This is a genomic window from Caballeronia sp. NCF2 (genome assembly GCF_023631205.1).
Lineage (GTDB): Bacteria > Pseudomonadota > Gammaproteobacteria > Burkholderiales > Burkholderiaceae > Caballeronia > Caballeronia zhejiangensis.
Map to the genome: position 1 here is coordinate 1 of NZ_JALQDN010000002.1, position 57671 is coordinate 57671.

Annotated in this window: 52 protein-coding genes (1 of these 52 running past the window's edge); 24 read left to right on the forward strand and 28 right to left on the reverse strand. The window is 61.1% G+C overall.

Annotation, left to right across the window (positions count from 1 at the left end; translation table 11 throughout):
• The first annotated feature begins 275 nt into the window (after nt 1–275).
• The 3 genes from NCS02_RS02225 (at nt 276) to istB (ending at nt 6032) form a co-directional block, all read left to right on the forward strand.
• Nucleotides 276–3209: a Tn3 family transposase gene (locus NCS02_RS02225; RefSeq protein ID WP_250520335.1), complete on the forward strand. Its 2934-nt coding sequence runs from the start codon at nt 276–278 to the stop codon at nt 3207–3209.
• Between the two features lie 505 nt (nt 3210–3714).
• Nucleotides 3715–5238 carry an IS21 family transposase gene (gene istA / locus NCS02_RS02230; protein ID WP_250522872.1) on the forward strand — a complete coding sequence of 508 codons (1524 nt, stop codon included), beginning with the start codon at nt 3715–3717 and terminating at the stop codon, nt 5236–5238.
• Nucleotides 5239–5243: 5 nt separating this feature from the next.
• Nucleotides 5244–6032: an IS21-like element helper ATPase IstB gene (gene istB, locus NCS02_RS02235; protein WP_008352246.1), complete on the forward strand. Its 789-nt coding sequence runs from the start codon at nt 5244–5246 to the stop codon at nt 6030–6032.
• Between the two features lie 66 nt (nt 6033–6098).
• Here the strand turns inward: istB and NCS02_RS02240 are convergent, their stop codons facing one another.
• Nucleotides 6099–6248 (reverse strand): hypothetical protein, encoded by a 150-nt coding sequence (locus tag NCS02_RS02240; RefSeq protein WP_250522873.1) that lies wholly within the window; start codon nt 6246–6248, stop codon nt 6099–6101.
• Between the two features lie 151 nt (nt 6249–6399).
• Nucleotides 6400–6792, reverse strand: a complete 393-nt coding sequence (locus NCS02_RS02245) for a hypothetical protein (protein ID WP_250520337.1) — start codon at nt 6790–6792, stop codon at nt 6400–6402.
• 330 nt (nt 6793–7122) lie between these two features.
• Between NCS02_RS02245 and relB the strand changes: the two genes are divergently transcribed.
• The 4 genes from relB to NCS02_RS02265 all read left to right on the forward strand — a co-directional run bounded on the left by relB (nt 7123) and on the right by NCS02_RS02265 (nt 9195).
• The gene (gene relB / locus NCS02_RS02250; RefSeq protein WP_250520338.1) at nt 7123–7311 is read left to right on the forward strand and encodes a type II toxin-antitoxin system RelB family antitoxin; all 189 of its coding nucleotides are present in this window, start codon (nt 7123–7125) and stop codon (nt 7309–7311) included.
• Entirely contained in the window at nt 7262–7606 is a 345-nt protein-coding gene (locus NCS02_RS02255; RefSeq protein ID WP_250520339.1) for a type II toxin-antitoxin system RelE/ParE family toxin, read from the forward strand. The genes relB and NCS02_RS02255 overlap by 50 nt, the downstream gene beginning before the upstream one ends.
• 147 nt (nt 7607–7753) lie before the next feature.
• Complete coding sequence (locus NCS02_RS02260) at nt 7754–8056, forward strand: hypothetical protein (RefSeq protein ID WP_250520340.1); 303 nt, start codon at nt 7754–7756, stop codon at nt 8054–8056.
• A 566-nt stretch (nt 8057–8622) separates the two neighbouring features.
• Nucleotides 8623–9195, forward strand: coding sequence for a GNAT family N-acetyltransferase (locus NCS02_RS02265; protein ID WP_250520341.1), 573 nt, complete (start codon nt 8623–8625; stop codon nt 9193–9195).
• Between the two features lie 919 nt (nt 9196–10114).
• On the opposite strand, the gene NCS02_RS02270 is transcribed toward NCS02_RS02265, so the two are convergent.
• Nucleotides 10115–10867: an EAL domain-containing protein gene (locus NCS02_RS02270; protein WP_250522874.1), complete on the reverse strand. Its 753-nt coding sequence runs from the start codon at nt 10865–10867 to the stop codon at nt 10115–10117.
• 5 nt (nt 10868–10872) lie between these two features.
• Nucleotides 10873–11691, reverse strand: a complete 819-nt coding sequence (locus NCS02_RS02275; RefSeq protein WP_250520342.1) for a diguanylate cyclase domain-containing protein — start codon at nt 11689–11691, stop codon at nt 10873–10875.
• A 523-nt stretch (nt 11692–12214) separates the two neighbouring features.
• On the opposite strand from NCS02_RS02275, the gene NCS02_RS02280 reads away from it, so the two are divergent.
• Complete coding sequence (locus NCS02_RS02280) at nt 12215–13366, forward strand: pyridoxal phosphate-dependent aminotransferase (RefSeq protein WP_250520343.1); 1152 nt, start codon at nt 12215–12217, stop codon at nt 13364–13366.
• Between the two features lie 395 nt (nt 13367–13761).
• Here the strand turns inward: NCS02_RS02280 and NCS02_RS02285 are convergent, their stop codons facing one another.
• From NCS02_RS02285 to NCS02_RS02295, 3 genes are read right to left on the reverse strand one after another with little or no spacing between them, the layout of a single operon-like run.
• Nucleotides 13762–15207, reverse strand: a complete 1446-nt coding sequence (locus NCS02_RS02285) for an NAD(P)(+) transhydrogenase (Re/Si-specific) subunit beta (RefSeq protein WP_250522875.1) — start codon at nt 15205–15207, stop codon at nt 13762–13764.
• Nucleotides 15208–15528 carry an NAD(P) transhydrogenase subunit alpha part 2 gene (locus tag NCS02_RS02290; RefSeq protein WP_008351539.1) on the reverse strand — a complete coding sequence of 107 codons (321 nt, stop codon included), beginning with the start codon at nt 15526–15528 and terminating at the stop codon, nt 15208–15210. It lies immediately after the preceding gene.
• Between the two features lie 12 nt (nt 15529–15540).
• A complete protein-coding gene (locus NCS02_RS02295; RefSeq protein ID WP_034470619.1) occupies nt 15541–16686 on the reverse strand; it encodes a Re/Si-specific NAD(P)(+) transhydrogenase subunit alpha in 1146 nt (381 codons plus the stop codon).
• A 223-nt stretch (nt 16687–16909) separates the two neighbouring features.
• Between NCS02_RS02295 and NCS02_RS02300 the strand changes: the two genes are divergently transcribed.
• The 3 genes from NCS02_RS02300 to NCS02_RS02310 all read left to right on the forward strand — a co-directional run bounded on the left by NCS02_RS02300 (nt 16910) and on the right by NCS02_RS02310 (nt 19246).
• On the forward strand, nt 16910–17392 hold the full coding sequence (locus NCS02_RS02300) for an NUDIX hydrolase (protein WP_175979798.1): 483 nt from the start codon (nt 16910–16912) through the stop codon (nt 17390–17392).
• A gap of 7 nt (nt 17393–17399) precedes the next feature.
• Nucleotides 17400–18530, forward strand: coding sequence for a tRNA 2-thiouridine(34) synthase MnmA (gene mnmA / locus NCS02_RS02305; protein ID WP_008351536.1), 1131 nt, complete (start codon nt 17400–17402; stop codon nt 18528–18530).
• Nucleotides 18531–18688: 158 nt separating this feature from the next.
• Nucleotides 18689–19246, forward strand: a complete 558-nt coding sequence (locus NCS02_RS02310; RefSeq protein WP_034470623.1) for a TetR/AcrR family transcriptional regulator — start codon at nt 18689–18691, stop codon at nt 19244–19246.
• Nucleotides 19247–19539: 293 nt separating this feature from the next.
• On the opposite strand, the gene NCS02_RS02315 is transcribed toward NCS02_RS02310, so the two are convergent.
• The 5 genes from NCS02_RS02315 to NCS02_RS02335 all read right to left on the reverse strand — a co-directional run bounded on the left by NCS02_RS02315 (nt 19540) and on the right by NCS02_RS02335 (nt 24005).
• Nucleotides 19540–20151, reverse strand: a complete 612-nt coding sequence (locus NCS02_RS02315; RefSeq protein WP_174447708.1) for a glutathione S-transferase C-terminal domain-containing protein — start codon at nt 20149–20151, stop codon at nt 19540–19542.
• A 144-nt stretch (nt 20152–20295) separates the two neighbouring features.
• Complete coding sequence (locus NCS02_RS02320) at nt 20296–21000, reverse strand: PqiC family protein (protein WP_008351532.1); 705 nt, start codon at nt 20998–21000, stop codon at nt 20296–20298.
• Complete coding sequence (locus tag NCS02_RS02325; RefSeq protein ID WP_250478663.1) at nt 20997–22676, reverse strand: PqiB family protein; 1680 nt, start codon at nt 22674–22676, stop codon at nt 20997–20999. Before NCS02_RS02325 ends, NCS02_RS02320 begins: the two co-directional genes overlap by 4 nt.
• Nucleotides 22669–23349 (reverse strand): paraquat-inducible protein A, encoded by a 681-nt coding sequence (locus NCS02_RS02330; protein WP_250456599.1) that lies wholly within the window; start codon nt 23347–23349, stop codon nt 22669–22671. The genes NCS02_RS02325 and NCS02_RS02330 overlap by 8 nt, the downstream gene beginning before the upstream one ends.
• Nucleotides 23346–24005 carry a paraquat-inducible protein A gene (locus NCS02_RS02335; RefSeq protein ID WP_250481469.1) on the reverse strand — a complete coding sequence of 220 codons (660 nt, stop codon included), beginning with the start codon at nt 24003–24005 and terminating at the stop codon, nt 23346–23348. Before NCS02_RS02335 ends, NCS02_RS02330 begins: the two co-directional genes overlap by 4 nt.
• Nucleotides 24006–24460: 455 nt before the next feature.
• On the opposite strand from NCS02_RS02335, the gene NCS02_RS02340 reads away from it, so the two are divergent.
• The 4 genes from NCS02_RS02340 (at nt 24461) to NCS02_RS02355 (ending at nt 27447) form a co-directional block, all read left to right on the forward strand.
• A complete protein-coding gene (locus tag NCS02_RS02340) occupies nt 24461–25030 on the forward strand; it encodes a cytochrome b (protein WP_008351524.1) in 570 nt (189 codons plus the stop codon).
• Between the two features lie 116 nt (nt 25031–25146).
• Nucleotides 25147–25701 (forward strand): YceI family protein, encoded by a 555-nt coding sequence (locus NCS02_RS02345; RefSeq protein WP_175979802.1) that lies wholly within the window; start codon nt 25147–25149, stop codon nt 25699–25701.
• A gap of 59 nt (nt 25702–25760) precedes the next feature.
• Nucleotides 25761–26351, forward strand: a complete 591-nt coding sequence (locus NCS02_RS02350) for a YceI family protein (protein WP_008351520.1) — start codon at nt 25761–25763, stop codon at nt 26349–26351.
• 55 nt (nt 26352–26406) lie between these two features.
• Nucleotides 26407–27447, forward strand: coding sequence for a DUF5672 family protein (locus NCS02_RS02355; protein ID WP_250481470.1), 1041 nt, complete (start codon nt 26407–26409; stop codon nt 27445–27447).
• Nucleotides 27448–27506: 59 nt separating this feature from the next.
• Here NCS02_RS02355 and NCS02_RS02360 read toward each other — a convergent pair whose 3' ends face one another.
• The 6 genes from NCS02_RS02360 to queA all read right to left on the reverse strand — a co-directional run bounded on the left by NCS02_RS02360 (nt 27507) and on the right by queA (nt 34304).
• Nucleotides 27507–28076 carry a hypothetical protein gene (locus tag NCS02_RS02360; RefSeq protein WP_250519305.1) on the reverse strand — a complete coding sequence of 190 codons (570 nt, stop codon included), beginning with the start codon at nt 28074–28076 and terminating at the stop codon, nt 27507–27509.
• Between the two features lie 305 nt (nt 28077–28381).
• Nucleotides 28382–29332, reverse strand: a complete 951-nt coding sequence (gene secF / locus NCS02_RS02365) for a protein translocase subunit SecF (RefSeq protein WP_008351514.1) — start codon at nt 29330–29332, stop codon at nt 28382–28384.
• A gap of 26 nt (nt 29333–29358) precedes the next feature.
• Complete coding sequence (gene secD / locus NCS02_RS02370; protein ID WP_008351512.1) at nt 29359–31425, reverse strand: protein translocase subunit SecD; 2067 nt, start codon at nt 31423–31425, stop codon at nt 29359–29361.
• A 126-nt stretch (nt 31426–31551) separates the two neighbouring features.
• Nucleotides 31552–31878, reverse strand: a complete 327-nt coding sequence (gene yajC, locus NCS02_RS02375) for a preprotein translocase subunit YajC (RefSeq protein WP_008351510.1) — start codon at nt 31876–31878, stop codon at nt 31552–31554.
• Nucleotides 31879–32061: 183 nt separating this feature from the next.
• Nucleotides 32062–33222, reverse strand: a complete 1161-nt coding sequence (tgt, locus tag NCS02_RS02380; protein WP_034470631.1) for a tRNA guanosine(34) transglycosylase Tgt — start codon at nt 33220–33222, stop codon at nt 32062–32064.
• A 47-nt stretch (nt 33223–33269) separates the two neighbouring features.
• Nucleotides 33270–34304 (reverse strand): tRNA preQ1(34) S-adenosylmethionine ribosyltransferase-isomerase QueA, encoded by a 1035-nt coding sequence (queA, locus tag NCS02_RS02385; RefSeq protein ID WP_034470633.1) that lies wholly within the window; start codon nt 34302–34304, stop codon nt 33270–33272.
• Between the two features lie 81 nt (nt 34305–34385).
• Here queA and recG point away from each other — a divergent pair, with 81 nt between their 5' ends.
• From recG to NCS02_RS02420, 7 genes are all read left to right on the forward strand, one after another.
• Nucleotides 34386–36572: an ATP-dependent DNA helicase RecG gene (gene recG, locus NCS02_RS02390; protein ID WP_008351505.1), complete on the forward strand. Its 2187-nt coding sequence runs from the start codon at nt 34386–34388 to the stop codon at nt 36570–36572.
• A 130-nt stretch (nt 36573–36702) separates the two neighbouring features.
• Entirely contained in the window at nt 36703–37662 is a 960-nt protein-coding gene (locus NCS02_RS02395; protein ID WP_008351503.1) for a hydrogen peroxide-inducible genes activator, read from the forward strand.
• Between the two features lie 325 nt (nt 37663–37987).
• Nucleotides 37988–39460, forward strand: coding sequence for a catalase (locus NCS02_RS02400; protein WP_008351501.1), 1473 nt, complete (start codon nt 37988–37990; stop codon nt 39458–39460).
• A gap of 34 nt (nt 39461–39494) precedes the next feature.
• Nucleotides 39495–39647 carry a hypothetical protein gene (locus NCS02_RS02405; RefSeq protein ID WP_250519306.1) on the forward strand — a complete coding sequence of 51 codons (153 nt, stop codon included), beginning with the start codon at nt 39495–39497 and terminating at the stop codon, nt 39645–39647.
• 126 nt (nt 39648–39773) lie between these two features.
• Nucleotides 39774–40262, forward strand: a complete 489-nt coding sequence (locus NCS02_RS02410; protein WP_008351500.1) for a Dps family protein — start codon at nt 39774–39776, stop codon at nt 40260–40262.
• A 102-nt stretch (nt 40263–40364) separates the two neighbouring features.
• Entirely contained in the window at nt 40365–41225 is an 861-nt protein-coding gene (ubiA, locus tag NCS02_RS02415; RefSeq protein WP_250481472.1) for a 4-hydroxybenzoate octaprenyltransferase, read from the forward strand.
• A gap of 320 nt (nt 41226–41545) precedes the next feature.
• Entirely contained in the window at nt 41546–42790 is a 1245-nt protein-coding gene (locus NCS02_RS02420) for a methyltransferase domain-containing protein (RefSeq protein WP_250481473.1), read from the forward strand.
• Between the two features lie 13 nt (nt 42791–42803).
• Here NCS02_RS02420 and proC read toward each other — a convergent pair whose 3' ends face one another.
• The 6 genes from proC to NCS02_RS02450 form a co-directional block, all read right to left on the reverse strand.
• The gene (gene proC, locus NCS02_RS02425) at nt 42804–43616 is read right to left on the reverse strand and encodes a pyrroline-5-carboxylate reductase (protein ID WP_250456592.1); all 813 of its coding nucleotides are present in this window, start codon (nt 43614–43616) and stop codon (nt 42804–42806) included.
• 14 nt (nt 43617–43630) lie between these two features.
• Nucleotides 43631–44326, reverse strand: coding sequence for a YggS family pyridoxal phosphate-dependent enzyme (locus NCS02_RS02430; RefSeq protein WP_034470643.1), 696 nt, complete (start codon nt 44324–44326; stop codon nt 43631–43633).
• Nucleotides 44327–44371: 45 nt separating this feature from the next.
• Nucleotides 44372–45598 carry a glycolate oxidase subunit GlcF gene (gene glcF, locus NCS02_RS02435; RefSeq protein WP_008351491.1) on the reverse strand — a complete coding sequence of 409 codons (1227 nt, stop codon included), beginning with the start codon at nt 45596–45598 and terminating at the stop codon, nt 44372–44374.
• 8 nt (nt 45599–45606) lie between these two features.
• Nucleotides 45607–46695 carry a glycolate oxidase subunit GlcE gene (gene glcE / locus NCS02_RS02440; protein ID WP_008351489.1) on the reverse strand — a complete coding sequence of 363 codons (1089 nt, stop codon included), beginning with the start codon at nt 46693–46695 and terminating at the stop codon, nt 45607–45609.
• 110 nt (nt 46696–46805) lie between these two features.
• Nucleotides 46806–48317, reverse strand: coding sequence for an FAD-linked oxidase C-terminal domain-containing protein (locus NCS02_RS02445; protein ID WP_033536577.1), 1512 nt, complete (start codon nt 48315–48317; stop codon nt 46806–46808).
• 101 nt (nt 48318–48418) lie between these two features.
• Nucleotides 48419–49837, reverse strand: a complete 1419-nt coding sequence (locus NCS02_RS02450; RefSeq protein ID WP_034470645.1) for an FAD-binding oxidoreductase — start codon at nt 49835–49837, stop codon at nt 48419–48421.
• A 157-nt stretch (nt 49838–49994) separates the two neighbouring features.
• Here NCS02_RS02450 and NCS02_RS02455 point away from each other — a divergent pair, with 157 nt between their 5' ends.
• Together NCS02_RS02455 and NCS02_RS02460 are read left to right on the forward strand one after the other, a co-directional pair.
• The gene (locus tag NCS02_RS02455; RefSeq protein ID WP_244808095.1) at nt 49995–50555 is read left to right on the forward strand and encodes a cob(I)yrinic acid a,c-diamide adenosyltransferase; all 561 of its coding nucleotides are present in this window, start codon (nt 49995–49997) and stop codon (nt 50553–50555) included.
• Between the two features lie 233 nt (nt 50556–50788).
• Nucleotides 50789–52657, forward strand: coding sequence for a DUF4209 domain-containing protein (locus tag NCS02_RS02460; RefSeq protein WP_250522876.1), 1869 nt, complete (start codon nt 50789–50791; stop codon nt 52655–52657).
• A 99-nt stretch (nt 52658–52756) separates the two neighbouring features.
• Here NCS02_RS02460 and aroG read toward each other — a convergent pair whose 3' ends face one another.
• From aroG to NCS02_RS02480, 4 genes are all read right to left on the reverse strand, one after another.
• Nucleotides 52757–53830, reverse strand: a complete 1074-nt coding sequence (aroG, locus tag NCS02_RS02465; RefSeq protein WP_244807690.1) for a 3-deoxy-7-phosphoheptulonate synthase AroG — start codon at nt 53828–53830, stop codon at nt 52757–52759.
• Between the two features lie 352 nt (nt 53831–54182).
• Nucleotides 54183–55649 (reverse strand): metalloprotease TldD, encoded by a 1467-nt coding sequence (gene tldD / locus NCS02_RS02470; protein WP_008351481.1) that lies wholly within the window; start codon nt 55647–55649, stop codon nt 54183–54185.
• 127 nt (nt 55650–55776) lie between these two features.
• Nucleotides 55777–56607, reverse strand: a complete 831-nt coding sequence (locus tag NCS02_RS02475) for a carbon-nitrogen hydrolase family protein (RefSeq protein ID WP_175979809.1) — start codon at nt 56605–56607, stop codon at nt 55777–55779.
• Between the two features lie 55 nt (nt 56608–56662).
• Nucleotides 56663–57671, reverse strand: the end of a protein-coding gene (locus tag NCS02_RS02480) for a YhdP family phospholipid transporter (protein ID WP_250519307.1). 3317 nt of this gene lie beyond the right edge of the window; 1009 of the gene's 4326 nt are visible here — the last part of the coding sequence; the start codon falls outside the window, past its right edge — the gene reads right to left on this strand; its stop codon occupies nt 56663–56665.

Consider the following 57671-nt stretch of genomic DNA (forward strand, 5'->3'; position numbering starts at 1 on the left):
CGTGAGAGCAAAATCCTTGGATAGATACGACATCTGTATTTAGCCGGTGGTACGACATTTCAATTTTGCTTTGACATAATTTCGAGAGGCCTTATGTCAAGGACCGTCTGCTGACTAGCCTCGTTACGCGTCACATTATGTCAATTCAAACGAATCGCCGCAGGTGCTGTCGGCTGGACAGCCGATGCCAGGTCGGCATCCCGATTTGTACCGTAGCGCCGCCGATTTTGCGCCGCTAGGCTGGATCGTTTCGTGATCGCCGCGGAGCACAGACGATGGAAAGCTGGCGAACAGGCTATCTTGGGATCCGTCAAGTACCCCGCGATCTGAGCGAGTTTGAACTCAACACTTTCTTCACGTTCTCGAAGCAAGAGATCGCGCTCATCGAGACGCGGCGATCTGATCTATATCGTCTCGCCGTTGCGTTGCACGTCGGGTTCATACGAATGTCCGGCCGATCGCTGGATTCCTATCGCCAGATACCTGCGATGCTGTGGCGGCACCTCGGTCGACAATTGCATGTCCAGCCGCCCGATCTCGGAACGCTGCGCTCGATCTACGACGGACGCTTCGATACGCTGTCCGACCATCAACGATTTGCTCAAATCATCGCGAACTTCCGCACGATCTCAGAGCACCAACGTCGATACGTGATCCGTTGGCTGAAAGAACAATTGACGGGTCGCCCAGAGCGCGGCCAATTGGGCAACGACCTGAAGCAATGGTTCTACGAACATCGGATCGTCATACCCAACGAACGGACAATCCGACAGTTCATCGTCCAAGCAGTTCGCGATATCGAGAGTTCGCTCCACGAGGAATTTCAGCGAACCTTCGGCCCGGAGAAATTGGACAGTTGGGCACGCCTTTTACCCCAGCCACACAAGGAGTACGTGAGCCTGCAGGGCTGGCTTTGGGCTGTGCCGCTCCGTGGTTCGACTCAGCAGATGGGTGAAGTGCTGGATAAGATTAATCTCCTTACCATGCACGGCGTCGCATCCCCATGGCCAAGCGCATGCAACGATGCAATTGTTCGCTACTACGCTCGTCGCTGTGCCAACCGCTCTCCATCCATCAGCAAACGGATCGCGCCGCAAAGCCGGAGGCTCGAGGCCGCCTGTTTCATGCGTTATTCGCTGTGCACGGCGACCGATCACGTACTCACGATGCTCCGGCGCTGGGTGCAGAAAGTCGTGAATGATGCATCTCGCGCGCTCGACGCGGCGAAGAACAAGCTTGACGATCAGCTTCGCGAGTTCGCCCTGGCTGTGAAGGCGTTGGCGATTGACGAGTCCCTGTCGCGCGAACAGCTTGGTAGCGCGCTCTGTGAACTGGCCGACACAGTTCTCTGCCCACCGCAAAGCCGCCGCAGCCTCATGCGGCAGCATCTAATCGGCAAGCGACACTCGGCACGGAACCTATTGATGCGGATAGTGCAACTGCCCTTCGAGGCTGATTCCACTCATCCCGTACTCGACGCGATCGTTCTGCTTCGGGATCTTTATCGCCGTCACGCTTACTTACTGCCCGATGGGTTGAATATTCGTCTGGGTCGCGCGTGGCGCGAAGCGATCGACGGATTCGACCGAATCAAAGCCATGAAGGCGTTCGAATGGGCCACGTTGTTCGCCCTGCGCGTCGCGCTTCGCAACGGATCCGTCTATGTGGAGCATAGTTTCGCGTTCCGTAGTCGAACGCGCATGTTGATTCCGATGGGCGAGTGGATCGCCAAACGCAACAATCTTTACGGGCAACTGGGTCTTCCGCAAGATCCCAAGGAATTTCTCGATCCGATCCTTGCACTTCTCGATCAAAGGCTTGATCTTTTGCTCGAAGCGGTGAAGCAAGGGGATGTGCAAGTTGATACGGCCGTGCATTTGAGTCCGCTCAATGCCCAGCCGGCGGACAACGAAGCGGATCGCCTGCGACAGGCGATCTACCAGGCGCATCCGCAGGGGCAACTACCGGAGATCATCCTCGAGATCGATAGCGCAACACGATTCAGTTGGCTTTTGCTCGGGCGTGAACCTCGCTCACGAGTGGAACTGCTGATGGTCTATTCCGCCGTGCTCGCGCATGGAACATCTCTCTCGGCCGCGGAACTCTCTAGGATGGTGCCCGAGGTGTCAGGCGACGCGATCCGGCAAATGATGAAACGCTTGGCGGACGAGAGAAAGCTGGGGCTTGCCGCCGATGCAGTTCTTGAGTTCATGCACGAGCACCCTATCGCTGCTCACTGGGGCCGTTCTGATCTCGCGTCTTCCGACATGATGTCACTCGAAACCACACGAAAGGTATGGCAGGCTCGGGCAGATCCGCGGCGCCGCTCGGCATCCATCGGAATGTACACACACGTGCTCGATCGTTGGGGCATCTTTTACGATCAGCCGATCGTTTTGAATGAGCGGCAAGCAGGTGCGGCCATCGAAGGTGTCGTGCGCCAGAGTGCCACGAAAGACATCGCTCAGCTCGCTGTCGACACGCATGGGTACACCGATTTCGCGATGGGCCTGGCCCGCGCGCTTGGATTTGATCTCTGCCCTCGCCTGTCGCATCTTCGTGATCGTCGGCTTCACGTTCCTCGCAGCCAGGACGTGCCGCAAGAGCTTTGTGCCGTGACAGACCGCGACATCAGACTTGACCTCATCGCTGAAGTCTGGGACGAGTTTGTCAGGATTGCTGCATCGATTCGCTCAGGAAAATGTACTGCAGTGGAAGCCCTAACCCGCTTCGGCTCAGCAGCGCGTGGGCAGCCGGTCTATGACGGAGGCGTCCACATCGGTCGGCTGTTCCGTAGCATCTTCCTGATCGATTACTTCACGAACACGACATTCCGGACGGAGCTGCAGCACGTGTTGAATCGGGGCGAGGCCGTGCATGTGGTTCAACGCGCGATTCATGTTGGACGCATCCCCGTCGAATTGGCACGGCGCGAAGATTCGCTCTCAGCCGTGTCTTCCGCATTGACGCTGCTTGCGAACATTCTGATGGCATGGAATACGACCCACATGCAGCATGCGCTCGAGGCGCTGCAAGCCTCCGGAGGCGAATCGCCTGGAGCCGAACAGCTCAGAAGGATTGCGCCGACGCATCTGGAGGGCATCAACTTGCGCGGAACCTTCATTTTTCCGGTTGGGCGCTACGCAAGCAGACTCCTTCCAAGCTTGGTTCAAAGTACGGCGACGCGTGAAGCCACTCAGCGCGCATAGCGATGCGCCGGATCACGCTCGGGGGTAGACAGTAAGTCCCTGATCTAAAAAGGTCTTATTTTGGCGCCAGAACGCAAAGCCTTGTCGGAGCTAGATCGCCCTAACCCGGAATTTGCACGGAAATCAAGGTCACCCCTGATAGCAGCGACCGCGTGGACAATCGGGAACGCTACATCCTCGTGCGCGTCTTTGCCGCCCTCGACGAAGAAGTAGCCTGCGCAGAGCAGGTCGCCCTTGACCTCCGCTGCGACGCGCGAGGCAAGATCGTCCTCAATTGCTCGCCTGTTGTCACGGGGCGGCACTATGGAGCCATTCTGAGGGCGGCGTAAAGGCGCCACCTGATGGGCGGCGTAATGGCGCCACCCTAAGTGCGGCGTATTGGAGCCACTCGAGGGGCGGCGCATAGGAGCCAGCAGCATCGGGGCGAGAACGCGATTCGAACTTTCCAAGTCGGTACTCTCCGTTCTATTTGAGCGGGGCGTCCATGGCCAATCGGAGGTTCGAATTGTTCGAGTACCGCCAAGTCCTTGTCCGCATGCGGCAGGGCGATTCCGACCGCGACATCGCGCGCGGCGGCTTGATGGGACGCAGGAAGTTGACGACCGTGCGCCGGGAAGCCGAGGGGCTCGGATGGCTGGATCCGACACAGCCGTTGCCGGATGACGCCACGATCGCTGGCGTTTTCGGTCGCTCGCCGCACTTGCCGCACACCTGCGTGTCGACGGCAGAGCCGTTCCGTGAACAGATCCGCGACTGGTCGGCTGCGGGCGTCCAGGGCACCACCATCCACGCCGCCCTTCAACGCAATCACGGCTACACGGGCAGCTATGACGCCGTGAAGCGCATGCTGCGTCGTCTGGGTGCCGAGCGCAAGCCGGGGACCACGACGACGATCCTAGAGTTTCCTCCGTCGGACGCGGCGCAAGTCGACTTCGGCGCCGGCCCAGTGCTCACACATGAATCCGGCCTTCCGCTCAAGACGTGGATCTTTGTGATGACGCTTTGCTGGTCGCGTCACCAGTACGCCGAGATCGTGCTCGACCAGACGGTAGAGACGTGGCTGGCCTGCCATCGGCGCGCCTTCGAATGGTTCGGCGGCTGTCCCGGCCGGATCATCATCGATAACGCGAAGTGCGCGATCGTCAAGGCGTGCCGATATGAGCCTGCAGTCCAGCGATCCTATGCCGCGCTTGCTGAGGGATATGGATTCCGGATCGACGCATGTCCGCCGCACGACCCTGCTAAAAAAGGAATTGTTGAATCTGGAGTCAAATACGTAAAAAAATCCTTCGTACCGCTACGCGAGTTCAGGGATCTGGCCGATGCGAACCGGCAATTGCGCGACTGGGTCACGCAGCAGGCCGGCACCCGCGTGCACGGCACGACCCGCGACCTCCCGCTTGCGCGCTTTGCCATCGAACGCCCGCTGCTTGCACGCCTGCCTGACGTGCCGCCGGTGCTGGCCGTGTGGAGCGAGGTCAAGGTGCATACGGACGGCCACATCGTCTACAAGAACGCGCTGTACTCGGTGCCGTTCACGCTTGTTGGCAAGCAGCTGTGGTTGAAGGTCACCGATACCGTGGTACAGGTGTTCCACCGGCATGAACTCGTTGCGACGCATCCGCGACTACGCAAGCCTGGTGATCGGCATACGGTGCGGGATCACCAGCCGCCCGAGGCGCAGGCGTGGCTTGAGCGCGATCCGCAGTGGTGTCTGGCCCAAGCTAGAGAGATTGGGCCAGCCTGCCTTGCAGTGATCCTCGCGATGTTCAACGACAAGGTGCTCGTGAACCTGCGCGGCGCGCAGGGTCTCGTCCGTCTACGCGAGAAGTACGGCGACGCGCGCCTGAACGCCGCCTGCGAGCGCGCACTCACGTTCTCCAGCCCGAAGTATCGCACCGTTAAGGTCATTCTCGACAAGGGACTGGACGGCCAGCCAGCAGCGACGGCACAGGCGACGGAACCGGCCGACACCTACGTGAACGGTGGCCGCTTCGGCCGCGATCTCCAGTCCTTTCTACTGCATTGAACGCCATGAATCCAAGTCCCGAACTGAATATCATCCTCAGGCAGTTGCGACTGTCTGGCATCCTGGACTCCCTCGAACAGCGCAATCGGGAGGCCATCGATGGGCAAATCGCCTACACCGAGTTTCTTGCCATGCTGCTGCATGACGAAGTCGCACGACGTGCGCAGAAGAAGCTCGGCGCGCGTCTTGCCCGCGCCGGCTTTGCGATGGGCAAGACGCTCGAGACCTTCGACTTCGACCGACTGCCTAAACTAAACCGTTCGCACCTTCACGACCTTGCGACGGGCCGATACATCGACGAGAAGGTCTGCGTTCTGATGGTCGGCCAGACAGGCGTCGGCAAGTCGCATTTAGCGCAGGCGCTCGGGCACTGTGCCGCGCGCCAAGGTCGCGATGTGCTGTTTATCAACCAGACCGATCTGCTCAAGAAGCTGCATGCGGCGCGCGCCACGGATCTATACGAACGTAAGTTTCAGCAGTTCGTGCGTGTGCCACTGCTGATCGTTGACGACTTTGCGCTCAAGCCGCTTCGTGCACCCCACGATGAGGACTTTCACGACCTGATCGCTGCAAGGTACGAGCGCGCAGCCTCGATCTTGACTTCCAATTTGGACTTCAGCGAATGGGGCGACGCCTTCCCCGACAACCGCGTTCTTGGAGCTGCAACGCTCGATCGCCTGCGCCACGGCGCCTATCGTGTCGTCATCGAGGGCGAGAGCTTCCGCAAGCCCAAACCGATGCCCGACAACGGCGAAAATGCGGTTGCCAAAAACGGCAAAAAACCGCAATCTTGAAACCGTTCGAATCCGCGTTTTACCCCGCTTCTGCTGGCGCCATTACGCCGCCCATCCCCGGCGCCATTACGCCGCCCCGTGACACCTGTCGTTGCGCGCGGATTCAAACATCTGCAGCGCCTCTTCCTTCGTTGCTTCCCGCGAGTAAATTTCAACGCGGCCAGTTCCGGCGCGTTCTAGTTCGACGTAAATAATTGCCCCATCGAGTTTGGACATATGTTCCTCTGTATAAGAACTAGTAGATCGTCGCCCCCCGGACGTCAGCCGGGACGTACGCCATGGGGCAGACTTCGAAATCATTACTTGGCGCCCGGCGGACGCGCTTGCGGTTGATCGCCTTTCGCGACGTCAGTACGGAAGTGCCCCTTCAAGCTGCTTGAAGAGGCTTTAGTAGGTGTTTGATTCCTGCGCGAGTAAGACTGGGGTTTGCTGCCTTCGCCGATACGATCTCCGTCAGTTCGTCGTCCGAGTAGGCAGCGAGAACCGCGAGTTCGCTCGCACTGAAGAGCGCCTCCATCTCGGCGCGGTGCCGGGAATCGACGAAGCGCTCATACGCCCGCAGGTATTGGGCTGTGGTCGCCTCAGAGAACCCGTAGCACGTCTTGGCGAAGGCAAAAAACAGCCTCGCCCCCTTCTTGTCAGCCGCGGCCAAGCTCGGGCCTTCAGACTTGGCTTTCTCAACGCACAGTTCGACCACTTTCTTCTTGGCGGCCAATAAGGCTTCGCCAGCAATAAAAACATCTACTTTTCGCTTCAACACGGCGTTCGTTTTCCTCCCTTGTTGCCGTTACGGGATGGGGTGGGCTTTCGTATAAAGGGTAGCCCTCACCAACTCTATCGATGTTTAACGGCACGCAAGGCGGTTTCTTTCGTAATACGGCGCTAGTAGCGTAATTTTTTTGGCCGCCGTGTGCTTTCCTTCCCGAGGGCTGCTGGGGATGCCCGCGCAAGCAATGCGGCTGATGGCGTCTTTCACGCACGATGCAAAACAGTCAGCTTTCGCTATCACAATGCTCGAGAAAAACCGAGGCATCGGCAGTCGTCCCCGGATGCAGAGTATTATCGAGGAACGAACCACTTGGTGATTGATATGGCAACCCAACTCGACCCTTATGTCCACGAGCACGATACGGCCGAAGAAGCGGAGACCTTCGACCGCGCGCTACGTGAGCGCGTCGGACGTGCCCGCAGCAGCACCAAGCCTAGAGTGCCGCACGACAAGGTGATGGATGAGGCGCGCGCGATCATTGAAGCGGAGCTGGAGAAGCAGCGCCGTTGACTCCACTACAGTCTGGGCCGACGAGGCACGCGAAATCTTCCTCGGCTACATACGTTACATTGCCGAGCGCAGCCCGGCAGCGGCGCTCAGGCTGTTTGACGCCGTCGAGAATTCCCTCCGTCCCGTTGCCTATTTTCCGTTTTCCGGGACACCCGGGCGCGTTCCCGGCACGTACGAGATCGTCTCTCACCCCAATTACATCGCGGTCTATCAGGTCACCGACGGCTGTATCGAAGTCGTGGACTTCACTCACGCCCGTAAGCTGTACCCCCGACCTCCGAATAGGCGTGTGTAAATCGGTAAGGCGGGCCGGCGCTGCGCGCGACCGAATCGTAAGCTGAACGCGGGCAAACAATAAAGGGGCGCTTCGCGGTGCGTCGCTTGGCGAAGGGCGCCACTTAAATGAGCTTTAGCAAGAGTAGTCGCCTGCCGATATGGAGACATGGACACCCCTAACACCGACATCCTTGGCGCTTTCCAACTCCGAATGATCGACGCCGACATCTCCCATATACGGCTCGCCATCGAAGCGGTCTCATTGGAGCCCAATGCTGCGCTCCCGCTTCTTTATTGGCGCAGGCGGCTTGAGCAACTTTTGCGTTGCCGTCATCTAATGCATCACCAGTTCTCCGCGGTAACCGACTTGCTCAGCAGACTCGCGAAGATCGACGACGACTCAACCAACCTTGCGCTTCCGCCCGAACCTCTCAACGCGCGAACTCCCGAATATTCGAGCGTTCGTTAGGTTGCTCGATGGCGTGGCGGACTTACTAGCTGTTTCCCCGGGGAAACTGGCTATCGCAGACGCCTCTTGAAATCGAACGATCGTTCGCTAATTAGGTTTATGTTAAGTAACATTATGGTCCGCTGCCGCTTGTTTCGCAGCATCACGTGCTCTGCGTCTTTTTGACAAGCTACGCTAAGACGTTGATCGCTCAGAGATCTCACGTCAAGAAGCCCGACAAAAAGCCATCAAAAGCAACGGACGATCTATATAGGCCCGCCGGGCGGACCTTTGTCGATTTAATCGTCGCTTTCATGACCCTTATTATCGGCGCGATCGGATTGGCGTTCCGCTGGCTTCCCATCTGACGCCTGTCTGCTTGCCCTTTGATTTCCGCCACCAGCGACGATTCGGGTTTTCGCCCATCGTCTAGCTTTTTTGTGCGTCAACTCGCCGATTGAGCGCGCCATCGCTACTAAAGTCGTACCCTTTTCCCAAAGATAGAGGGCATCTGCAACGTTGGGTTTGGAGCCGACGCCGCCAGAGTCAGGTAGGATCGCCGCTATGGACGACTTCCTAACAGCCACATGTCAATCGAGTCAGAACGGCTACTCTTGCGACCATGGAAAGATGCGGACAGGCAGCCTTTCGCGGACATGTCGGCCGACAAAGGCGTCATGGAGCACCTCCTGCCGCTTACCGCACATGACGCGTATCACACTTGGATCGACCGCCAAATCGAAAACCAGCAAAAGCACGGGATGTGCTTCTGGGCTGTCGAGGCCAAGGAAGATGGAGCATTCGTCGGCGCGGTCGGCCTCCTTCCCGTCACTTATGAAGCTCATTTCACCCCGGCAGTGGAAGTCGGCTGGCGTATTGCGCGACCCTTCTGGGGCTTAGGCTACGCACCCGAAGCCGCTGCATCCGCGATCCGCTTCGGGTTCGAGTCGCTTCAGTTGTCCGAGATTGTGGCCAACGCGGGCGTAGCCAATGAGAACTCCATGCGGGTCATGGCGAAGCTCGGCATGCTACGCGACTTAAACGGCGACTTTGACCATCCTCGGGTTTCCGAAGGAGATCCGCTGCGCCGTCAAGTTCTATACCGACTCACACGAAGCCGGTGGCTCGAACAGTCCGCGGCGTCCAATGTGTCAGATTGAGTGGAATTTGGATGTGGGCCAAAAGAAAGCCCGCATTGAGCGGGCCGAAATACCGTCCAACGATGTCGCGCCACCTGTTAGCGCTTTACCTGTGTAGCAAGTACTGCGCCCGTTCACGTGCTGACTTCCGTTTCCGCGGGCGTGCCTCGAAGGGAGCTTGGGTTCGAACGGCTTCAAAACTCCCGGAAAATCGCGGCAAAGAAGTCGAAGTCTGAATCGAATGCGACGCCGGCGCGCTAAGCGTCATGGACTCACTCCTGAGACATTGGCGACGAGACCGTCGCGCGAGAGATTGAAGTTCTGCTTGTACTCGCCGAGCGTGAGCGTGAGATCCCTCTGCGATCAACGTCTTAGCGTAGCTTGCCAAAAAGACACAGGCACGATTGCGATCGTGATCGGGAGCACGGCTGTTCATCTTCCTCCGTAAACAACTATTCAAGTTCAACCCAAGTTTTTGACCCACCTGGCAGCGCTCTTCGGACGCAATCCGGAGTTGTTTGGCTTCGGCGGAAAGACGCGGTCCAATTGTGGAGGCGCAGCTACGCGGCACCTCGCCCGACAAGTGCTGACCGGAATCGGCCAGCCCCGGTGAGCACGCCGCGCCTGACGGTCTTCAGCTTCCCACGTCCCACCAGGCGTGCGCTAGCAATAGTGCGATCGGAATCACCACACGCATGCGCACCACGACCAATCGATACTCAACTACTCAAACACTTCGAACCTCCTTCGACTCATCGGCCCTCCGGGCAAAAAGCCTAGAGGGGCGGCTGCTTGCGGAAGTTCGAAATGCGTTTCGGCCTCGATTACGTCGATCCGCTGCTGCTCGTCGCCCTTTGCTTCCTGCACGGACCGAATCAAAGGCAGGATCAATGAGGGGCGGGGAAATGGCGAACGGCTATACCATGCTCGACCGCGTCACCTAGCTGATCAAAGGAACACGTCCGGCGCGCGGTCCTTCGGTGCAAACCGAAGGTGCGCTGTCAAGATAAGCGTCTATTTGAGAGGCCGGCATAGGTCTCGCAAAAGCATACCCTTGGAGCAATGCGTCTCCCAGGCTCCTGACTGTTGCCATTTCGGCGTCTGTCTCTACGCCTTCGACAATGCAATCGAGCCCCATGTCCTTACTCAGTGCAAAGAGCGACTTGACGATTTTGTAGCTGGACGGATTGTTGTGAATGCCGGTGACAAAGCTCCGGTCGATTTTGATCTTGGTTAGCGGCAGCGCATGAAGATAGGAGAGGCTCGAATAGCCGGTCCCGAAGTCATCCAATGACACGCCGCAACCCATCCTCCGCAGAGTCAGAACTGCTTCACGTACGCGATCAAAGGCAAACTCCTGGATGAAAGCGGTTTCGGTGATCTCGAAATCAATACGTTCGGGATCGACGGCGCTTCGCGCGACGATGTCGACTATCGAAGCGATACCCTCGTCGGAAGTCAAATCGTCTGCAGACAAGTTAAACGATAAGCGCAGTCCGACTGGCCATTTGCCGGCTTCCTCCAAGGCCTTTTTCAGAAGGGTCTGTGTGATCCTACCGATGATGCCGGCACGCTCCGCCACCGGGATGAATTTGGCGGGCGCAACGCAGCCAAGCGTTGGGCTCATCCACCTCGCCAAGGCTTCGAACCCGACAGGATACCGGCTGTCAGCGCCCAAAATCGGTTGATACACTACGGTCAACTCAGCAGTTTGTCACCGATTGGATGCCCGTGAAGGTCGTTGACCGGTTTAAAGCCGTCTAGGTCAAGGACACCGACCGCAAGCATGCGGGTCTGCGCGTTTGCGGTCTGAAGCGCTCGATCAAGCCCGGCGAAAAACGCGCGCCGGTTCGGCAGCCCAGTCAAGCTGTCGCAGTTGGCGAGCTGCAGGTTTTCGGTCTGCGCTTCGACCATCTTAGTGAAGTCCCGGTACTGGATCAGAACCACAATGAGCATGGCAACACATACAAGTGCGGTGTTGCACGCCATAGCGATGAAAACTATGTTGCTCGACAGCGAAAAGAAGATGACAAACGCGCCGTTCACAATGATGGCGACCGTAACGGCAGCGGACCTCAGGTGCAGCAGGCAGAAAATGACGCCGATAACGGTAATGGCCATGTAGAAAGCTACATGTGCCTTCGCGAAGGCGTCGCCATACCCGAACAGAACAAGCGCCCATACGGTGAACAGTGTCGCGACGCCGCTAGCGAGGCGATTTGTGCGTCGAAGTGCGAGGTAAGCCAGTTCAGCGTCGGGCGCTTGCCCAATCGATCTGATCCACACCACTGCGCGGGCGCCGCAAACGATCGACATTAGCGTGGGCATGAAGACAGTCAGCCATAAAGGGGCAGACGAGAAATGAGTCGCGGCCAAGGCCCAGGTGTTGACGATCAGGATCAGGTATAACAGCGGCACCTGATACGAGAAGATCTTGAACTGCGCAATCAGTAGTTCGGGATTATCACGCGGAATCTTGGAAAAAGCCCGGAGCTTCCTGAACAGCTGCCTCATCATTTCCCCGGTCCAATCGGTTAAAGTTTCTTTCGGGATGCAGATCAGCGGTGCCCGTCTAGGTATAACGGCTGCCCGCGTGGCGTCTTTATACGCAGCCTAAGAAATCTGCGTCCACACCTACATCACAATGAACTGCTCGCGTCGCATATTTCCAACCGCTCACTAAATCACTCCCGCGTCGTAGTCTGGCGGCAACTTGAATGTGTGCGATACGGTCTGCACACTCCTGCAATCCCGCACCAAAGGTTCCGCTCAATTCTGAAATCCTCAAGGACGTGCTTGGCCGAGCGGCATCGATTGGAGCGAGCGAGCCGGACGCCAAGAATTGCCTGAAGCAGTATCTTCAGCGTTGACACTGCTGTCGAAGGTACTGATGGCGCGAAACAGCGCGCACAAGCAAAGCGCCCTTGAAAAAACCGAGGCGGCTAGAGGGGCATCTTGGCTCAGAGTTCATTCAATACCGAACCGGGGTTTATCATTAACGCAATGGGCTAGCCGGTCAGTACGCTGGAAGCTAGAAGCTATGCCAATCCGCGTTGCCCGCCGGCTCCGCGCTGAAGGTAAGGACATCATAGATTTCACCATCGGAGAGCCTGACCTTCCGACGCCGGCGAACGTCGTCGAAGCGGCCATTGCGGCAATGCGCGAAGGACAGACACGGTACACGGCGGCGAACGGTACACCGTTGTTACGCAAGACCATCGTCGACAAACTGGAACGCGACAACGGTTTGCACTACAAGCCGGAAAACGTCGTTGTGGGCAGTGGCGGAAAGAACATCATCTTCCTGGCACTGTCCGTCACGCTAAACCCGGGCGATGAGGTCATTATCCACGCGCCATACTCGGTGTCCTATCCCGATATCGTCGTGGTGAATGACGGTGTGCCCGTCATCGTGACCAGCGACGCATCGTCCGGCTTTAAGCTGTCCCCTCAGCAGTTGGAGGCCGCGATAACGCCCAAGACGAAGTGGCTGATTCTGAATACGCCGAACAACCCGACGCGCGCAGTCTACAGCCGCAGGGAGCTGTCCGAACTCGGCAAGTTTCTCGAACGCCATCCCCACGTCTGGCTCATGTCGGACGAAATCTATGAACACTTTGTCTACAACGGTGCGACGCACGTCTCTCCGGTAGCGGCGATTCCCGCCCTTCAGCAGCGTTCACTCATTGTGAACGGTGCATCGAAGGGCTATTCGATGACCGGTTGGCGGCTCGGCTACGGCGCGGGGCCGACGCAACTGGTGGATGCCATCACGAAGCTTATAACGCAGACCACGACTTGCCCCAGCGCAATCAGTCAAGCTGCAGCGGTGGAGGCGTTCGGCGGAATACAAGACGCGCCACATCACGCAGGAAAAGTGTTCCAACAGCGAGGCAAGCTGATGCGTGAGTTGTTGAAGGACGCTCAAGGGTTTGAGGTCGGCGAGTTGACGGGCGCGTTCTACCTCTATCCGTCAGTGGCTGGTCTTGTTGGGAGGACTACGCCCGCCGGCGAAGTCGTCGCGAGCGATGTTGCCGTGGTCAAGTTTCTGATCGAAGAGGCGAAGGTCGCCACACTCGATGGCAGCGCTTATGGCCTGTCCCCGCACCTTCGCTTTTCGTTCGCGACGTCCGAGGAGGCAATTCGCGAAGGCTGTAAGCGAATCGTCCGAGCTTGCGCAGCACTTAGCTGAGCAACTGGCGCTCAGAGATACGTTGCTCTGAGCGCTTCAGACCCGCAAGACGTCCGTTGGATGCATCCAACTTCTGGAGGAAAATCATGGACCGTGACGCAAACTCTTCTGCACCTGAACCGGCCCTGCCTCACCGCGACCAAAAGACGGGCGGCGAGTTAGTGACTTCCGGCGCGCGCGGCGAGACAGTCAAGAGCGACCCCTCTTACGAGCGGGACTGGATGTGCGAGTCCTTGCCGTTCTCAGCAGCGGAGTGGTGAATCGCTGAACTCAAGTCAGGTTCGACGCCAGTAAACTGGCGTTGAAGTCGCAGGCAGCGTTGAGGCGAAGAAGTCGCCACGTGGGGAGGCGAAAAGCGCGACGGAGAAAGGACCGTAGCTGAAGCGTCCGCGCCATCATACTTCCACCGCCTTTATCATCTCCTCGACGACCTTCTTCGCGTCCCCGAACACCATCATCGTCTTGTCCATATAGAACAGTTCGTTGTCGAGGCCGGCGTAACCTGCGGCCATCGACCGTTTGTTCACGATGATCGTCCGAGCCTTGTACGCTTCGAGAATCGGCATCCCCGCGATCGGCGATTTCGGATCGGTCTTCGCGGCCGGGTTGACGACGTCGTTCGCGCCGAGCACGAGCACCACGTCCGTCTGACCGAACTCGCTATTGATGTCCTCCATCTCCTGAACCATCTCGTACGGCACTTCGGCTTCCGCCAGCAGCACGTTCATGTGCCCCGGCATCCGCCCCGCGACGGGGTGAATCGCGTACCGCACATCGATGCCTTTCTCGACGAGCTTGTCGGTCAGCTCCTTCAACGCGTGCTGCGCGCGCGCGACCGCGAGGCCGTAACCCGGCACGATCACCACGCTTTCCGCGTTGCCGAGCATGAACGCGGCGTCATCGGCGGAACCGGATTTGACGGGGCGCTGCTCCGTCGATCCGCCCGCCGCCGCACCGCCCGCCTCGCCGCCGAAGCCGCCGAGAATCACGTTGAAGAACGAGCGGTTCATTGCCTTGCACATGATGTACGACAGAATCGCACCCGACGAGCCGACGAGCGAACCCGCGATGATCAGCATCGGATTGTTCAGCGAGAAGCCGATGCCCGCCGCCGCCCAGCCCGAGTACGAGTTCAGCATCGACACGACCACGGGCATGTCCGCGCCGCCGATCGGAATGATGATGAGCACGCCCAGCGCGAACGCGATGATCGTCATGATGATGAACGGCAGCCACGATTCGGTGAGCATGAAGATCACGCCGAAGCCGATCATCGCGATGGCGAGCAGCAGGTTGATCAGATGCTGTCCCGAGTACGTGACCGGCGCGCCCTGAAAGAGCCGGAACTTGTACTTGCCCGAGAGCTTCCCGAACGCGATGACCGAGCCCGAGAACGTGATCGCGCCGACAAACGTGCCGATGAACAACTCGACCCGATTGCCATACGGAATCGGCTCGCCGAGCGGTGCGAGCCCGAACGCGGCGGGCTCCGCCACGACACCATAGGCGATGCAGACAGCCGCGAGACCGATCAGCGAGTGCATCGCCGCGACGAGCTCGGGCATCTTCGTCATCTCGACTTTTGCCGCGATGTACGCGCCCGCGCCGCCGCCGATGATCAGCGCGACGAACAGCAGCGACAGCCCGAGCGCGAGATTCGCTTCGAGAAACGCGGCCTGCTTCACGATCAGCGCGAGCGTGGTGAGAATGGCGATCGCCATGCCCGCCATGCCGAACGTATTGCCGATGCGCGCGGTCTTCGGATTCGACAAGCCCTTCAACGCCTGAATGAAGCACACCGAGGCGATGAGATACAGGAGAGTAACGACGTTCAGGCTCATTTACGCGCCCTCCTTGCTCGTGATCTTCTTGGGCTCTTTCTTCTTGAACATCTCGAGCATTCGCCGTGTGACGAGAAAGCCGCCGAACACGTTCACGGCCGCGAGCAGCACCGCGAGCGTGCCGAAGAACTTGCCCGCCGCGCCGACCGTCAGGCCGACAGCCAGCATCGCGCCGACGATGACGATCGCCGAAATCGCGTTGGTCACGGCCATGAGCGGCGTATGCAGCGCGGGCGTGACGTTCCACACGACGTGGTAGCCGACGTAAATGGCCAGCACGAAGATGATGAGGTTGATCACCGTGTGATTGATGACGTCCATGTGCGTCTCCGTTCAGGCCGTGGCGCGGGCGAGTTGTCCGTCGCGGCACTGGAGCGTGGCCGCGACGATATCGTCCGCGAGATCGATGTTGAGCGTGCCTTCCTTCGTGATGATCAGCTTCAGGAAGTCGAGAAGATTGCGGGCGTAGAGCGCGGAGGCATCGGCGCCGACCATCGAAGCGAGATTCGTGTGGCCGACGATATGCACGCCGTGCTTCATCACCACCGTGTCGACTTCGGTGAGCGGACAGTTGCCGCCTTTCCTGCCCTCGAACTCGGGACCGCGTCCGGCGGCGAGATCGACGATCACGGAGCCCGGCTTCATGTGCTTCACCGTTTCGACAGAAATCAGCGTCGGCGCGGGGCGGCCGGGAATCAGCGCCGTCGAGATGACGATGTCCGCCGCCTTCGCACGTTCGTGCACCTGCGCCGATTGCCGCGCGAGCCAGCTCGGCGGCATCGGGCGCGCGTAACCGCCGACGCCTTCCGCCGCTTCGCGTTCCTCATCGGTTTCGAACGGCACGTCGACGAACTTCGCGCCGAGCGATTCGATCTGCTCCTTCACCGCCGGACGCACATCGGATGCTTCGACGACCGCGCCCAGACGCTTGGCCGTCGCGATTGCCTGCAAGCCCGCGACGCCTGCGCCGAGCACGAGCACGCGCGCCGCTTTCACGGTGCCGGCGGCGGTCATCAGCATCGGCATGAAGCGCTGGTAATACTGGCAGGCCATCAGCACGGCCTTGTATCCGGCGATGTTCGCCTGCGAAGACAGCACGTCGAGACTCTGCGCGCGCGTCGTGCGTGGCGCGGCTTCGAGCGCGAACGCAGTGACGCCCGCCGACGCGAGCCGCGCGGTGTTCTCTGTATTGAAAGGATCGAGCATGCCGATGAGCACGGCGCCCGGCTTGAGCATCGCCAGTTCGCTTTCGCTCGGCGATTGCACCTTGAGGACGATCTCGGCGGAAAAGGCCGTGGCGGCATCGACAAGGTCCGCGCCTGCTTGCGCGAACGCATCGTCGATATAGCTTGCCGGCAAGCCCGCGCCGCTCTGGACAGAAACACGATGTCCTTGCGTGACGAGCTTTTTGACCGTTTCGGGCGTGGCGGCGACGCGCGCCTCGTTCGCCCGCGTTTCAGCAGGCACTCCAATGTGCATCTTGTAATCCTCCTGTCTTTGTTGCCTTTTTCGCCCGGGCAAGGCTTAGGAAGGCTTAAGGCTGAGTTTTATTTCAAATGCTGGAACTGACGGCTATCTCAACTGTAACCGAAGATTGCACGCGCAAGAATCCGATCCGGCACCCGTTCCGTTTTGCCACAGTCAGCGCTTTCCCTTAGTCCGCGTGCGCGAGATCTGTGCGAGGACGGTAAAATATCTCACCATGAAATCAGACACTTGGGCCCCCCACGTTACGGTGGCTGCCATCATCGAAAAGGATGGTCGTTTCCTCGTCATCGAGGAGCACACGTCGGCAGGGCTGCGAATCAACCAACCGGCCGGTCATCTCGAAGCGGGCGAAACGCTCGTCGATGCCGTGGTCCGCGAGGCGCTCGAAGAAACGGCGCATCGCTTCGAGCCGGAGGCAATCGTCGGCGCGTATATGACGCACTTCGCGCGGCCGGGGCGCGACGTCACGTATTTGCGTTTCACGTTTTGCGGCAAGTCGCTCGGCGAAGAAGCAGGCCGCGCGCTCGACGAAGGCATCGTGCGCGCGATGTGGCTCAGCGCCGACGAACTGCGCGCATCGGTCGACCGGCATCGGACGCCGCTCGTGATGAAGTGTGTCGACGATTATTTATCCGGGCGGCGCGTCCCGCTCGATTTCATCCATACGCATTCGGTCGCGCCGGTGGTGCGGGCGTGATATCCCTATGAGCAAGAAACGAGTAGTGGTGGGCATGTCGGGCGGCGTGGATTCGTCCGTAACGGCATGGCTTCTGAAGGAACAGGGTTACGACGTCGTCGGCCTTTTCATGAAGAACTGGGAAGACGACGACGACGGCGAATACTGTTCGACCCGTCAGGACTGGATCGACGTCGTTTCCGTCGCGGATTTGATCGGCATCGACGTCGAAGCGGTCAACTTCGCCGCCGAATACAAGGACCGCGTGTTCGCCGAGTTTCTGCGCGAATATTCGGCCGGCCGCACGCCCAATCCGGACGTGCTTTGCAACGCCGAAATCAAGTTCAAGGCGTTCCTCGATCACGCGATGTCGCTCGGCGCGGAAACCATCGCGACGGGACATTACGCGCGCGTGCGCGAGCGCGATGGACTTTTCCAGTTGCTCAAGGCAACGGATTCGACGAAGGATCAGTCGTACTTTCTGCATCGATTGAATCAGGCGCAACTGTCGAAGACGCTCTTTCCGCTCGGCGAAATCCCGAAGACGAAAGTGCGCGAGATCGCCGCGCAAATCGGCCTGCCGAACGCCAAAAAGAAGGATTCGACCGGCATCTGCTTCATCGGCGAGCGGCCGTTCCGCGAATTCCTGAACCGCTATCTGCCGACAAAGCCCGGCCCCATGAAGACGGCCGAAGGCAAGATCGTCGGCGAGCATATCGGGCTTGCGTTCTACACATTCGGGCAGAGAAAGGGCATCGGCATCGGCGGCGCGAAAGACGGCAGCGGCGAACCATGGTTCGTCGCGGGCAAGGACATGGCGTCGAACACGCTCTATGTCGTGCAGGGGCACGATCATCCGTGGCTGCTGTCGCCGACGCTCGTGGCCGGAAACACGAGCTGGGTCGCGGGTTTCGCGCCGGAAGAGGGCGCGGCGTGCGGCGCGAAGACGCGCTATCGGCAGCAGGATGCGGCGTGCCGCTTCGCCAACGCGGACGATGGCCGTTTCGCGCTTCATTTCGACGACGCACAGTGGGCCGTGACGCCGGGACAATCCGCCGTGCTGTATCAGGAAGACGTGTGTCTGGGTGGCGGAATCATCGAACACGCGGCGGCTGGGCACGAGTCGCCGCAAGTTGCGGCGCTCGCTGCGGCGCGTTGAGCATCGCCGGCGGCAAGCGAGCGATCAGCCTCGGCTTCGGTCGGGGCTTATTTCTATCGATCCGATAAAAACTTTTTTGAAACAGTCGCTTGATCGTCTATCTAGTAGTAGATAATTAACGCACACCGAATGCAGGGACAATTGCAGAGATACGCGAAATGGACAAGAACACGGTACGCGACGCTCTACTGGATCACGCTCAGACGCTGTTGATGACGCGCGGCTATAACGGCTTCAGTTTTCGCGATTTGTCCGAACTGGTCGGCGTGAAAACGTCGAGCATTCACTATTATTTCCCGACCAAGGAAGATCTCGCGCTCGAAGCGGTGAATGCGTATAGCGCCGACGTGATGTCGACGATCTACGCGATCGACAGCTCCGCCCCGGCCGACAAGAAACTCGACCGCTATACGAAGCTATTTGGAAGGATCATCGGCGACGGCAATCAGATCTGTCTGTGCGGCATGCTTGCGTCGGATATCGAGTCGCTGCCGGAGAAAGTACGGCACGCGGTGCAATCGTTCTACAAGGCGAATGAAACCTGGCTGGCGAAAGTTCTGGCCGAAGGCGAAGCGCAAGACACGCTCGACGCTGGCGGAAAGCCCGAAGCGGCGGCACGCACCTTGTATGCAGCGTTTCAGGGGAGTTTGCTTGCATGCCGCCTGTTTCAGACGCGGTCGCGGCTTGAAGAGGTCGCAGACGCATTTCGGCGGTAGATAAGCCTGTGGATAACCTTGTGAAAAACCCCTGAACTGGCCGTTGATTATCTACCGTTGAGTAGATAGATTTTGGCGGAATGGAGCATTTCTCTGACCCCGATTCGTCGTTCGAACCATGTCGCCGCACGCGGACCGATGGTTTCAGGAAGAAAAGGGGTTTGGGAGAGAATCGGTCGATCGCGCCCTTCGCCGGTGATCTATCTAGCAGTAGATAATCTTCGATCCCACTTTGCGCTTCCGAGTGCGCCGGAAGCTCCCGCCGCGCGCGGGAGCTTGGTCCAAGAAAGGAATCAGACCGGCGCGGTATCCACGAACGACTGACGCTGCGAAATACGCGCGTAATACTTGTCGAGATTCGGATGTGCGTCGCGCCAGTTCAGATCGGGCATACGGAAATCGAGATAGCCCAGTGCGCAGCCGCAGGCGATATCCGCAAGCGTGAAGCGATTCGCCGAGCACCATTGCTTCGAGCCGATGCCGCGCGCCATCGCGCGCAAGCCGTCTTCGATCTTGTGACGTTGCCGCGCGATCCATTTGTCGCTGCGATGTTCCTCTTCGCGCAACACGCCTTCGAGACGGATCAGCACGGCGGCGTCGAGCATGCCGTCGGCGAGCGCTTCCCAGCAGCGCACTTCGGTGCGCTCGCGCCGCTCCTGCGGCAGCAGCTTGCCGACCGGCGTGAGCGTGTCCACGAACTCGCAGATGACGCGCGAATCGAATACCGCTTCGCCGTCGTCGAGAATGAGGCACGGCACTTTGCCGAGCGGGTTGTAGTCGTGGATCTTCGAATCGGATGCCCAGACGTCTTCGAGCACCAGTTCGCAGTCGATCTTCTTTTCCGCCATGACGATCCGCACCTTGCGGACGAATGGGCTGGGGTGCGAACCGATCAGTTTCATCATCTAATTTTCACGTTGATTCGAAATGCGGGCGTCGACGATCTTAACCGGCGCGCGCGAACCATCGGCGAATTAGAGATAGCGGCGGCCGACAATGTCGCCTGCCGACAACATGAAGCGCACCCGGCGCGCGCCGGGCGTCATGGATCACTGCGCGCTGGCAGTGGTTGCTGCGCCCATTGGCGGACACGGCAGCACCGGCGCCGCGGCGGGTTTGGAACTGGCGCCGCTCTTGCCCTTCGCGGATGCCGAAGGCGCGCTCGCCGTCGCGTGCGGCAAGGAACCGAGGCTGCGCACACCTGCGGAGATCGCGGCGGCGAGTTCGTCGACCGCCTTGCGATGGCCGTCGACGAGCGCGTCGTAACCGGAGCCGACGCGTTCCTGCGCGAGCGTCCGGCATGTCAGCACCGTATCGGATCCGGCGGCGCGCACGCTCCACACGGCGTCGATCACCGCTTGCGCGCCCGGCCACGATTCGAAGCGCTGCACGTTCACCTTCACGCGATATACCGGCACCGATTCCGGATGCGGCGTGCCGTAGACGTCGATCGCACCGAGCTGCTGCGTGAGATCGGCGGAGAGTGCGCGCCGCACTTCGTCGCCCGGCAGCGACGCCCAGCGTTCCTCTTCGAGCACGCGCACCTGCGCGGGACTCGTCTGCACCACCAACTGATTCTTCGCGACCTGCTGCGGCATGTCGACGGGCGCAAGCTCGAAATAGAACGAAGCCTGCGTCGACGGCACGGGCCGCGCGTCGCCGCCGCCGAGCGTGTAGAAACGGCTCGTCGGCGAGGCGCAGGCAGCGAGCATCGCCGCTGCGCTCAGAGTCAACATCAACGAGCCGAACTTCATGGTTTATCTCCCGATTTTCCGCGCAAGAGCGATTCCGGATGGCGCTCCAGATAATCCGCGAGCGAGTTGAGCGATTGCAGCGTGCGCGTGAGTTCCTGCAGCGCCTGATGCACGTCCGACTGAAGCGGCGAATCCGACTGCAACGTCGATTGCGCCTGACCGAACGTCTGCTTGGCCTGCGTGAGCGTGTCGCGCATTTCCGGCAGGACTTCCTTGTCCATCTTGTCGAAGAGCGCGTTGGCGTTCTTGAGCGAGCCGTTCAGATTCGTGCCGATCTCGTCGAACGGAATCTTGTCGATCTTGCGCGCGATGTCGGCGATCTGCAGCTGCAGCTCGTCGAGCGTGTTCGGCACGGTCGGCAGTTCGATCGGATCGTTGCCAACGCTGACCTTCGCGGGCGGCGCTTTCGGGAAGAAGTCGAGCGCGACATACAACTGGCTCGTCAGCAGGTTGCCGGTGCGCAACTGTCCGCGCAGCCCGCGCTTCACGAGCAGTTGCAGCATGTCCTGGCTCGCCACCGAACCTTGCTCCGGCAGCGCCTGACGCGCGCGCTTGCCGAGGCGATCCGGGTAGAGGTCGATCGTGACCGGCATCATGAACGAATGCGACTTCTGATCGTATTGCACGCCGATGCCCGTGACCTGCCCCAGCACGATGCCGCGGAAATCGACCGGCGCGCCGACCGACAGGCCGCGCAGCGACTGATTGAAGTTCATCACGACGTGCACGGCCTCGCCGTCCGGATCGCGCATCGCGTCGGACTGATCGCCGGCCAGACGGAAGGTCGCGTTGTTTTGCGCCTGCGGGCCGGATTGCTGGTTCGGCGGCGTCTGGAACGCGATGCCGCCGAGCACGACCGTTGCGAGCGATTGCGTGTTGAGCGTGAAGCCGCTCGAATCGAGCCGCAGATCGACGCCGCTCGCATGCCACCAGCGCGAGTTGGTGCCGACGTACTGATCGTAAGGCGCGGTGACGAATACCTGCAGCGTGACGCCGGTGCCGTCCTTGTCGAGCGAGAACGCGACGACCTGGCCGACCTGCACGCGCCGGTAATAGACGGGCGAGCCGATATCCAGCGAGCCGAGTGATTCGCCGTGCAGCGTGAACGTATGGCCTTTCTGATCGCCGGTGACGGCGGGTGGCGTTTCGAGCCCGACGAAATAAGTCTCATCGTCGGTCGACTTGCCCGCATCGACGCCGATATACGCGCCGGACAAAAGCGTCGACAGGCCGGTCACGCCGCTTGCCGCAACGCGCGGACGCACGATCCAGAAGCGCGTGTCCTTGACGGCGAAATCGGTGGCTTCCTTGGTGAGCTGCACGTCGACGAGCACGCGCGCGTGATCCTTCGACAGCGTGATCGTCTTCACCGTGCCGATATCCACGTCCTTGAACTTCACTTTCGTCTTGCCGGGCTCGAGGCCTTCCGCGGAAACGAAGCTGATCGTCACGGTCGGTCCGCGGCTCGACACCGTCTTCACGACGAGAATCACGCCGATCAGCGCCGCGACGAGCGGAATCACCCACACGAGCGAGGGCAGCCAGCGGCTGCGCGGCTCGATCACGGGTTCGGGGAGGTTCGGCGGGAGGCCGCCCTTGTCCCCTTTACCGCTGCCGGCGTTGCTGGCGGGCGGCGCGGGCTGCTTCGGGTCGTTCGGACCTTGGGCGCTAGTCATGTTTCTTTCCTGACGGTTCGATGTTGTCCCACATGAGGCGCGGGTCGAATTGCATGGACGCGATCATCGTCAGCACGACCACCGACGCGAACGCGAGCGCGCCCGGTCCCGGCGTGATGACGGCGAGCGACTTGAAGCGCACGAGCGCGATGGTGAGCGTGATGACGAAGACGTCGAGCATCGACCAGCGCCCGATGCCCTCGACGATGCGAAAGAGCGTCGTGCGCTGACGCGGCTGCCATGTGGAGCGCCGCTGCACGCTGATGGTAAGAAAGGCGAGCGTGACGAGCTTGAGCATCGGCACGAGAATGCTGGCGATGAAAATCACCGCCGCGAGCGGATAGTCGCCGTCGTTCCAGAAGAGCGCGACACCGCTCATGATGGTGTCGTCCTCGGAACCGAGAATCGACGACGTATGCATGATCGGAAAGAGGTTCGCCGGAATGTAGAGAATCGCCGCGCTGATGAGCAGTGCCCACGTACGCGCGATGCTGTCCGGATGACGCCGGTGCACGACGGCGTCGCAGCGCGTGCAGCGCTGTTTCTCGACGGTGTGCGCGAGCGGCTGCACGAGTCCGCACGCATGACACGACACGACATTCGCGCGCGACGCCGTGATGAACTGCGTTTCGCGCGCCGCTTCGCCGGTTTTCGGATCGATGGAATCGCTCACGATTTTTGCCTCGCCGTGGTTGTGACGCGCTTCGATCCGCGCGGACCGAGCCTTGCCGCGATGTCCCACAACGCGCGCGGATCGAAGCTCACGACGACGGCGAACATGAGCGTCAGCGCGCCGAACGCGAAGAGCGCCGCTTCGGGAATCACGCGCGCGATGCTCACCATCTTCACGAGCGTGACGAGCACGCCGAGCATGAAGACTTCGATCATGCCCCACGGACGCACGAGCTGAATGCCCCGCAGGATTGCGTTGAAGCCAGGCGGCACGTAACCGGAACGCAGCGGAAGCAGCACGTAGAGCAGGGCAACGAGTTCGCACAACGGAAACAGGATGGTCGAGCAGAAGACGAGCACCGCCATGATTTCCATCTGCTCGTTCCACAACGCGAGGATCGCGCCGATGAGCGTCGTCTCCGACGTGAGGCCGTTCGCCTCCAGCTCGACGATGGGAAAGCCTTGCGCGATCAGGAACGTGAAGAGCGCGGCGAGCGTCATCGCCAAGATCTTGTCGAGGTTCGACGAGATGCTTCGATAGAGCAGCGATCCGCAGCGAGGGCATTTCGCCGAGGTGCGTCGAGGCAATGCACGTTTATGGAAGAGCGCGTCGCATTCGTGACACGCGATCAGGTCATCGGATTCGTTCGCGTTCATTCGCGTTCATGGTCGAGGCCCGAGGCTTGTCGAGCGTATTGGTCGGGCGCCGCGAGACCGGCTCCGACCGGGCATAGCAAACGGCGGGCCAGCGAGATTGGTAGCAGCATGGTATCAAATGGCGCGGGGCGGGCGAATTTGGACAGAACGCTTCTTTACAAGCGGAATTAAACTGCCTGGCCGCCCGTTAATACATCGATGCCGGAATCGGTCGCGGTTCGCGCCTTCATCGACCGTTGCACGCATGGAATAGTTCGTTGCATGGGCGGCACACGAGGCTCGCCGAGCCGGCTCGAAAGCCCGCAAAGCCGCGTCGGGACTGGGTTTGCCGGTTCGGCGCGGGCCTTTTTGCGCGCGCTGGCAATTCGTTATCGTTGAGGTAGCATGGCGGCCTTGAACACTTGTCGTCAGGCGGCGGCAGGCCGTGCGACATCGAACACTTGGGTGAGAGCAATATGGAAAGCACCGCTGGCATCACGGCGAGCGCGCCGGCGCAACGATACAGCGCCACGGCGATCGGTCTGCACTGGCTGATCGCGTTGTTGATCGTGGGCGGCTTCTGGCTCGGCTGGATCATGACGGACATTCCGGGCTTCACGCCGACGAAGCTCAAATACTTCTCGTGGCACAAGTGGATCGGCGTAACGGTGTTCGCGCTCGCGCTGCTGCGCGTCGTCTGGCGCGCCACGCACCAGGCGCCGTCGATGCCCGATGGCATGCCGCGCTGGCAACAGGGCGCGGCGCATCTCACGCATATTCTGCTTTACGCGCTGATGCTCGTCATTCCCGTGTCGGGTTATCTGTACAGCTCGGCGGCCGGCATTCAGGTCGTGTATCTCGGCGTGCTGCCGCTGCCGACGATCATCGGACCGGACAAGGCGCTGAAGGCGACGCTGCGCATCGTGCACATCGCGTTGAACTACACGTTGCTGTTCTTCGTCGTGATGCACGTTCTGGCTGCGCTGAAGCATCATTTCGTCGATCGCGACGGCCTGCTCGGCCGCATGCTGCCGTTTCTCAGATGAACGCGTGTCATTGTTTCCTCGCCGTTGGCAAGGCGTTTCCCGGCGGCTGATTGTGATCGCGTACTTATGATTTCCAATACCGGTTTGTTCATTCGAACCGTTTGAATAGGGCACACATGAAAGTGAAACTCAACCGTTGGATGGCAGCCGCTGCTTGGTTCGCGATGATCGCGGGCGCGCATGCGCAGGTAGACATGAGCAAGAGCACGGTGACAGCCACGTCGAAGCAGATGAACGTGCCCACCGACGGCAAGTTCAACAAGTTCAGCGCGCAGATTGCGTTCGATCCGGCGAAGCCGACGGCGGGCTCGGCGAACATCACGATCGACACCGGCAGCTACGACCTCGGCGACGACGATTACAACAAGCAGGTGCGCGGCGCGGAATGGTTCGACGCGGGCAAGTATCCGAGCGCGACGTTCGTCTCCAGCGCGATCGCCCCGGCGGGCGGCAACAAGTACAACGTGACCGGCAAGATCACGATCAAGGGCAAGTCGCAGACGGTCACGGTGCCGGTGACGGTCACGCAGCAGGGCGCGACGGAAACCTTCGACGGCGCGCTGCCGATCAAGCGCACCCAGTTCGATGTCGGAACGGGCGAATGGAAAGATACGTCGATCGTCGCGGACGACGTCGTCATCAAGTTTCACATCGTTGCCGCGAAGAAGTGAGCGGCGTTTTTGTCACACACGACGCATAGTCAGCGTATCTGGTTAGTCAGGAGAAGAACTTGAAAAAGCTTTCGATCATTGCCGCGAGCGCGCTCGCATTGGGACTGTCGTTCGGCGCCTCGGTGAGCGCATTCGCCGCCGACACGTACAAGCTCGACCCGAACCACACTTATCCGAGCTTCGAGGCGGACCACTTCGGTGGCGTGTCGACGTGGCGCGGCAAGTTCAACAAGAGCAGCGGTGAAGTCACGCTCGACCGCGCGGCGAAGACCGGCACGGTGAACGTGACGATCGACATCGCTTCGGTCAACACCGGCAATGCGAAGCTGGACGAGCATCTGCAAAAGGCCGAGTTCTTCGACGTCGCGAAGTATCCGACAGCCGAGTACAAGGGCACGTCGATCAAATTCGACGGCGACAAGCCTTCCGAAGTGATCGGCACGTTGACGATGCACGGCGTGACGAAGCCGATGAACCTGAAGATCGAGAGCTTCAAGTGCTTCATGAACCCGATGATGAAGAAGGAAGTGTGCGGCGTCGAAGCGACGGCGACCTTCGATCGCGGCGACTTCGGGATGGATTACGGCAAGTCGTATGGTTTCAGCCTGACGACGGTGCTGCATATTCAGGCTGAGGGCGTGAAGCAGTAACTCGCGCTCCATTGCTGCTTCGAGAAGGCTTCGCGTGTCATGCGCGAAGCCTTTTTTGTGGATCGAGTTTTGGGTTTGGCAATTTTTGCAGGCAATCGCCGCCTGCCAATTGAAGGATGGTAGTTTCGCGTGCGCCAGGACCGGCCGCTCCTTGCCAGCCGAAAGCGCGCCAAAATTTGCTCTGCATTCCAAAACGAATATGATCCATGAATTGCGTCCCGACCTCCGCGATGTAACCGTTTGCGCTGTCGATTCACTCAATCCCCGGCTTGCCGCGCGGGCGCTGGAAATATCGAGCGCGCACTGCGACTTCGGCGATGTCGTGTTGTTCACGCATGAAGAGATCGCGACCAAAGCGCGCATTGTGCGTACGCCGCATATTGCTTCGCGCGAACAGTACAGCGATTTCGTGCTGAAACAAGTCATTCAGCACATCCGCACGCCTTGGGTGCTGCTGATTCAGTGGGACGGCTACGTCGTCGATCCGTCCGCGTGGCGCGCGGAATTTCTCGACTACGACTACATCGGTGCGCGCTGGCCTTGGTGCACGGACGGCATGTCGGTGGGAAACGGGGGATTTTCCCTGCGTTCGGCGAAGCTCATGCGGCTGCTCGCCAGCGACGCATTCCCGCTGAGCGAAGCAGTCTGGGAAGACGAACTGATCGCCCGCCATTTCCGGCCGATTCTCGAAAGGGAGCACGGCATTCGCTTCGCGCCCGAGGACGTCGCCGATCGATTCTCATACGAAAACACCCAGCCGAGCGGACCGACATTCGGTTTTCACTCGCCACACAATATGCACCGCTATATCAGCGAGGCGGAATTGATCGAACTGCTTCAGATCGCGCATCCGAGCACGATTTCGGGGCGGGCCATGATCGCGCTATATGGCAACTATGTTGGCACCCGTAACGTCGCGACGGCGCAGATCCTGTATGCCCGCATGCGGGAGACGGTAAGCGCGGAACATATCAGGGATACGTTGACTGACTGCGGCTTTTCCGCCGCGGTGTCGCAACTGTGCATCTCATTTTGCGAAGATCGATTGCGCGAGGCGGCGCGATGGGCGGAGGCTCCTGAGCGCTTCATCGCCTGAAATGAAAACGGGCCTGTCCGCGAAGACAGGCCCGGTCGTTCTTATCGGCTCGACGTATTTCACGCATCGCTTCGATACTCGGGGAAAGACGTTTCCTCACGAACCCAATGTGCGGACGACAGCGACATCGCATGAGAAAAGTAAATGGTTGTTCTCTCTGTCGACTGCAGGCAGCGGAAACGCGGCATGGTATGGCGCGCTAGAACTTCGTCCGAAAAGACTTGGTTGAACTCGGGATTGCTCAGGTCGGCGGACAGCGCCGTCGCGAACGGCAAGGTGAACGCCATCGAAGCGCTCATTCCGCCCGTGGCGTGAATGTCCTTGAATAAAGCATGCGGTAGGTACTCGTATTTCTCCGAACGGGAAATAAGGATGCCGCAATGTTTTGAGATCCTGAAGTCGTAGCCGCTATCGAGTTCGGCGACGCAGGTTTCGATGTGGTTGGTGAGATAGATGTCGTCGTGATCCATCCAGAAAAAATGAGTGCAGTCCTCCTGGATGAGATGATTCAACGGAATCCGATACCAGTCGTTTTGGGGAATGCTCTGGGGCGTGTACATCCATACTACGGGCGCGCCGAGATCCATGACGCACCATGCGTAGTTGTCTCCGGCTCCGTTCTGATGCACGCAAATGATATCCGGGCGTCGCGTTTGGGCGAGCAGTTGCAGGACACAACTCCGTAGCAATTCCGGGCGATTGTAAGTCGGGATGAAAATCCCGATTTTGTTTTTCTGTGAGGACGACATAACGTACGGTTGGAACGGACTGATTTGCTCGGCAGCGCATTGCGTGCGGATTCGAGCCTAGTCGAAGTCGAGGTTGTCTTTTGTTCTTGCGTCGAAATTTGATGAAATTCGGGAGCCGGAAAAGCAAACGGGCCAGTCACGATGACTGGCCCGTTTTGGTTTCAGCTTTCAGTGCGCCGCAACGCTCAAACCTGCGCACCCGCATTCGGATCGTTCGGATCGTACTTGTCTTTCTTGTCCTTCACGAGATCCTCGCGCTTCACGCCGAACCACATCGCGAGCGCCGCCGCGACGAACACCGACGAGTAAATGCCGAACAGAATACCGACGGTCAGCGCCAGCGCGAAGTAATGCAGCGTCGGGCCGCCGAAGAAGAACATCGACAGCACCATCATTTCCGTACAGCCGTGGGTGATGATGGTTCGCGACATCGTGCTCGTGATCGCGTGGTCGATCACTTCCTTCACGCTCATCTTGCGTTGCTTGCGGAACGTTTCGCGGATCCGGTCGAAGATAACCACCGACTCGTTCACCGAATAGCCGAGCACCGCGAGAATCGCCGCCAGAACGGACAGCGAGAACTCCCACTGGAAATAGGCGAAGAAGCCGAGAATGATGACCACGTCGTGCAGGTTCGCGATGATGCCCGCGACCGCGTACTTCCACTCGAAGCGGAACGACAGGTAAATCACGATGCCGATAACCACGCATGCGAGCGCGAGCAGGCCGTTCGTCACGAGTTCCTTGCCGACTTGCGGACCGACGAACTCGACGCGCTGCAGCTTCACGGCAGCGTTGTCGGCCTTGAGCGCGGTCATCACCTGATCGCTCTGCTGCGCGGACGTCAAACCCTGCTTGAGCGGCAGACGGATCAACACGTCCTGCGACGTGCCGAAGTTCTGCACCTGCGCGTCGGGATAGCCGAGCTTCGACATCGACGCGCGCACCGGTTCGAGTTGCGCGGCTTGCGGATACTGCACCTCGACGACCGTGCCGCCGGTGAATTCCACCGACAGATGCAGCCCGCGATGCACGAGGAAAAATACGGCCACGAGGAACGTCACGAGCGAAATCACGTTGAAAATCAACGCGCGCTCCATGAACGGCAAATCGCGGCGAATGCGGAAGAATTCCATTGTCTATTGCTCCGGACTCAGCGGATTCAGCGGGACTCGCCCGGTTTCTGTTGATCGATGCCGGGGCCCGAACGACGGCGCACCGTCGGCTTGCCCGTGCGCGCCGGCGCTTGTTCGGTCTGGCGCGGCGCGGCCACTGCGGTCTTCGTCTTGCCCTTGGCCGTTTTCACGATTTCGTCGACGGGCGATTCATCGCCGCGTTGCGCCGCGAGATAAGCCGCCGCGGCCGCTTCGGCATTCGTGCCTTCCGGACGCCACACCTGACCGATCGCGAGCGACTTCAGCTTCTTCTTGCCGCCGTACCACAGGTTCACGAGGCCGCGCGAGAAGAACACCGCCGAGAACATCGACGTCAGAATGCCGATACAGTGCACCACCGCGAAGCCGCGCACCGGACCCGAACCGAACGCGAGCAGCGCGAGGCCGGCGATCAGTGTCGTGACGTTCGAGTCGAGAATCGTCGCCCACGCGTGCTTGAAGCCTTCCTGAATCGCGGTCTGCGGCGGCGCGCCGTTACGCAGTTCCTCGCGGATACGTTCGTTGATCAGCACGTTCGCGTCGATCGCCATACCGAGCGCGAGCGCGATAGCCGCGATACCCGGCAAGGTCAGCGTCGCCTGAAGCAACGACAGCACGGCGACGAGCAGCAGCAGGTTCACCGACAGCGCCAGCATGGAGAACACGCCGAAGAGCAGGTAGTACGCGATCATGAAGACGGCGATCGCGGCGAAACCGTACGTGACCGAATCGAAGCCCTTCTTGATGTTGTCCGCGCCGAGGCTCGGGCCGACCGTGCGTTCCTCGATGATGTCCATCGGCGCGGCGAGCGAACCCGCGCGCAGGAGCAGCGCGAGATCGGTTGCGGCTTGCGGCGTCGGCTGGCCGGTGATCGAGAAGCGGTCGCCGAGTTCGGACTGAATGGTCGCGACCGTCAGCACTTCGCCCTTGCCCTTTTCGAACAGCACCATCGCCATCGGCTTGCCGATGTTGTCGCGCGACACGGACGACACCGCGCGTCCGCCCGCAGAATCCAGACGGATATTGACCGAAGGTCGTTGATGGTCGTCGAAGCCCGCGGACGCGTCGATGATGCGGTCGCCGGTGAAGATCACCTGCTTGCGCAGCAGCACGATGCGATCGCCCTGCTTGAACGCTTCGTCGCCGGGCGGCACCGCGTCGTTCGGGCCGATATAGGTGTTGACCGGATCCGCGAGACGCGCTTCGAGCGTCGCCGTGCGGCCGATGATGTCCTTCGCCTTCGCCGTGTCCTGCACGCCCGGCAGCTCGACCACGATGCGGTCGGAGCCTTGCTGCTGGATCACCGGCTCCGCGACGCCGAGTTCGTTCACGCGGTTATGCAGCGTGGTGATGTTCTGCTTGAGCGCGCTGTCCTCGACGACTTTCTGCGCGGCGGGCGAGAACGTGCCGACGACCTGAAAGCCATCACCGCCCTGGCGCGTCGTCCATTGCAGTTCGGACACGCCCGTCTGGAGCAGCGTGCGCGCGTTGTCCGCGCCCGCCTGATCCGAGAAACTCACGACGACCGATTGCCCGACCCGGTTCACGCCGCCATCGCGGATATTGCGGTCGCGCAGATAGGTGCGCGCATCGGCGGCGTCGGAGTCGAGCTTCTTGTTGAGCGCGCCGGCCATGTCGACCTGCAGCAGGAAGTGCACGCCGCCGCGCAGATCGAGACCGAGGTACATCGGCAGTGCGTGCAGGGCCGTCAGCCAGCGCGGCGAGGCGCTCTGCAGATTCAGCGCGACGATGTACTGCGGATCGCTCGGATCGGTGTTCAGCGCCTTCGAAAGCAGATCCTTCACATGCAGCTGCGTGTCCGTGTCTTTCAGACGTACGCGGATGTTCGCGTTCAGCTGCGAATTGTCGAAGGTGACTTCGTCGGCCTTGATGTTGCTCGCGGCGAGCGCGGCTTCGACGTTCGAAAGCGTGGTCGAGTCGAGCTTGACCGTCGCCTTGCCGCTCGATACCTGAACTGCGGGCGCTTCGCCGAAGAAGTTGGGGAGCGTGTACACGAGGCCGATGACGAGCGCCACCAGCATCACGACATACTTCCAGAGGGGATAACGATTCATGGGAATGGCCGACCGGAAAGTTGGCTTCGGAGGAGAGGGCGTCCGGCGATATGCGCGACGAGCCGGTCTGAAGACCCGGATGGCTCGGTGAGCGAGGCCGCGCCGGACGCGGTGGAACGAGTGGCCTTACAGCGACTTGATCGTGCCCTTCGGGAGAATGGTCGTCACTGCCGCCTTCTGGATGGTGATTTCCGTGCCTTCGGCGATTTCCACGCCGACGTAGGCGTCCGTCACCTTCGTGATCTTGCCGACGATGCCGCCATTCGTCACCACTTCGTCGCCCTTGGCCATGGCGGCGAGCATGTTGCGATGCTCCTTCTGACGCTTCATCTGCGGACGGATCATGATGAAGTACAGCACCGCGAACATCAGGATCAGCGGCAGGAAGCTCATCAGGCTCGATTCCGCGCCACCGGTTGCGCCTTGTGCAAAGGCATTGGAAATGAACGACACGTTGGTCTCTCCGTTGTTACATCGAAATAATTGACTGGAAGTCAGCCCGGCATTCTACCACCCGCACCTGCCCGAAAATGCCCGAATGCGCTTTGCCATCAAGCCGTTACGGACGATTCGCGGGCCTTATCGCAAGCAGTAGAAAGCAGATTGTAAAGCTTGGCGCAACGAAGCCGCGCGTTTTCAATCCACGCCGCGCGCGCGATTCTCCGCGAACGTCTTGCGAAACGCCTCGAACGTATGATTTTCGATCGATTCGCGCACTTCGCCAATGAGTTGCAGGTAATAGTGCAGGTTGTGAATCGTGTTCAATTGCGCGCCGAGAATCTCGCCGACGCGATGCAGATGATGCAGATAGCCGCGCGTGAAGTTCCGGCACGTGTAGCAGCCGCAGGATTCGTCGAGCGGCTTCATCGAGTTCTTGTGCGTCGCGTTCTTGATCTTCAGATCGCCGAAACGCGTGAAGAGCCAGCCGTTGCGCGCGTTGCGCGTGGGCATCACGCAGTCGAACATGTCGACGCCCGCCGCGACGCCCGCGACGAGATCCTCCGGCGTGCCGACGCCCATCAGGTAATGCGGCTTGTCGGCGGGCAGCTTCGGGCCGATGTGATTCAGCACGCGCATCATGTCTTCCTTCGGCTCGCCGACCGACAGCCCGCCGATCGCGAGGCCGTGGAAACCGATGTCCGAGAGGCCCGCGAGCGATTCGTCGCGCAGGTCTTCGAACATACCACCCTGCACGATGCCGAAGAGCGCGTTCGGATTGCCTAGCCGGTTGAACTCGTCGATGGAGCGCTTCGCCCAGCGCATCGACATGCGCATGGAATCGGCGGCGTCCTTGTGCGAGGTGGGAATGCCATTGGTCGAGTAGGGCGTGCATTCGTCGAACTGCATGACGATGTCGGAGTTCAGCACCTTCTGAATCTGCATCGATACTTCCGGCGACAGGAAGAGTTTGTCGCCATTGATCGGCGACGCGAACGTGACGCCATCTTCGGTGATCTTGCGCAGATCGCCGAGCGAAAATACCTGGAAGCCGCCGGAGTCAGTCAAGATCGGCCGGTTCCATCCCATGAACTTGTGCAGGCCGCCGTGCGCGCCGATCACTTCGAGACCGGGACGCAGCCACAAATGGAATGTGTTGCCGAGGATGATCTGCGCGCGGATCTCTTCGAGTTCGCGCGGCTGGATTGCCTTGACGGTGCCGTAAGTGCCGACCGGCATGAAGATCGGCGTTTCGACGACGCCGTGATTGAGCGTCAGACGGCCACGGCGCGCCTGGCCATCGGTCGTCAGCAGTTCGAACTTGAGCCCGTTGTCGGGCGGAGTGTGGGTTGCGGTCATTTGAGTTCCTGCCACTGGAAAACAGTCCAGCGCATCGGTTGAGAAAACTAGTCGCGGCGAGTCAGAAGCATTGCGTCGCCGTAGCTGAAGAAACGGTACTTTTGCTCGATTGCGTGACGATATGCATCGCGAATCGTATCCATGCCGGCGAACGCGGAGACGAGCATCAGCAGCGTCGACTTCGGCAGATGGAAATTCGTCACGAGCCGGTCGACGACGCGAAACGCGTAGCCCGGCGTGATGAAGATATCGGTTTCGGCCTGCGTCGCCGAGAGCGGGCGGTTCGCTTGCGCGGCGTCGCGCGCGGCGGCTTCGAGCGCGCGCATCGACGTCGTGCCGACCGCGATCACCTTGTTGCCGCGCGCCTTCACCGCCGCGATGCGATCGACGAGCGATTGCGGCAGGTCGTACCACTCGCTATGCATCTTGTGCTCCGCGATGTTCTCGACGCGCACCGGCTGGAACGTGCCCGCGCCGACGTGCAGCGTCAGCGTCGCGCGCTCGACGCCGCGTTTTTCGAGTTCGGCGAACAGCGCGTCGTCGAAGTGCAGGCCGGCGGTCGGCGCGGCGACCGCGCCCGGATTTGCCGCATAAACGGTCTGATAGCGCGTTTCGTCGTAGGCGTCGGCGTCGTGCTCGATGTACGGCGGCAGCGGCAAGCGCCCGTATTGCTCGATGAGCGTCAGGCATTCGGCAGGGAAGTGCAGCGTGTAGAACGGCTCGACGCGTTCGCCGACGGTCACGTCGAACGCATCCGCGAGGCGGATCGTCGTGCCTTCGGCCGGGCTCTTGCTCGCGCGGATCTGCGCGAGCGCCGTGGTCGCGCCGGTCAGCCGCTCGACCAGCACCTCGACGCGCCCGCCGCTGGCCTTCTGGCCTGGAAAGCGCGCCTTCAGGACTTTGGTATCGTTGAACACCAGCAGATCGCCGGGTGCGAGCAGGTTCGGCAGCTCGGAGAATCGGCGGTCGACGAGCGCGCCATCGGACACCTCGAGCAGACGGCTCGCGCTGCGCTCGGCGAGCGCGTTCTGCGCGATCAGCTCGGGCGGCAGATTAAAATCGAAATCGGAAAGCGTGAACATGGCTTGAACGTAGCGCGAACGGGCGCGAACGAAGTGCAATCGCGCCGAACAAACCTCATATTGTACTTGCGAAGAGAGTCAATGCCCTTGTCCGACCGCCGCGCCGCCGCCACGACCGATCCGCTGACCCTGGAGGAAAGGGACGCGCCGCGTGCCGCCGCGCCGGCGAAAAAGAAGGCGAAAGCGGACGAAAAGCCGAAAACCGTCGTCAAGACGGCGGACAAGCTCGCCAAGCTCGGCCTGAAATCCGACATCGATCTCGTCCTTCATCTGCCGATGCGCTATGAGGACGAAACGCAGATCACGCCCATCGGCGAGCTGATTCCGGGCGACATCGCGCAGACCGAAGGCGTCGTTTTCGACAACGAGATCGCGTATCGGCCGCGCCGTCAGTTGCTCGTGAAAATCCACGACGATTCCGGCGACGAACTCACGCTGCGCTTTCTCAACTTCTACGGCTCGCAGGTCAAGCAAATGGCGATCGGCGTGCGTCTGCGCGTACGCGGCGATGTGCGCGGCGGCTTTTTCGGGCTGGAGATGGTGCATCCGGCGGTACGTCCCGTCGATGACGACACGCCGCTGCCGCAAGCGCTGACGCCGGTTTATCCGTCGACGGCGGGAATTTCGCAGGCGTATTTGCGCAAGGCGATCGACAACGCGATCACGCGCGTCGATCTGCCCGAACTGCTGCCCGCGCCGATCGCGAAGGCGCATTTGCAGCCGCTCAACGTGCCCGGTCTGCTCGACGCCGTGAAGACGCTCCATCATCCGCGCGCCGATTCCGACGAAACCGCGCTGATCGACGGCACGCATCCGGCGTGGACGCGCATCAAGTTCGAGGAACTGCTGGCGCAGCAGTTGTCGCTCAAGCGCGCGCACGAAGAGCGCCGCACGCGCGCCGCGCCCGCGATGCCGCGCCGCGCGCCGGACGACGACGCGTCGCTCGTCGTGCGTCTGTTGCGCGCGCTGCCGTTCGCGCTGACTGGCGCGCAGCAGCGCGTGGTCGCGGAAATCGCGGGCGAACTGACGCTCGCGCATCCGATGCAGCGTCTGCTTCAGGGCGATGTCGGCAGCGGCAAGACGATCGTCGCGGCACTCGCGGCGGCGCAGGCCGTCGACGCGGGTTATCAGGCCGCGCTCATGGCGCCGACCGAAATTCTCGCGGAGCAGCACGCGCGCAAGCTGCGCGGCTGGCTAGAGCCGCTCGGGGTCACGGTCGCGTGGCTCGCGGGCAGTCTCAAGGCGAAGGACAAGCGTTCCGCGCTCGAAGCAGCGGCGCTCGGCACGGCGAAACTCGTCATCGGCACGCACGCGATCATTCAGGACGCGGTCGAATTCGCGCGCCTCGGGCTCGTGATCGTCGACGAGCAGCATCGCTTCGGCGTCGCGCAGCGGCTCGCGTTGCGCGCGAAGGCGCTGAACGCGGCTGACGGAAAAGCCGATTTCCAGCCGCATCAACTGATGATGTCCGCGACGCCGATCCCGCGCACGCTCGCCATGACGTACTACGCCGATCTCGATGTCTCGACCATCGACGAACTGCCGCCCGGCCGCACGCCGATTCTCACCAAAGTAGTGTCCGACGGACGGCGCGACGAGATCATCGGCCGCGTGCGCGAGGCGGCGCTGACCGGAAGGCAAGTGTATTGGGTCTGTCCGCTGATCGAAGAAAGCGAGACACTTCAGCTTCAGACGGCCGTTGAAACTTACGAGACGCTCGTCGCCGCGCTGCCGGAACTGCGCGTCGGGCTGGTTCATGGCCGGCTCGCACCCGCCGAAAAAGCCGCCGTGATGGACGCGTTCTCGCGCAACGAAGTGCAATTGCTCGTCGCGACGACGGTGATCGAAGTCGGCGTGGACGTGCCGAACGCATCGCTGATGGTGATCGAGCATGCCGAGCGCTTCGGCCTCGCGCAGTTGCATCAGTTGCGCGGACGCGTGGGGCGGGGCAGCGCGGCGTCCATCTGCGTGCTGATGTACTCGAATCCGTTGTCGCAGACGGCGCGTGCGCGGCTGCAAACGATGCGCGAAACGACCGATGGCTTCGAGATCGCCCGGCGCGACCTGGAAATTCGCGGTCCCGGCGAGTTTCTCGGCGCGCGGCAATCGGGCGAAGCGATGCTGCGATTCGCGAGTCTTGAAAACGACGGCTGGCTGATCGAACCGGCGCGCGCCGCCGCCGATCAGATGCTTGCGCAGTTTCCCGACGCCGTCACGCGCCATCTGGCGCGCTGGCTCGGCGCGCGGGAGCACTATTTGAAGGCTTGACTGAACTCGCGCGGGCCATGTCGGTCCCTATTTAACCTGCGCGGACCGGCGAATCGGCAAAAGTTGTCGAACGGCAGCCGGCGGGTGTATAACTCAAACCTATCGAATCAATGTATTTCATTGGCCTCCAATGACCCTCACCGAATTGAAGTACATCGTCGCGGTCGCGCGTGAACGGCATTTCGGCCGCGCGGCCGAGGCGTGCTTCGTCAGCCAGCCGACCTTGTCGGTGGCAATCAAGAAGCTCGAAGACGAACTGAACGTGCAGATCTTCGAGCGCGGCACGAGCGAAGTCAGCGTAACGCCGATCGGCGAGCAGATCGTGACGCAGGCGCAGCGCGTGCTCGAACAGACGCTCGCCATCAAGGAAATCGCCAAGCAGGGCAAGGATCCGCTCGTCGGACCGCTGCGTCTGGGCGTGATCTATACGATCGGACCGTACCTTCTGCCGACGCTCGTCAAGCAGATGATCAAGTCCGTTCCGCAGATGCCGCTCATGCTCCAGGAGAACTACACGCTCAAACTGATCGAGCTTCTGAAGCAAGGCGAAATCGATGTCGCGATCATGGCGCTGCCGTTCCCTGAAACCGGCCTGATGGTGCGCGCGCTCTACGACGAGCCGTTCGTCGTCGCGATGCCGTCGGGGCACGCGTGGGAGAACCGTGCGAAGATCGATCCGGACGATCTCAAGCAGGAAACCATGCTGCTGCTCGGCAGCGGCCATTGCTTCCGCGATCACGTCCTCGGCGTGTGCCCGGAACTGATGCGCTTCTCGCAGAACGCGGACGGCATCCAGAAGACGTTCGAAGGCTCGTCGCTGGAAACGATCCGTCATATGGTCGCGAGCGGCGTCGGCATTACCGTGTTGCCGCGCATGTCGGTGAGCGAGGTGAAGCCGCACGCGGCGGGCATCGATTCGGGTCTGCTCAGCTACGTACCGTTCGACGAGCCCGTGCCGGACCGGCGCGTCGTGCTCGCGTGGCGCAAGAGCTTCACGCGCATGCCCGCGATCGACGCCATCTGCGACGCAATCGCCAATTGCGATCTGCCGGGCGTGAAAAAGCTCGATATGCCGGTCGCCGTGAACTGACTCGGCTGTCCCCACGAAACGCCGCGCTCTGGCAACGGAGCGCGGCGTTTTCTTTTTTGCGGTAGCGCGCGCAAGCGAAACCGGCACTTCGCTTGATCTATCGCATATATAAATTTAATCGAATTATAAAAACCGATAGCTTGCGTTACGATCCTTCTCAGATGACGACACAGAGAGGATTTCATGACCGCCGCGACCTTCTTCGACCGCTGGAGTGACCTTCGCCAGATGGCGGTCTCGATCCTCGCCGATTTCGCAAGCGCCGCATGACGCGCGGCCGATCCGCATTCATCTCACGCCGAACCTCAAAAACAGGAGCATCACGATGACGACTCAACGACTCACGACCGCAGCAGGCGCACCCGTCGGCGACAACCAGAACTCGCAGACCGCAGGTCCACGCGGCCCGGTCACGCTGCAAGACTTCTGGCTCGTCGAAAAGCTCGCGCACTTCGACCGCGAAGTGATTCCCGAGCGCCGCGTGCACGCGAAGGGCTCGGGCGCTTTCGGCACGTTCCGCGTCACCCACGATATCTCGCGCTACACGAAGGCGAAGCTGTTCGCCGACATCGGTAAGGAAACGCCGATCTTCATGCGCTTTTCCACGGTCGCGGGCGAGCGCGGCGCCGCGGACGCCGAACGCGACGTGCGCGGCTTCTCGATCAAGTTCTACACGGAAGAGGGCAACTGGGACGTCGTCGGCAACAACACGCCGGTGTTTTTCATCCGCGATCCGCTGAAGTTTCCCGACTTCATCCACACGCAAAAGCGCGATCCGTACACGAATATGCGCAGCAATGTCGCGGCGTGGGACTTCTGGTCGCGTCATCCGGAATCGCTGCATCAGGTGACGATTCTCATGAGCGACCGCGGCATCCCGAAGAACTACCGTCAAATGCACGGCTTCGGATCGCACACGTTCTCGTTCATCAATGCCGACGGTGAGCGCTTCTATGTGAAGTTCCATTTCAAGTCGCAGCAGCCGCTCGAGAACTATACCGACGCCGAAGCCGCCGCCGTGATCGCCGCCGATCGCGAGAGCGCGCAGCGCGATCTCGTCGACAACATCGACAAAGGCAATTTCCCGCGCTGGAATTTCCGCATTCAGGTGATGACGGAAGACGAGGCTGCGAAGTCGAAGGTGAATCCGTTCGACATCACGAAAGTGTGGTCGCACAAGGACTATCCGCTGATCGACGTCGGCGTGATCGAGCTGAATCGCAATGCGCAGAACTACTTCGCGGACGTCGAGCAGGCCGCCTTCACGCCGGCGAACGTGGTGCCGGGCATTGGCTTCTCGCCGGACCGGCTGTTGCAGGGGCGTCTTTTCTCCTATGGCGACACGCAGCGCTATCGGCTCGGCGTCAACCATCATCAGATTCCGGTGAATGCGCCGCGTACGTCGGTCGCGAACACGTTTCATCGCGATGGCGCGATGCGGACCGACGGCAACCTCGGCGGCCGCGTGAACTACGAGCCGAACCGTTACGGCGAATTCGCGCAGGACGTGAACGCAAACGAGCCGCCGCAAGCGGGCGGGATGGTGCATCGCTACGACCATCGCGAGGACGACGATTACTACAGCCAGCCGGCAGCGCTTTTCAGACTCTTCGACGAAGCCCAGCGCGAACGCTTCTTCGGCAACATCGCGCGGCACATTCATGGCGTGCCGAACGAGATCGTCGCGCGGCAGATCGGGCATTTCCGCCGTATCGATCCGGCGTATGCGCAAGGCGTGATCGATGCGCTCGCGAAGCTCGGGCAGACGATCGAAGAGCAGGACACCGCAGCCGTCTGACGGCGGCGCTTTCGGAAACACGGGAGAACACATCATGTCTCAGGCGTTGCATCACATCGCACAGGCCGTCGAGCAGATCGACGCAACGAGCGTTCGGGCATCGCGCGGCGTGCGCGTCGCGATCGCGTTCGGGATCGTCGCGGTGGGATACGGGCTGATCGTCGCGGGCGGTGTCGCGGGCGCGTGATAGCGTCGCCGTGCAATGAATCGTTCCCCGTTTATACGATAAACTGTCGAACGCTCGAAACGCCGCGCGGCAAGCTCTTGCGCGCGGCGTTCGCACCTTTCGAATCAACTCTCTCTCGGAGTCATCATGGCGAAGAAAGGCATTGCACCCGCCGTCAATATCGGCATCAGCGACAAAGACCGCAAGAAGATCGCCGACGGGCTGTCCCGCCTGCTGGCCGACACGTACACGCTGTATCTGAAGACCCACAACTTTCACTGGAACGTCACGGGTCCGATGTTCAACACGCTGCATCTGATGTTCGAGACCCAGTACAACGAACTGGCGCTCGCCGTCGATTCGATCGCCGAACGCATTCGCGCACTGGGCGTGCACGCGCCGGGCAGCTACAAGGACTTCGCGAAGCTGTCGTCGATTCCGGAAGCGGACGGCGTGCCGGCCGCCGAAGACATGATCCGCCAACTCGTGGAAGGCCAGGAAGCCGTCGTCCGCACCGCGCGCGAGATCTTCCCGGCGACGGAAGCCGCGAACGACGAGCCGACCGCCGACCTGCTCACGCAACGCATGCAGACGCACGAGAAGACCGCGTGGATGCTGCGCGCGATGCTGGCCTGAAGCGCTCGGCCTCGACATGACGAAACCCCGCTTTCACGCGGGGTTTTTGCTTTTCGGGCTGATCTAAAATAGCTCGTCGTGAATTTCGCTCCCAGGTCCGCCATGTTCGCCCGTTTTCCGCTCTACATGCGCCTCGTGCGCCTCGACAAGCCTATCGGCAGCCTGCTGCTCTTGTGGCCGACGCTCAATGCGTTGTGGATCGCGTCGAGCGGCCATCCGTCGCCGATGCTGCTCGTCATTTTCATCGTCGGCACGATATTGATGCGCTCGGCGGGCTGCGCGATAAACGACTACGCGGATCGCGATTTCGACCGCTACGTGAAGCGCACGGCGGAGCGGCCGATCACATCGGGCAAGATCAAGGCGTGGGAAGCCGTGGCGCTCGCGGCGGCGCTCTCGCTCGTCGCGTTCCTGCTGATCCTGCCGCTCAACACGCTCACGAAGGAACTGTCGGTGTTCGCGCTGTTCGTGGCGGGTTCGTATCCGTTCACCAAGCGTTTCTTCGCGATCCCGCAGGCGTATCTGGGCATCGCGTTCGGCTTCGGCATTCCGATGGCCTTCGCCGCCGTGCAGAACCAGGTGCCGATGCTCGCGTGGATCATGCTCGCGGCGAACGTGTTTTGGTCGGTCGCGTACGACACCGAATACGCGATGGTCGATCGCGACGACGACATCGAGATCGGCATTCGCACGTCCGCGCTCACCTTCGGGCGATACGACGTGCTTGCCGTCATGCTCTGCTACGCGATAACGCTCGCGATTTACGTGGGCATCGGCGTCGCGCTGGGCTTCCGCTGGCCCTACTGGCTCGGCTGGCTCGCAGCGGCGGGCTGCGCGGTTTATCACTATGGGCTGATCCGCAATCGTGAGCGCATGGCGTGCTTCGCCGCGTTCAGGCATAACAACTGGCTCGGCGGGATGTTGTTTGCGGGGATTGCGTTGCAGTATGCACTGTCGAACTGATCCCGTTCGCGTGGATCGGGTGCCGCAACGTGTGCAACGCACGTTGCGACATCGCGCCGCCCGCTGTTTTATTCCGGCCTGCGAAATGGTCTGAGAACGACAAATTTGTTCACATTGAAGTCTCGCGGTCTTATCTTTTGATAAGTTCGCCAAGTTAGGCAACTAGCTAATCCTTTGGGCGCGTCTGAAAGACGCGTTATACACCGCCCGGCAATTCGATTGCGAATGCGCCGGCCTTCCTTCGACAAGCCAACCGAACGCCGCGGGGTATTTCCGCGCGGCTGCATTCGTTCGTTTGCTTTACTTCCAATGTGTCAGTCATGGGTTTTCTCGCTCGCTTCGATCTAACCGGACTCGCATCCCGAAACGGAGTCACGCATCTCATCGAGACCGGCTATGGACGAGGCGACTCGTGCCGTGCCGCCTTGGGCGCGGGTTTCGCGAAAGCGCTGTCCTGCGAAATCTTCGAACCGCTCTTCGCCGAAGCGGAGCAAAGCGAGCGGCTCAATGTGGTGAACGCGGACAGTCTCACCTTTCTGCGCTCCGATTCGGTGACCGGCGTGCTCGCCGAACAGCGCTGCCTCGTGTTTCTCGACGCACACTATCCGGGCGCGGACCATGGCGGCAAGAGTTACATGAGTCAGGAACACTCTCCGACCGAGCGCCTGCCGTTGCTCGCGGAACTTGAACTCATGCGCGGGCGGGCCAGTGACGCGCTTATCGTGCTGGACGATGTACGCATCTACCGGCGCGAGTTTCAGACAAGCTGCGGGACGCTTCCGGATTGGGCCGAAAACGGCTTCGATCAGGAAGCGGCGTTCCTCGAACTGCTGGCGTCGTTCGACTCCTCGCACACGCTGCACTGGCATTCCGAGGATACGGGCTACGCGGTCCTGTGGCCGCGCGCATGGGGCGAATACGCGCTGAAAAAATGGGTGATGCCCGGCGACCAGACGCAGCCGTTCGCGCTCACCCTAGGCGTTCCCGGCACGACCTGCATCTCGCTCAACCGCCGCTTGCTCGACGCTCGTTTCAGCAATCGCTGGCTCGTGGGCAATGGGCTCGATATCGGCGGCGGCAATGACAGCATCGCGCTGTATCGATCGTTGTTTCCGCGTATCGACAGGGTGACGGTCTACGAGTGGGAGCAGGGCGACGCGCAATATCTCGAGAACGTTCAGGACGACAGCTTCGATTTCGTCTATTCCGGGCACTGCCTCGAACACATGATCGACCCGCGTGTCGCGATGCGCCACTGGTTGCGCGTGCTCAAGCCGGGCGGCCATCTCGTCATCACCGTGCCGGACGAGGATCTCTACGAGCAGGGCATGTGGCCGTCGACGTTCAACGGCGACCACAAGCACACGTTCACCCTATACAAGCGGGAAAGCTGGTCGCCCGTTTCGATCAACGTTGTGGATTTGCTGCGCAGTTTCGAGCGCGAAGTCAGCATCAAGAAGGTCGAGCTTCTGGATCACAGTTTCCTGCACGGCATGGAGCGCTACGATCAGACGCGCACCGCATTCTCGGAATGCGGCATAGAATTCGTCGTGCAGAAACTTTGAGAGCGCGGCGCCCTCAAGCCCCGCCCAACTCATCCCCCATCTCTCTCGCCCGCGCTTCTGCCGCGAGCGCGCCGCGCACGATCGCATCCTTCACGCCTTGCGCCTCGAACGATGCGAGCGCCGCCGCCGTCGTGCCGCCCTTCGACGTCACGCGCTCGCGCAGCACGCTCGCCGGCTCGCCCGATTGCGCGGCGAGTTGCGCCGCGCCGGTGAAGGTCGCGACCGCGAGCGCGCGCCCTTGCTCCTCATCCATACCGAGCTGGCGCGCGGCTTCCTGCATCGCTTCGATGAAATAGAACACGTAGGCCGGGCCGCTGCCGGAGATCGCGGTGACGGCGTCGAGCTTCGCTTCGTCGTCGAACCAGACGGCCGTGCCGACCGCTTCCAGCACTTGCGACGCGAGCGCCTTCGCCGCATCGGTGACGCCAGGCAGCGCGGCGAGCCCCGTCACGCCCATGCCGATCAGCGCGGGCGTGTTCGGCATCGTGCGCACGATCTGCGCGTAGCCGTTCAGCCAGCGCGAAAGATCCGTCGCGCGAATGCCGGCCGCGATGCTGATGATCGTCTGCTTCGACAGATGCGGCGCGAGCGCTTCGGCCACGCTCTTGAGCACTTGCGGCTTCACCGCGAGCACGATCGCGTCGTAGCCGGCGAGCGCTTCGTCGACAGCCGCGCCCGTCGCGATGCCGAACTGCTTCGCCGTGCGCGCGCGCGCTTCGTCGTTGATGTCGATGGCATAGATGTCAGCGGGCGCCGTGCCGCGCTTGATGAGACCGCCGATGAGCGCCGCGGCCATGTTGCCGCCGCCGATGAATGCAATTTTCATGGTTGATGGTGAAGTCAGTTGGTGTAATTGCGCGCGCCGAAAATCGCGGTGCCGATGCGGACCATCGTCGCGCCTTCGAGCACGGCCGCTTCGAGATCGGCGGACATGCCCATCGACAGCGTGTCGAGATCGAGGCCGTCGGCGCGCAGCGCGTTCATCAGTTCGCGCAGGCGCGCGTGCGGTTCGCGTTGCGCGTCGAGTGTTTCGGCGGGTTCGGGAATCGCCATCAGGCCGCGCAGACGCAAGCCCGGCAGGGCGGCGACCGCATGCGCGAGCGCGGCGGCCTCATCCGGTTCGACGCCGCTCTTCGATGCCTCGCCGCTCACGTTCACCTGCACGCATACGTTGAGCGCGGGCGCGCTTGGCGGACGTTGTGCGGAAAGACGTTCGGCGATCTTCAGGCGATCGATGGAATGCACCCAGTCGAACTGCTCGGCGACGACCTTCGTCTTGTTCGATTGCAGCGGCCCGATGAAATGCCATTCGATTTCGCCGCGCAGATCCGCGAGCTCGGCGATCTTCGCGATGCCTTCCTGCACGTAGTTCTCGCCGAACGCGCGCTGGCCGGCTTCGAAGGCGGCGCGCACGTCGTCGGCGGGAAAGGTCTTGGACACGGCGAGCAGCTTGACGGAATCCGCATCGCGCGACGCTTCGTGCGCCGCCTTCGCGATGCGTTGCCGGACTTCTTCGAGATGTTGGGCGATGGACATGCTTGAGGCTCGGGACGGTCGAGCCGCTCATTATACGAAGCGGCCTCAACCGTACAGCAGATGTTCCAGCAGTTGAATCCAGTGCGTGACGGGCGTCGACGTGCCGCTTTGCAGATGCGCGATGCAGCCGACATTCGCCGACACGATCATCTGCGGTTCCAGCTTTTCCAGCCGGTCGAGCTTCTGATTGCGCAGCGTGTACGAGAGCTTCGGCTGCAAGACCGAATACGTGCCAGCCGATCCGCAGCACAGATGGCTGTCCGCAGGCAGGCGCACTTCGAGGCCGAGCGCGGTCAGCAGATGCTCGACGCGTCCGCGAATCTGCTGCCCGTGCTGCAGCGTGCACGGCGGATGAAATGCGACCGTATGCACGCCGCGCCGCCGCGCGAGCGCGACCAGCTCTTCTTCGTACATCGGCAGGATTTCGGCGAGATCGCGCGTGAGATCGACGATCTTTTGCGCCTTCGCCGAGTACGCCGGATCGTTGCGCAGCAGATGCGCGTATTCCTTGACGGTCGCGCCGCAGCCCGACGCGTTCATCACGATCGCCTCGACGCCGTTTTCGACATACGGCCACCATGCGTCGATGTTGTTGCGCACGTCGTCGAGCGCGTCGTCGTTGTAGCCGAGATGCAGGCGGATCGCGCCGCAGCAGCCCGCGCCCGGCGCCGTGACGATCTCGATGCCGAGCGCGTCGAATACGCGCGCCGTCGCCGTGTTGACGTTGGGCATCATCGCCGGCTGGACGCATCCGGCGAGCATCAGCATCTTGCGTTCGTGCTTGTTGGTCGGCGCGGCGAGCGGGCGCTCGGGCAGCGGAATCTTCGCGCGCAGCTTGCGCGGAAGAATGCCGCGGAACTGCTGACCGAGCTTCATCGCGGGCGTGAAGAGCGTGCTGTTCGGCAGGAAGCTTGCGAGCAGACGCCGTTGCAGACGCTGACGCATCGGCCGCTCGACCTTTTCTTCGACGACCTTGCGCCCGATCTCGACGAGCTTGCCGTATTGCACGCCGGACGGACACGTGCTTTCGCAATTGCGGCAGGTGAGGCAGCGGTCCAGATGCAGTTGCGTGCTGCGCGTGACGGGCGCGCCTTCGAACATCTGCTTCATCAGATAGATGCGCCCGCGCGGCCCGTCGAGCTCGTCGCCGAGCAACTGATACGTCGGGCAGGTCGCCGTGCAGAAGCCGCAGTGCACGCACTTGCGCAGAATGGCGTCGGCTTCGTCGCCATCGGCCGTGCCGCGGATGAAATCGGCGAGATTGGTTTGCATCGATGCGCCTAGAAGTCTGGATACAAACGCGCGCGATTGAAGATGCGCGCCGGATCGAACGCAACTTTCAATCCACGGTGAATTTTCATGAGCGGCGCGGGCAGCGGCGTGAAAACGCCTGCATTGCGATCGTAGGCGGAGCCGGCGCGGAAGATCGTCGCGTGGCCGCCCGCCTGTTTCGCGCTGATGCGCACGGTTTGCGGATCGGTGTCGGTGATCCACCAGCGTTGCGCGCCGCCCCATTCCATCAGTTGCGCGCCCGGCAGATGCAGCGGCTCGGCGATCGACGGCAAAGCGAGCCGCCACAGCGCCGAACGCGGTTCGATGACAGCGAAGAACGGATCGGTCTGTTCGCGCATGCCGATCCAGAATCGGTCGGCTTCGACCGCATCGACGACCTCGCCGCCGAGCGTGTTGCGCGCGGTTTTCACGGCTGCTTCGGCGCCCGCGAGACGCAGCGCGAGCGTGCCGTCGCGCCACGCGCTGCCGCAGATCGGCAGCGGATGCCCGCCCCATTCGTTGAGCTTGCGCACGCCGTCTGTCGCGTGCATGTCGAATTTCAGCGTGGCTTCGGCGACGGGGCGCGGCAGCACCTTGATCGACAGTTCGAGAATCAGGCCAAGCGTGCCGAGCGATCCGGCGAGCAGGCGCGACACGTCATAGCCCGCGACATTCTTCACGACTTGCCCGCCGAAGTGCAGCACTTGTCCGTGGCCGTTCATGACGACCGCGCCGAGCACGAAGTCGCGCGGCGCGCCGGTCCATGCGCGTCGCGGGCCCGCAAGCCCCGCGGCGATGCAGCCGCCGAGCGTCGCGTTGCGCCCGAAATGCGGCGGCTCGAACGGCAGCATCTGATTATGCTCACGCAGCGCCGCTTCGATTTCGGCGAGCGGCGTGCCGCTTCGAGCGGTGATGACGAGCTCCGCCGGATCGTACGCGATGATGCCGCGATACGCCCGCGTGTCGAGGATCTCTCCCTGGAGCGTCTGACCGTACCAGTCCTTCGTGCCGCCGCCGCGGATACGCAGCAGCGTGCCGGTTTCTGTGGCGCGGGCGATCCTCTCCGACCAGCCGGCGACGACGTCGTCCTGTTCCATGGGTGTTCCGCTCTCGAATTCTGGTTTTCTATGGCAGTCCGGTCGATTGTACCGGCCGCTTAACGGCGCCACACGCGGGGAAACGTGGATAGCGGAACGCGTTCTCCCGGCTAGAAGCGCGGCAACTCGGGGTGCGGCAACAGGCCGCCGCGCACGTGCATCTTGCCGTATTCGGCGCAGCGCGCGCGCGTCGGAATGCCCTTGTCGGGGTTGAGCAGACCCGGCGGATCGAACGCGCGCTTCACGGCGAAGAACGCGTCGCGCTCTTCGGGCGAGAATTGCACGCACATCGAATTGATCTTCTCGATGCCGACGCCATGCTCGCCCGTCACCGTGCCGCCGAGTTCGACGCACGCCTCCAGGATGTCGCAGCCGAACGCTTCCGCGCGATGCCACTCGTCGAGATCGTTGCCGTTGAAGAGAATCAGCGGATGCATGTTGCCGTCGCCCGCATGGAACACGTTGATGCAACGCAGCGCGTACTTCTTCTCCATCTCTTCGATGCGCGCGAGCAGCGGCCCGATCGCGCGGCGCGGCACGGTGCCGTCCATGCAGTAATAGTCCGGCGAGATGCGGCCGGCCGCCGGAAACGCGTTCTTGCGGCCCGACCAGAACTTGAGGCGCTCGGCTTCTGAACGCGAGATCTGGATGCGCGATGCGCCGTGTTCGCGCAGCACCGCCGTCATGCGGACGATTTCCTCGGCGACTTCATCGTGCGTGCCGTCGGATTCGCATAGCAGGATCGCGGCGGCGTCGAGATCGTAGCCCGCGTTGACGAATTCCTCGACGGCGCGCGTCGCGGGCTTGTCCATCATTTCGAGTCCGGCCGGGATGATGCCCGCCGCGATGATCGCGGCAACCGCGTTGCCGCCTTTCACGACATCGTCGAAGCTCGCCATGATGACTTGCGCGGTCTGCGGCTTCGGAATCAGCTTGACGGTGATCTCCGTGACGATCGCGAACATGCCTTCACTGCCGATCATCACCGCGAGCAGATCGAGGCCGGGCGCATCGGGGCCGAGCGAGCCGAATTCGATGACATCGCCGTCCATCGTCACCGCGCGCACGCGCAGGACGTTGTGAACCGTGAGCCCGTATTTCAGGCAGTGCACGCCGCCCGAGTTTTCGGAGACGTTGCCGCCGATCGTGCACGCAATCTGCGACGACGGATCGGGCGCGTAGTAGAGGCCGAACGGCGCGGCGGCTTCCGAAATGGCGAGATTGCGGACGCCCGGTTGCACGGTCGCCGTGCGCGCGTACGGATCGACCTCGATGATTTTCCGGAAGCGCGCGAGCGACAGCACGATGCCGTGGCGGATCGGCATCGCGCCGCCGGAGAGGCCGGTGCCCGCGCCGCGCGGAACGATCGGCACGGCGAGACGCGCGCAGATCTGCACGACGCGCTGCACCTGCGCTTCAGTTTCAGGCAGCGCGACGGCGAGCGGCAAACGCCGATACGCGGCGAGGCCGTCGCATTCGTACGCGGCCGTGTCTTCCTCGCGAAAGAGCAGACAGTGCGTCGGCAGCACGGCCATCAGCGCCTGCACGACTTCACGCTGACGCGCGGCGAGCTGATCTTCGGTCAGCGCGGGCGCGTCTTCGTGCGGCAGATTCGGCGACATCTGCTCGGCTTTGAGCTCGTCGGGTGCGTTCACGTCTCCTCCTTGTTCGATGGCCGCGCGGTCGGCGCCGCGTCTTCATGCGTGCATCTTGCGCGACTTCGTCAGCCTTCGAAAGCGAAGATTTTCCCCGGATTCATCAGATTCTTCGGATCGAGCGCCTGCTTGATGGCCCGCATCGTGTCGACGGCGTCCTCGCCGTGTTCGTCGATCAGAAAGCCCATCTTGTGCAGCCCGACGCCGTGTTCGCCGGTGCAGGTGCCGCCCATCCTCAGCGCGCGTCCGACGATGAGCCGATTGATGCGCTCGGCTTCTTCGAGCTCTTCGGGCTTGGCCGGATCGAGCAGCATCGCGACGTGGAAATTGCCGTCGCCCACATGCCCGACGATCGGACTCGGCAAGTACGAGCCTTGCAGGTCCTTCTCCGTTTCCTCGACGCATTCGGCGAGGCGCGAGATCGGCACGCAGACGTCGGTCGTGACGGCGCGGCAGCCGGGCTTCAGTTGCAGCATCGCGAAGTAGGCGGAATGGCGCGCGTTCCAGAGACGGCTGCGATCTTCGGGGCGCGTCGCCCACTCGAAGTCCTCGCCTTTGTTTTCCGCGACGATGTCCTGCACCGTCTGCGCCTGTTCCGCGACGCCGGATTCGGTGCCGTGGAATTCGAAGAACAGCATCGGCGATTCGCGTAGCGTCAGATTCGAATGCTTGTTGATGGCGCGCACGGCGAGCTTGTCGACGAATTCGACGCGCGCGATCGGCACGCCCATCTGAATGGTTTCGATGACGGCGCGCACGGCGTCGCCCATCGACGGAAACGCGCACACGGCCGCCGAAATCGCTTCGGGTTGCGGATAGAGGCGCACGGTGATTTCGGTGATGACGCCGAGGGTGCCTTCCGAGCCGACGAAAAGACGCGTGAGGTCATAGCCCGCCGACGATTTGCGCGCGCGCGTGCCGGTTTTGATGACGCGGCCATCGGCGAGGACGACGGTGAGCGCGAGGACGTTTTCGCGCATCGAGCCGTAGCGCACGGCGTTGGTGCCGGAGGCGCGCGTCGCGGACATGCCGCCGATGCTCGCGTCCGCGCCCGGATCGATCGGAAAGAAGAGGCCGGTGTCTTTGAGCGCTTCGTTCAGTTGCTTGCGCGAGATGCCGGGCTGCACGGTGACGGTGAGGTCTTCGGCGTTGATCGAGACGACCTGGTTCATCTCCGACAAATCGATGGAGACGCCGCCTTGCACCGCGAGGAGATGGCCTTCGAGCGACGAGCCGTTGCCGTAGGGGATGATCGGGACGTCGTGTTCGGCGCAGAGCTTGACGATGGCTTGCACTTCGTCGGTGCTGCGCGCGAAGACGACGGCATCGGGAAGTTGCGGATCGAACGGCGATTCGTCGCGGCCGTGGTGTTCGCGCACTGCTTGCGCAGTGGAGACGCGGTCGGCGAATTGCTGCTTCAGGGCATCGAGAAGCGCGGCGGGGAAGGGGCGTTTCTGAAGCGCCTGATGTTCGGTGGGGTGATTCACGTGCGTGTCTCCGGGCGGTGCGGCTTTGGTTTCTGTTCTGGGCGTGGCTTTCTATCTCATTTTACGCCGTCGAGGAGCCGGTCGGCGCCGCGGGCTTCGCGCGGAGGCGCGTGCCTATAATGGGTCGGGGTTTTTGTCCGCTTTTCAGGAGTCGATGATGGGTCACCGCTTGAGCAAGATCGCCACGCGTACCGGCGATGATGGAACGACCGGGCTGGGCGATGGAAGCCGCGTTTCCAAGGACGATGCGAGGATTGCGGCGATCGGGGATGTGGATGAGTTGAATTCGTGTATCGGCGTCCTTCTGTGTGAGCCGATGCCTTCAGATGTGCGCGATGCTTTAACTCGGATCCAGAACGATTTGTTTGATTTGGGCGGGGAGTTGTCGATTCCGGGGCATTCGATGATTCAGGAATCGCATCTCGCTCAATTAGACGCGTGGCTGGAGGAATACAACGCGACATTGCCGCCGCTCAAGGAATTTATTTTGCCGGGTGGGTCAAGGGCGGCGGCGCTGGCGCATGTCGCGCGCACTGTCTGCCGTCGGGCAGAGAGGGCTATTGTCGCGTTGGGGCGCATTGAAACTGCTGGGGTTAATGAGGCGCCGCGGAGGTATGTGAATCGACTATCCGATCTTTTATTTGTTCTGGCGCGAGTACTTAATCGCGCGGATGGCGGCGAGGACATCCTCTGGATTCACATCAAATCACCTATGTGAAGGCGGCCATATTGGCATATACGTCACGCCGTGTTGCTTATTGAAGCCTTTTGTAGTTTTCCAAAGAGAATAACCATGATTCTCCACGCTGAGCCCTTTTGCGTTCAGTTTAGACGTCGATTCAGTATTCTCTGAAATTATTTCCTGTGCGATTTTGTCGCCACTCCGACTAGAAAATCGGAGTACTCTGTGGTCATTGATAACCAATACAACACTGAGGGCGCGACTACATCATGCACAGCGAAAATGCTCCGGCAATGACGCTCGCGGAAATGAGAGGCTGCGGATGGGAGTTAATCGTAAAAAATAACCTTTGCAAAGGTTATACCGGTCTTTTCCAAGATTTTTCGAACGCCGCCACGTCCGCAGTTGGAGAGAAAGATTTAAGAAAGGGTGAGTGCTTGAGGCTTCTAGTCCATGCGACTTCGATGATGCTTGCACCGATGAGCATCAATGAGCCATTCAGGCCGATGTTGTCGCTAACCGATGGAAGGCGTTCCGCGCTTCCGTCGGACTTTTCGATCGAAGACCTGAGCCTACTCGCTAGCTTCGTTGACTTCGTAGACAACCCTTGGCTAAGAGCAAGGTTATCGGACCTCGCTTGGCTCACGTTGCGGCCGCCGAATCCGAAGTTTGCGTTGATGGCCATCAACGCCTACGTAACGATTCCGTTGAGGCTTGAAACTTGGATTGCTGGTGGAGATGACTGCTGGCGTCGCGCCGTAAGCTTGGCGAGGATGCTTAGGCGAACCGCGGAGAAGGATCTGCAAGCTATTGAGTCGGCTGCCCTGGCGCGTTTTCTCCAACTCGATGCGAGCGATGGATTCATGGCCTTCTGGCTGGCAGAGTTTATGAGGCAAAATCGATTTGGGACAGCTGCTGCTTATGCTATTTCCGAGAGTCTGGGGGCAATTGCGTTCGTCCTTGGAGAGAAAAACGAGTTTCATGCAAGCCGGACATATTTCGAAGAAGCGGAGCATTGGTTCTCGGCGATGGGGGATAAAAATAGCTCGGCGCAAATGCTCGCGAATCTCGCCAAAGCATGGGAGGCTGAAGCGGATGCAGCACTATCGTCATATGTACCCAGCAACATGGTCGCGGCAGATTTTTATGAGAAGGCTATACAATCGTATCGCCGAATCCCCGGCGCGCTTAGGGGTCAACACGCTGTCGAGAAGCGGATCGCCGAAGTGCACGAAAAGTTGACTAGAGCGGGCGCTGGGGCATTAGGTGAGATGCACGTGCTTCGCTCGGACCCGATTGATGTTACGGAGATAATCGACCGTGCAACAGATCTCGTGAAAGGAAAGGCGCCGCTGGATGCGTTAAATGCGTTTGTGAACGTTACACGAGGGATAGGTGCTGAACAGCTGCGTAAACGATCCGAGCAAAGCCTCAAAGAATTCCCGTTGTTGTCGCTTTTTGCCGCGGTTTATTACTCGCGCGACGGTAGAGTAATCGCAAAGCGGCCCGGTGCTGGGCCACGAGACCACGGCTCAGATGATCATGATGCGGCGGTCCATGCTGAGATGATGCGCGAGTACAGAATGCAATTAGGTCTGGTAACGCAAGCGCTCATTTTACCGGCACTCGACATGATAAGGCTTGAGCATCGACTGCGTCGCGCCGACTTCGCAGCGCTGGCATATAAGTCACCGATCGTTCCGGCGGATCGAGCCGAAATGTTTGGACGAGGTTTGTATGCCGGATTCGATAATGACTTTGCTGCCGCTTTACATCTGTTGGTACCTCAAGTCGAGCACGTAGTTCGATACCAACTCAAAGCGGCAGGCGCTAAGACGACGAATGTTGCTAGAAACGGCGTTGAGAATGAGAATGGGCTGAGTACACTCCTGGAATTGCCAGAGTTAGAGCAGGTTTTTGGTAACGACCTCGCGTTCGAAATGCGCGCGCTCTTCTGCGATCCGTTGGGGTGGAATATCCGCAACGAACTCGCTCATGGCTTACTGAACGAGGATGACTGCTTTTCTGCAGGTTCCATCTACGCCTGGTGGTTCTGCCTGAAGCTTGTCTTCCTCCCCTTTTGGAATGCAACGCAGAACGGGGAGACAGCGGACGACGAAGGGCCAATATCGACCTGACCTACGCAATCATAGTCGTAGTATGTGGTTTGGAAATGCTGGAGTCGGAACAAATCGGCATTGTGCGTCGGCAAGCCCGCACAATGCCGAGCAAATCAGTTAATTGCCTCCACCCCTCACAACCCGCCGCTGCTTCACCGCTTCCGCCAGTCCTTCAAGCACGCCGACACTCTCATCCCACCCGATACAGGCATCGGTAATACTCTGCCCGTACGTCAACTCGCACCCTTCCTTCAAATCCTGCCGCCCGGCAACGAGATGCGATTCCACCATCACGCCGACGATCCGCTCATCTCCAGCCGCAAGCTGCTTACCAATATCCTCACAAACCGGAATCTGATTTTCATGCTTCTTCGAGCTATTAGCATGACTCGCATCGATCATTAACCGCGCCGCCAACCCCGCCTTCCCGATATCCGAGCAAGCCGCATCCACACTCGCAGCATCATAATTAGGCGCTTTCCCTCCGCGCAAAATAATATGGCAATCCTCATTCCCCGCGGTAGAAACAATCGCCGAATGCCCGCCCTTGGTCACTGAAAGAAAATGATGCGGCTGGGAAGCCGCCTTAATCGCATCGACGGCGATCTTTACATTTCCGTCAGTGCCATTCTTGAACCCAACAGGACAGGACAGCCCCGAAGCCAATTCCCGATGAACCTGCGATTCCGTCGTCCTAGCCCCAATCGCCCCCCACGAAATCAAATCGGCGATGTACTGTGGGCTAATCATGTCGAGGTATTCGGTCCCAGCCGGCAGCCCAAGCTCATTGACATGCATGAGCAATTCCCGCGCAGCCCTCAACCCATCATTAATCTTGAAGCTGTTATCCATATACGGATCGTTGATGAGCCCCTTCCATCCAACGGTGGTACGCGGCTTTTCGAAGTACACGCGCATCACGATTTCCAGCTCACCCGCAAAACGCTTACGCTGCTCGATCAACTTCCCCGCATATTCCATAGCGGCCTTCGGATCATGAATCGAGCAAGGTCCGATGATGACGATCAACCGGTCATCCATCCCATGAAGAATGCGGTGCATCGACTGCCGCGCGTTATAGATCAGCTCCGAAACCGGCTCGGCGCAGGGGAATTCGCGGATCAAATGCGCGGGCGGGGTCAGCTCTTTCAGTTCACGGATACGAACGTCATCGGTATTGTGCGGGGGCATGTCGGTTCTCCAGCGGCAGCGTGCGAATCAAATATGAGACGAAAAAAAACCGCCAGACTCGCTGGCGGTTTTTTCGGGAATTCGGTTTGTTCAACCTGTGTACGACTCACCCTCTCGATCCGCCAGCGGTCTGAGATGCCAAAAGAAATAAAAATAAAACTTGGCGGACATGATGGATCGAAAAAGAAACCGGACGTCGGTCGAAAAAAGTTGTGACTGCTTTTATAACCTCAAACGTGCAGCGCTGACAACCCTGCACACGCAAAAACGCGGACAATCCGCATCGAACGAAACAAAGACGGTACATCCACGCCCGATCGATGCGGAAATTCCGCATGCACGCCGTGGGCGATCAGACCGTGCCGCCGACCGTCATCTTCTCGATACGCAACGTCGGCTGACCGACGCCCACCGGCACGCTCTGTCCTTCCTTGCCGCAGACGCCGACGCCGCTATCCAGCGACATGTCGTTGCCGATCATCGTCACGTACTTGAGCGACTCAGGCCCGCTGCCGATCAGCGTTGCGCCCTTCACCGGATACGTGATCTTGCCGTTCTCGATCATGTACGCCTCGGACGCCGAGAACACGAACTTGCCGTTGGTGATATCGACCTGACCGCCGCCGAAGTTCACCGCATACAGGCCGTTCTTCACCGACGCCAGAATCTCCTGCGGATCCTTGTCGCCGTTGAGCATGTACGTGTTGGTCATGCGCGGCATCGGCAGCGCGGCGTACGATTCGCGGCGCGCGTTGCCCGTCACCGGCATCTTCATCAGGCGCGCGTTCAGCGAATCCTGAATGTAGCCCTTGAGAATGCCGTCTTCGATCAGCGTCGTGCACTGCGTCGGATTGCCTTCGTCGTCGATATTGAGCGAGCCGCGCCGATTCGGCAGCGTGCCGTCATCGACGACGGTGACGCCCTTCGCCGCGACCTGCTCGCCGATGCGTCCCGCGAACGCCGACGAGCCCTTGCGGTTGAAATCGCCCTCCAGGCCGTGTCCGACCGCCTCGTGCAGCAACACGCCGGGCCAGCCCGGCCCGAGCACGACGGTCATCGCGCCGGCCGGAGCAGGGCGCGCTTCGAGATTGACGAGCGCGGCATGCACGGCATCGTCGACGTACTTCTGGAGGATCGCGTCGGTGAAATAGCCGTAGTCGAAACGCCCGCCGCCGCCGCCGGTGCCGATTTCGCGCCGGCCGTTCTGCTCGGCGATCACCGTCACGGAGACGCGCACGAGCGGGCGCACATCCGCCGCGAGCGCGCCGTCGCTGCGCGCGACCAGCACGACATCGTATTCGCCGGCCATGCCGGCCATCACTTGCGTAATGCGCGGATCTTTCGCCCGCGCCATTTGCTCGACGCGTTCCAGCAATTTCACCTTGGCGGTGGCGTCGAGCGAATGCAGCGGATCGGCGGCGAGATAAAGATCGCGGCCCGACACGCCCGTAAGGGTGCTCGCCGGCTTGATCTTGTGCTTGCCGCCGCCCGCCTTGGCGATCGCGCGCGTGGCGATCGCGGCCTGACGGATGGATTCGGGCGAGAGGTCATCGGAATACGCGAACGCGGTGCGCTCGCCCGACACGGCGCGCACGCCGACGCCCTGATCGATGCTGAAACTGCCCGATTTGACGATGCCTTCTTCGAGACTCCACGCTTCGCTGCGCGTGGACTGGAAATAGAGATCCGCGTAATCGACGCGATGCGTGAAGATTTCCGCCAGCGTGCGGGTGATCAGGCCTTCGTCGAGGCCGTAGGGCGTGAGCAAAACGTCCTTCGCCGTGACCAGGTTACGAATGCCGGGTTCGATGATATTCATGCGGTGCCTATTGCGTGTTCTGTGACGAGTTCGATGATATTTGCAGACGATTTGCAGCCTATTCTACGTTCCGATTCGCTCACATAATGTGCGGGGAGAAACCCGCGTCTTCAAGTTCGCGCGCGCTTCAACGGAGCACGCGATGCCGGTAAGCCGGCAAACTCTGTCGCACGGCGGCGATGCGCTGCAGATCGATGCCGCCGATCACGACGCCCGGTCCTTCATCCTTCACATCGACGATTTCGCCCCACGGATCGATCAGCATGCTGTGACCCCACGTGCGCCGTCCGTTCTCGTGATTGCCGCCTTGCGCCGCCGCGAGCACATAACACTGATTCTCGACGGCGCGCGCCGTGAGCAGCGTCTGCCAGTGCGCGCGGCCGGTCGTGTAAGTGAACGCGGATGGCACGACCATCAGCGCGCAATCGCCGAGCTTTCGATACAACTCCGGAAAGCGCAGGTCGTAGCACACCGACAATCCCACCCGTCCGAACGGCGCGTCGAATGAGCGCACTTCGTTCCCCGGACAGATCGTGCGCGCTTCGTCGAACGATTCCTCGCCCTTTTCGAAATTGAACAGATGAATCTTGTCGTAGCGCGCGACCTGCTGGCCGCGCGGATCGAAGACGAGCGTCGTGTTCATCACGCGATCCGGTTCCGGCGACTGCAACGGCAACGTCCCGCCGATGATCCATACGCCGTGTTCGCGCGCCGCGTCGGAAAGGAACCGCTGGATCGGTCCGTCGCCCGGCGTTTCGCGGATCGCGAGCTTATCGGTGTCCTTGAAACCCATGTAGCAGAAATATTCGGGCAGGAGCACCAGTTGCGCGCCGCTTCGCGCAGCCTGGGCGATAAGCCGTCCGGCGTCCGCGAGATTCCGGTCGCGATCCGGCGCGCTGACCATCTGCAGCGCGGCGACCTGAAACGGGGCCGCGCTTTCGCTCGATCTTTCGCTCATGTCTTGGGTGCGCTGTCTAAAAAGGGGACGAAAACCGCGCCGCCGAACGCCCGTTTCAGCGGGCAGCGGCCGGAGCCACGGCGGCGGGGGGTGTTTCGATCTTACCCTGATCGCCAGTGAGCCGCTTAACGACGGGTTTGCTCCACGAGCCGGTGATCGAATAGTCGAGCGCGAACGCTTTCTGAATCGACGCCGACAGCGCGAGATCGGCGGCGAGCGCGCCGAGGCCGAGCAGCGGATTGATGACCGCCGCGCCCAGTGCGACCGCGCCGGCGCCGACGGTCGGAATCACCTTGACGTGGAGGTCTTGCGTCTGCTTCGGCATATCGACGATGCCCTGCATCTGCACGCGCGCCGGCGACGTGACCATCAGGAAGTCGTCCGTGCGGCTGATGCCATCGACGATCGTCGCGTTGCCGGTGATCTTCTCGAACGGCAGGCCCTTGCCGACGACATCCTCGAAATGCAGCGTCAACAGGCTCGCGAGACTGCGCAGGCTGAAGACGCCGAGCCACTTCGCCGAGCCCGGCGCACGCAGAATCTGCCCGTGACGCAGATCGACGGCGACGTTGCCATCGAGCGTGTTCACGTCGACGGCCGTCGGCCCGCCGTTCCACGCCGCGTGACCCGACACGGTTCCGCTGCCCGAACCGACCACGTGCGGCGCGCCGAAACGGTCGATCAACTGGCCGCCGTTCTTCACGTCGAGCTTGAAGTTGAGCGACGTGCGGCGCGGAGTGACGTCATCGGCCTGACTGCGCATCGCGTCCGGTTGCGCGGCGGCCTGCACGACGCCGCCCGGCAGCGTGCGCCACGTCGCGTTCGCGGTGAGCGTCGCGTCGGGGTTCGCGAGTTCGAGTTTGTCGAGCGTCCAGATCGGCTCATCGGCGATGACTTCGTTATGTGCGTCGACTTCGAGCCGGCCGAGGTCGTGGTCGCGGAACACGATCTCGTTCACGATGAGATCGATCGTCGGCATGTTGCGCGGCGGCTTCATCACGAGCTTGCCGGCCGCATCGTGCTCCTTCTTCTCCGGAATCACGATCTTCGCGAAGCGCGCCTGC

Excerpts from the sequence above, each read along its gene's own strand:
- NCS02_RS02225 (WP_250520335.1), top strand. The coding sequence starts at position 276 with ATGGAAAGCTGGCGAACAGGCTATCTTGGGATCCGTCAAGTACCCCGC.
- istB (WP_008352246.1), top strand. The coding sequence starts at position 5,244 with ATGAATCCAAGTCCCGAACTGAATATCATCCTCAGGCAGTTGCGACTG.
- NCS02_RS02240 (WP_250522873.1), bottom strand. The coding sequence starts at position 6,248 with ATGTCCAAACTCGATGGGGCAATTATTTACGTCGAACTAGAACGCGCC.
- relB (WP_250520338.1), top strand. The coding sequence starts at position 7,123 with ATGGCAACCCAACTCGACCCTTATGTCCACGAGCACGATACGGCCGAA.
- NCS02_RS02255 (WP_250520339.1), top strand. The coding sequence starts at position 7,262 with ATGAGGCGCGCGCGATCATTGAAGCGGAGCTGGAGAAGCAGCGCCGTT.
- NCS02_RS02260 (WP_250520340.1), top strand. The coding sequence starts at position 7,754 with ATGGACACCCCTAACACCGACATCCTTGGCGCTTTCCAACTCCGAATG.
- NCS02_RS02265 (WP_250520341.1), top strand. The coding sequence starts at position 8,623 with ATGTCAATCGAGTCAGAACGGCTACTCTTGCGACCATGGAAAGATGCG.
- NCS02_RS02275 (WP_250520342.1), bottom strand. The coding sequence starts at position 11,691 with ATGATGAGGCAGCTGTTCAGGAAGCTCCGGGCTTTTTCCAAGATTCCG.
- NCS02_RS02280 (WP_250520343.1), top strand. The coding sequence starts at position 12,215 with ATGCCAATCCGCGTTGCCCGCCGGCTCCGCGCTGAAGGTAAGGACATC.
- NCS02_RS02285 (WP_250522875.1), bottom strand. The coding sequence starts at position 15,207 with ATGAGCCTGAACGTCGTTACTCTCCTGTATCTCATCGCCTCGGTGTGC.
- NCS02_RS02290 (WP_008351539.1), bottom strand. The coding sequence starts at position 15,528 with ATGGACGTCATCAATCACACGGTGATCAACCTCATCATCTTCGTGCTG.
- NCS02_RS02295 (WP_034470619.1), bottom strand. The coding sequence starts at position 16,686 with ATGCACATTGGAGTGCCTGCTGAAACGCGGGCGAACGAGGCGCGCGTC.
- NCS02_RS02300 (WP_175979798.1), top strand. The coding sequence starts at position 16,910 with ATGAAATCAGACACTTGGGCCCCCCACGTTACGGTGGCTGCCATCATC.
- mnmA (WP_008351536.1), top strand. The coding sequence starts at position 17,400 with ATGAGCAAGAAACGAGTAGTGGTGGGCATGTCGGGCGGCGTGGATTCG.
- NCS02_RS02310 (WP_034470623.1), top strand. The coding sequence starts at position 18,689 with ATGGACAAGAACACGGTACGCGACGCTCTACTGGATCACGCTCAGACG.
- NCS02_RS02315 (WP_174447708.1), bottom strand. The coding sequence starts at position 20,151 with ATGATGAAACTGATCGGTTCGCACCCCAGCCCATTCGTCCGCAAGGTG.
- NCS02_RS02320 (WP_008351532.1), bottom strand. The coding sequence starts at position 21,000 with ATGAAGTTCGGCTCGTTGATGTTGACTCTGAGCGCAGCGGCGATGCTC.
- NCS02_RS02325 (WP_250478663.1), bottom strand. The coding sequence starts at position 22,676 with ATGACTAGCGCCCAAGGTCCGAACGACCCGAAGCAGCCCGCGCCGCCC.
- NCS02_RS02335 (WP_250481469.1), bottom strand. The coding sequence starts at position 24,005 with ATGAACGCGAACGAATCCGATGACCTGATCGCGTGTCACGAATGCGAC.
- NCS02_RS02340 (WP_008351524.1), top strand. The coding sequence starts at position 24,461 with ATGGAAAGCACCGCTGGCATCACGGCGAGCGCGCCGGCGCAACGATAC.
- NCS02_RS02345 (WP_175979802.1), top strand. The coding sequence starts at position 25,147 with ATGAAAGTGAAACTCAACCGTTGGATGGCAGCCGCTGCTTGGTTCGCG.
- secF (WP_008351514.1), bottom strand. The coding sequence starts at position 29,332 with ATGGAATTCTTCCGCATTCGCCGCGATTTGCCGTTCATGGAGCGCGCG.
- secD (WP_008351512.1), bottom strand. The coding sequence starts at position 31,425 with ATGAATCGTTATCCCCTCTGGAAGTATGTCGTGATGCTGGTGGCGCTC.
- tgt (WP_034470631.1), bottom strand. The coding sequence starts at position 33,222 with ATGACCGCAACCCACACTCCGCCCGACAACGGGCTCAAGTTCGAACTG.
- queA (WP_034470633.1), bottom strand. The coding sequence starts at position 34,304 with ATGTTCACGCTTTCCGATTTCGATTTTAATCTGCCGCCCGAGCTGATC.
- recG (WP_008351505.1), top strand. The coding sequence starts at position 34,386 with ATGCCCTTGTCCGACCGCCGCGCCGCCGCCACGACCGATCCGCTGACC.
- NCS02_RS02395 (WP_008351503.1), top strand. The coding sequence starts at position 36,703 with ATGACCCTCACCGAATTGAAGTACATCGTCGCGGTCGCGCGTGAACGG.
- NCS02_RS02400 (WP_008351501.1), top strand. The coding sequence starts at position 37,988 with ATGACGACTCAACGACTCACGACCGCAGCAGGCGCACCCGTCGGCGAC.
- NCS02_RS02405 (WP_250519306.1), top strand. The coding sequence starts at position 39,495 with ATGTCTCAGGCGTTGCATCACATCGCACAGGCCGTCGAGCAGATCGAC.
- NCS02_RS02410 (WP_008351500.1), top strand. The coding sequence starts at position 39,774 with ATGGCGAAGAAAGGCATTGCACCCGCCGTCAATATCGGCATCAGCGAC.
- ubiA (WP_250481472.1), top strand. The coding sequence starts at position 40,365 with ATGTTCGCCCGTTTTCCGCTCTACATGCGCCTCGTGCGCCTCGACAAG.
- NCS02_RS02420 (WP_250481473.1), top strand. The coding sequence starts at position 41,546 with ATGGGTTTTCTCGCTCGCTTCGATCTAACCGGACTCGCATCCCGAAAC.
- proC (WP_250456592.1), bottom strand. The coding sequence starts at position 43,616 with ATGAAAATTGCATTCATCGGCGGCGGCAACATGGCCGCGGCGCTCATC.
- NCS02_RS02430 (WP_034470643.1), bottom strand. The coding sequence starts at position 44,326 with ATGTCCATCGCCCAACATCTCGAAGAAGTCCGGCAACGCATCGCGAAG.
- glcF (WP_008351491.1), bottom strand. The coding sequence starts at position 45,598 with ATGCAAACCAATCTCGCCGATTTCATCCGCGGCACGGCCGATGGCGAC.
- glcE (WP_008351489.1), bottom strand. The coding sequence starts at position 46,695 with ATGGAACAGGACGACGTCGTCGCCGGCTGGTCGGAGAGGATCGCCCGC.
- NCS02_RS02445 (WP_033536577.1), bottom strand. The coding sequence starts at position 48,317 with ATGTCGCCGAATCTGCCGCACGAAGACGCGCCCGCGCTGACCGAAGAT.
- NCS02_RS02455 (WP_244808095.1), top strand. The coding sequence starts at position 49,995 with ATGGGTCACCGCTTGAGCAAGATCGCCACGCGTACCGGCGATGATGGA.
- NCS02_RS02460 (WP_250522876.1), top strand. The coding sequence starts at position 50,789 with ATGCACAGCGAAAATGCTCCGGCAATGACGCTCGCGGAAATGAGAGGC.
- aroG (WP_244807690.1), bottom strand. The coding sequence starts at position 53,830 with ATGCCCCCGCACAATACCGATGACGTTCGTATCCGTGAACTGAAAGAG.
- tldD (WP_008351481.1), bottom strand. The coding sequence starts at position 55,649 with ATGAATATCATCGAACCCGGCATTCGTAACCTGGTCACGGCGAAGGAC.
- NCS02_RS02475 (WP_175979809.1), bottom strand. The coding sequence starts at position 56,607 with ATGAGCGAAAGATCGAGCGAAAGCGCGGCCCCGTTTCAGGTCGCCGCG.